We start from the raw sequence: 56,577 nt of genomic DNA, 5'->3' as shown, positions 1-56,577 counted from the left end.
GCTGGTTTTCTGCCGAGACGACATTGCCATTGGCAAAGCGGATCGTGGTGCTCTTGTTCTTGCGGCCATGCTTGTAAGCGAGATCGAAGCTCTTCGGCACGACCTTGCCGCTGACAGTGCTGCCGGTAACGTGCACGGTGCCGTCCGTATTGTCGAACACCCGCGCCAGACCGGAAGTCAAAAAGCGGCCGTTGAGGTTGTAATTTGCGCCATTAACCGTGGTTTCCATGGCGGACTTTGCAATCGAAAGCCCGAAAATGGAAATATCGTATTCGGTTCGATAAAGATCATTGGCCCTGGCCGGTCCGCCTGCAATCATTGATCCCGCAAAGATCAGGCCCGCGAAGGCCAACACACCACCATGCGCCAGCCGGTGCCAGACGGGCTTTAACTTATGCGACGGTTCGATCATGCGCGCATTCCTTTCGCTAAAGCACGTCGTGGAAAAGGGGGAGCGTTTTCCGATAAAGACATGCGTAAAGACAAAAACTCAAAGCAAATTCGCTTTATCCAATCTTGCGACTTGTTTTCGCCTGGTCGTCCCCTGATGGTTTTCAACCACATTGGAACGCCACAAAGTTGCGTGGGATTCTTCGATACAGTATCTGTGTAAGCCAAGCAAAACTGGCGAAGTTATGATCGCAAGCTTTCGTGAAGACCGTGCGAAAGCCGGAAAACCGCGTCTTTGCGCGATGGATACGGAATCTCACTTGACTGCAACGGCTGCTGTCACTATAGAAACGCGACTTTCCCAATAGGCCGCCTGTCCGAGATCGCGCGCCAGCAGCATCAAACTGCGTTGATTGCTTGAATTCGGACATTCGGGTCGGGGCCTGAAAAGAACGTAATTGAAGGTGAGACCAAAATGTCCCGCGCTTGTGAATTGACCGGCAAGTCGGTCCAGTACGGCAACAATGTCAGCCACGCGAACAACAAGACGCGTCGCCGCTTTCTGCCGAACCTCTGCAATGTTACGCTGATGTCCGAAACGCTCGGCCAGAGCTATCGCCTGCGCGTTTCCGCCAACGCTCTGCGTTCGGTTGAACATCGCGGCGGTCTTGATGCGTTCCTCGTCAAGTCTGACGACAAGGAACTCTCGCAGCGCGCTCGCCTGCTGAAGCGTCAGATCGCAAAGAAGCAGGCTGAAGCAGCAGTCGCTGCCTAAGTTTCCGGCCAAAAATTTCGACAAAAAAGGCCGGCTTCTGTCGGCCTTTTTTGCTGGTTCCATCACCCAGGATAAAAAAATGTCAATCGAGACACCTTCTTATTCCCGGCTTATGCCTGCGATACTGGCAATGTGCGTGGCGGTTGCCGCGTCGAACATACTTGTCCAGTATCCGTTCCAGCATTTCGGCCTCGGTGAAGTGCTGACCTACGGCGCCTTTACCTACCCCATCGCCTTTCTGGTCAATGACCTGACGAATCGCCGCTTCGGCCCTGCCGCCGCGCGCAAGGTCGTCTATGCCGGTTTCGTGCTTGGTGTCATCATGTCGATCTGGCTCGCGACCCCGCGTATCGCCATTGCCTCCGGTTCCGCCTTCCTTCTCGCGCAGCTGATGGACATTACCGTTTTCGACCGCCTGCGTCGCAAGACCTGGTGGAAAGCCCCCTTTGCGGCAGCCATGTTCGGCTCTGTGCTCGATACGATCCTGTTCTTCTCGATTGCCTTCGCAGCCGGTTTCGCCTGGATCGACAAGCTGACCGGCATGCCCGATTCGTCCCTTGCCGAACCGGCATCCTTCCTCGGCCTCGGCGTGCCGCTATGGGCGTCGCTGGCTTTCGGCGACTTCTTCGTGAAGGTCATCATGGGAACGCTGATGCTGATTCCCTATGGTGCCATCCTGGCGGTCTTCGCTCCGACGCTTTACGCGCCAAACCGGACAAACGCCGGCTGATACCATTTCCAGAAATCTCGATCTGTTGAAGGCAACGGAAACAGGTTTTCCGCAATAAATACGTCTTATATGAACCGATATTCGATCGACCGCAGGTTTTGCCTGCGGTCTTTCTTTATCGAGACGGGTATCTATATCACGTGAAGAAAGCAAAAATCGCTTGAATTTATTCGAGCATCAGCTTTCACGCTCCAACGTGACTATATTTATATTTAGATTAGGATTGATTAGATGTCTTTTAACAAGGAAAAGCTTCCGCTCGTAATCGTCACTGGTGCTAGTTCGGGCATTGGCCTTGCCACTGCAAAAATGCTTGCACAACGTGGTCACCCGCTGCTGCTTCTGGCACGCCGGCTGGACGCGATGGAAAAGCTCAACCTGCCGAACACGCTCTGCAAATCGGTTGACGTTACCGACCGCAAGGCACTTTTGGCCGCCGTTCAGGAAGCCGAAGCAAAGTTTGGTCCCGCCGACGCTATCGTCAACAATGCCGGTGTGATGTTGCTCGGCGAAGTAACCAGACAGAACCCGGATGAGTGGGACCGGATGCTGGAAGTAAACGTCAAGGGCCTCCTTAATGGCATTCACGCCGTGGCTGGCGGGATGGTCGCGCGCAAGCACGGAACCATCATCAACATCAGTTCGGTGGCTGGCCGCAAGACCTTCGCCAATCATGTCGCCTATGTCGGCACCAAGTTCGCCGTGCATGGCATGTCGGAAAATCTGCGCGAGGAACTTTCCCCGCACAATGTCCGTGTCGTGACGATTGCGCCCGGTGCCGTGGAAACCGAACTTCTGAGCCACACCAGCGACGCCGGTATCAAGGCCGGTTACGAAGAATGGAAAAAGGAAATGGGCGCGCCTGTGCTTTCGTCCGACGATGTGGCTCGCGCCATTCTCTATGCCTATGAGCAGCCACAGGGTGTCTGCATACGCGAAATCGTTCTGGCTGCAACCAAACAGCAGGCATGAAAAAAGGGCGCTTCAGGCGCCCTTTTCTTTGACCGATATTCTATCGTCGACCGGCTCGCCGTCTGCCCTTGCCCGACGCCGCAGCGCCCTGCTCCTCGAACAGCGAAGCAAGCTGCTCCGTCATGGCGCCAGCCAGCTCTTCCGCGTCAACGATGGTGACGGCACGCTGATAATAGCGCGTGACATCATGGCCGATGCCGATTGCAATCAGTTCCACCGGCGAGCGCGTTTCGATTTCCTCTATCACGGCGCGCAGGTGACGCTCGAGATAGTTGCCGGGATTGACGGAAAGCGTCGAGTCGTCGACCGGCGCGCCATCCGAAATCATCATCAGGATCTTGCGCTGTTCAGGACGCGCCAGCAGCCGCTGATGCGCCCAGATCAGCGCCTCGCCGTCGATGTTTTCCTTGAGCAGGCCTTCGCGCATCATCAGGCCGAGATTGCGCCGTGAACGACGCCAAGGCGCATCGGCGCTCTTGTAGACGATGTGGCGCAGATCATTGAGGCGACCCGGATTGGCAGGCTTGCCACGTCCAAGCCACGCTTCGCGCGACTGACCGCCCTTCCACGCCTTGGTGGTGAAGCCCAGAATTTCCACCTTCACGCCGCAACGCTCCAGCGTGCGAGCCAGAATATCCGCGCAGGTCGCGGCAACCGTGATCGGACGACCACGCATGGAGCCGGAATTGTCCAGCACCAGCGTCACGACCGTATCGCGGAAATCCGTATCGCGCTCCTGCTTGTAGGAAAGCGGCTGCGTCGGATCGATGACGATACGCACCAGACGGGCCGAATCGAGATAGCCCTCTTCCAGATCGAAATCCCAGGAACGATTCTGCTGCGCCATCAGGCGGCGCTGAAGGCGGTTGGCCAGACGACCCACCACACCCTGCAGATTGGCAAGCTGCTTGTCGAGGAAGCCGCGCAGACGGTCGAGTTCCGCCTCGTCGCAAAGATCGGTCGCCTCGACCTCTTCGTCGAACTCGCGCGTGAAGACCTTGTAGTCGACATGCTCGGCAAAATTGGCGAAAGGCTGGTTCGGACGACGCGTATCACCCGGCGTTTCCGCGTCGATATCATCGCTGTCGTCCATGTCGTCGGCAGAAGCATCGGCGGCATCCATTTCGCCCTGCTCGCCTTCATCGCTCGAACTGTCGGATTCCTCGCTTTCAGCGGAATCGGAACCTTCCTGGCTCTCGTCGCCGCCTTCCTCGTTCTCGTCGGAATCAGGCGTCTGCTCGTCGTTCTGCTCTTCCTCGTCGCTCGGTTCTTCCTGCGACAGCTCTTCCGCCATATCCATGGAGGCGAGCATGTCACGCACCGTGCGCGCAAAAGCCTGCTGGTCTTCGAGATCGTCGCCAAGCCGTGCGATATCGGCGGCAGCCTTCTGCTCGATCCAGTCGCGCCACAGTTCCAGCACCTGTCCGGCTTCCGCAGGTGCGGCCCGTCCGGTCAGTTTTTCACGCAGCAGAAGCGACACAGCTTCCTCGAGCGGCGCGTCTTCCTTGGCGGTGACGGCAGAGAAATTGGCTTTCGAATATTTGTCCGCAAGCATGGTGGAAAGATTATCCGCCATGCCGGCCATGGCGCGGGCGCCGATGGCTTCCACGCGCGCCTGCTCCACAGCATCGTAAATAGCACGCGCCTGCTTTCCTTCCGGGGCAAGTGCCGCGTGAATGCGTGGATTGTGACGCGCCTGACGGAGCGCCATGGAATCACCGAGGCCGCGTGTGACGGCGATATCGTGCGCAGTCGGGCGCTTCGGCAGGTCGGGAAGACGGGCGCGATTGGCGCTCAAGGCCGGACGGTCGTTGGTGAACGCCACTTCCAGCTCGTGCTCGCCGGAAATGGCGCGGACGCAAGCCGTTAGAGCGCGCTTGAACGGTTCGGAATCCACCGGTCCCGGTTTACGCTCGCGCGAATTATCGCCTATTCCTGACTTCTGGCCCGACATATGCCTATCCTGACTTCGCTTTCAAGCAAGGGCGAAGCTCATCGCCCCCGCATCAGACAGTGCACTGCCGCCGGATATGATCAGGCGGCAGGCTTCTTCCGCATCAAGCGAGAACGATATTGGCTGCCGATTCCGGCAGTTCAACGCCGAAAGCGCGCTGATAGAACTCGGCCACGATCGGGCGTTCCAGTTCGTCGCACTTGTTGAGGAAGGTCAGGCGGAAGGCAAAGCCGACATCGTTGAAGATCGCGGCATTTTCGGACCAGGTGATGACCGTACGCGGGCTCATGACGGTCGAAAGATCGCCATTGATGAAGGCCTGACGGGTCATGTCGGCCACGCGCACCATCTTGTTCACGATCTCACGGCCTTCGGCATTCTGATAATGCTTGGCCTTGGCAAGAACGATGTTCACTTCATTGTCGTGCGGCAGATAGTTCAGCGTCGTCACGATGGACCAACGATCCATCTGCGCCTGGTTGATCTGCTGGGTGCCGTGATAAAGGCCGGTCGTATCGCCGAGGCCAACGGTGTTGGCGGTCGCGAACAGGCGGAAGGCCGGATGCGGACGGATGACGCGGCTCTGGTCGAGGAGCGTCAGGCGGCCGGAGGATTCCAGAACGCGCTGGATAACGAACATCACGTCCGGACGACCGGCATCATATTCGTCGAACACCAGCGCCACATTGTGCTGATAGGCCCAGGGAAGAATACCGTCCTTGAATTCGGTGACCTGCACGCCATCCTTCACGACGATGGCATCCTTGCCGACGAGATCGATACGGCTGACATGGCTGTCGAGGTTGACGCGGACGCAAGGCCAGTTGAGGCGGGCTGCGACCTGCTCGATGTGGGTCGACTTGCCGGTGCCGTGATAACCGGAAACCATCACACGACGGTTATAGGCAAAGCCTGCAAGGATCGCGAGCGTCGTCTGACGGTCGAAAAGATAATCCGGATCAAGCTCCGGCACATAGGAATCGCCTGCCGCATAGGCTGGCACCGTCATGTCGGAATCGATTCCGAACACTTCGCGCACCGAAACCGTCGTATCCGGCAAATTGGCTATATCCCGCTCAACCTTGTTCATCATGCCTCCAGAGCGGCAGGCAGCGACCGGCCGCGAATTAATACCGGCAAGCTACCGACCGGCAACTTTCACCCGTGGGCATGTTTTTCCGGCGAGCCGGACGGTATGCCCCTTCCGTAATTCGTTGCGGGCATCCGTGCTTGCGCCCGCGCAATTGCGCGGCAGAAGAATGTCCGTCGGAGTTGTAGCGACAACTCCCATAGTCAGCCTGTCAGGCCCAAACAGGCTTTAGCAAAAACCTGCCTGCTTGAGCAATTGATAAGCCTGAATAACGTCGCGAAATCTTTCTTCCGATCCGCGATCACCACCATTTGCATCCGGATGGTGCTGCTTTACCAGCTCTTTATAACGCGCCTTGATCTTATCGCCAGTCGAATTTGGTTCAAGACCGAGCGTCGCCAGCGCCTTTATTTCCAGTGTACGCGGCTTGCGCTGCGCTTTCTGGCCCGGCGCATGTCCCTTGGCTTCCTTGAAAAGGTTGAAGGGATCGCGGATGCGGTTGTGATAGGAGGCCGAACCGGAACGCATCTTCGCCATGTCCGGCGACGTGCGCGGCTTGGCGGTAGAGTTCGCTGTCGTCGACCAGGTCGGGCGATGGCCCGTGATCGCATCCTTCTGGAATTTCGCGATGTCGCCATCGGACAGGCCAGAGAAGTAATTGAAATTCTTGTTATATTCCCGCACGTGATCAACACAGAAGCGGAAATATTCGCCTTCGCGCATGCGTCCGACAGGCGCGCGGTGCGTGCCTGGCTTGTCACATCCGTCCCACTGGCAGCAAGGCCCCGAAGCCTTCGCTTCCGCGGTCTTCTTGGGCTTGATACGGATACTGTCGAAAAATTTTGAGTTCGTTGTCATCGAATCGAATTATGCGGATTATCAGTTGCTGAACAAGAATTGACATTTCGTCCGGTCTGGCTTTGAGCCATTTTAACTGGGCGAAATTTTGAAGCAGGTTGCTTTCCTGTGCGGATTTGCCCCACCTTTTGCTGCCGAAGCAACGTTATATGAGGCACAGCGTCTATATGGGGAGAAGTGGTCCAAATGTCCATTCACAATAGCAAACAAAGCGCGATGGAAGCGAAACTGACCACGGCTTTCGCTCCCGAACGGCTTGAAGTCATTAATGAAAGCCACCTCCACGCCGGACATCACCACGAGGAGCGCGGCCATCATGAGGTCTATGACGGTACCGGCGAAACACATTTCCGCATCCGCATCGTTGCCGACGCCTTTGCCAAGATGAGTCGCATCGAGCGTCACCGCGCCATCAATGCCCTTTTGAAGGACGAGCTCGATAGCGGCGTCCATGCGCTGGCGCTGGAACCTTCAGCCCCCGGCGAAGCGACGCGGCGCTAAACCGGGTCAAAGTCATGAATCTCAAAACATGCAAGGCGCCCTTTCGGGCGCCTTTGCTGTATGGACTAGATAGACCGAACTTTGCGGAGAAAAGAAATCCCAGTATAGAATCTAGTGCAAGTACGAATAGACCAAGATTTTATATCTCTCTTTATAAAGCATTTCGCAGGCGAAATTCTCCGTAGTTTTCGTATCAGAACATAAACCATCATTAACAGGCGAAATACGCCCGTATATGAACTTATAGATGCAATACATTTGTATAAAAACCTATCTTATCAATAATTTCAACTGAAATATTTTAAGTAACCATTGGTTGCATCCAATCTATATTAGAGGAAATTGATATTGAAACCTTTTTATTATTATTATCATTACTTGATATTAAATATTAGGCTACAGGCATTAAATGCGAAAACGCAAAGCAACTCAGACTGCGGCTTTCATGAGAAAGCTGCTTTCATCCAAGATTAAAATGTTCAGAAACAAGGATTTAGGTGAAAATCTGCTGCTGCGAAGCTGTCAGCGGGGCAAAGCCGCGACAATCGGGGTCGGCTTTCCATCAGCATCGAGCGGTACGATACGCAACCGCGTCAGACGGTTCTTTTCCTTCTTCAGAACGGAAAAACGCTTCCCGTAAAAGGTGAAAGCCTGCTTCACTTCCGGAATGGTCTGGGTCTCATGAATGACCAGACCGGCAATCGTGGTTGCCTCCTCATCGGGTAAAGACCAGTCAAGGGCACGGTTGATATCGCGAATCGGCAGCGAGCCGTCGACGATCACCGAACCGTCCGGCTGCAGGCGAACGCCCTGGATTTCGATATCGTGCTCGTCGGCAATATCGCCGACGATTTCTTCCAGAATATCCTCAAGCGTCACCAAGCCTTGCACGTCGCCATATTCATCGACAACGATGGCGATGTGCGCCTTGCGGCGGAGAAAAGCGTCGAGCTGGTCCTGCAATGTCGTCGTGTCGGGCACGAACCACGGTTTGCGCGCGACCTTCATGATATCGATGCGCGTAAAATCATTGTCCACGTCGTAAAGCGCACGCAACAGGTCCTTGGTGTGAATGATGCCGACAATATTGTCGATATCGTCGCGCCAGAGCGGCATGCGCGTGTGCGGGCTGGCCAGAATATCACGCACGATTTCATCCGCCGGAGCATCAGCATTGACGGTGCCCATCGATGTCCGGTGCACCATCACGTCGCTGACTTCCAGTTCCTTGAGGTCGAGCAGGCCACCCAACTGATCGCGATCTTCCTTGATGAGCGACTTGTCGCGATGCAAAACCTCGACCGCGCCGCGCAGTTCTTCCTGCGGGCTCAGCATGGAGCGACCAGCGGCAAGATTGATGCCGCAAACCTTGAGAATCACACGCACGATCCAGTTCACGGCAGCGGAAACCGGCCCAAGGATCAGCACCACCAGCGACACGCTGCGCGCAACGGCCAGCGAAAACCGGTCCGGTCCCGAAATTGCCCATGACTTCGGCAGCACTTCCGCAAAGATCACCAGAATGACCGTCATTGCCAGCGTGGCATAGGCGACGCCCGCATCGCCGAACAGGTTGAGGAAAATGCTGGTGGCAATCGAGGACGCCAGAATATTGGCGAGGTTGTTGCCGATCAGAAGTACACCGATCAGCCGGTCTCGTCGCCCGATAAGACGCTGGACGACGCCTGCACGCTCGTCGCCATTGTGCTCGAGCGTGAGCATACGGGCACGCGACGCTGCCGTCAGCGCTGTTTCAGAACCCGAAAAGAAACCAGAAAGAATAACACAGAGCAGGATGATGCCGCACATAACCCAAAGCTCGAAAGTCATTCGCCCTGTCCTCTTATGGCAGGGCGCTAGGATGCTGACGCATCACGCCCTGAAGTTGCTCAATCGCCGCACTGGCTTAACCAAGTCTCAATGAGTCAAACTTACCGAGACTGGTATTATTTCGTTTCCAGACGGTCTTTCAAGAATTCCAGCACGGCTGCCGGCGGCACGTCCTTGGCAATGAAGGACTGCCCGATGCCACGCGTCAGGATGAAGGTGAGCGCACCGCGCGCCACTTTCTTGTCCTGCGCAATATAATCCATCAGTTTTTCCGCCGATGGCAATCCGCCCGGCACATCCGACAAGCTGTATGGCAGGCCGACGGTCTTCAGATGCGCTTCGACGCGCTCCGCATCCTCGACGCCGCTGAGATTCATCTTGACCGAAAAGCGATGGGCCAGCGCCATGCCGATAGCGACACCTTCGCCATGCACGAGACGGCTCGAATCGTAGCCCGTTGCGGTTTCCAGCGCATGGCCAAACGTATGGCCGAGATTGAGCAGCGCACGGTCGCCGGTTTCGCGCTCGTCGCGCGCAACGACAGCCGCCTTGCAACGACAGGATTCAGCGATGGCTTCCGTCCGCGCCGCGCCGCCGGAAAAAACCTCCTGCCAGTTCTGCTCCAGCCATTCGAAGAAGTCCGGGCGGTCAATCAGGCCATATTTCGCAACTTCGGCATAACCGGCCCGGAACTCACGCGGGCTCAGCGTGTCGAGAACTTCCGTATCGGCCAGAACCAGCTGTGGCTGATAGAACACGCCGACGAGGTTCTTGCCATGTGCGGTGTTGATCCCGGTCTTGCCACCGACCGAGGAATCCACCTGCGACAGGAGCGAGGTCGGCATCTGCACGAAATTCATGCCGCGCCGCACGATACCGGCGACGAAGCCCGAAAGATCGCCAACCACACCGCCGCCGAACGCCACGACCGCATCGCCACGCTCCAGGCGCGCCGCCAGCACGGCATTGGTGACGGTTTCAAGTGTACCGAAGGATTTGGACTTCTCACCCGGCGTAACAATCACCGGCGTAACATCGATACCGGCCTTGGCGAAGCTTGCTGTCAGACGCTCGAGATGCGCCTTGGCGACATTTTCGTCTGTCACCACCGCTACACGCACGCCTTTCAGACGCCTTGCCACTTCCTCGCCCACACGATCAACCAGCCCCTTGCCGATCAGAATGTCGTAGGAGCGGTCGCCAAGCGACACGGGAACAGTCGTAACATCCTGGGCGGTGGAAGGCGCGTTCATGCGTAGTCTCCAATATCATGCAACGAGGACATCGGCGGTTCTTTCTACCGAACAGCCATCAAGCCTCTAAACCTTCGAGATGACCGGCCAGAACATCGAGCAGTTCGGTAGCGATCACTTCCTTCTTGTCGTCACGGGTCATGAGCTGGAGATCGGCCAGCGCATAGACGGGATAACGCTCGTTCATCAGCCGCAGCATAACACCGCGCGGATCGCTGTTTTTCAGCAGCGGACGGTTCTGGCGGCGCGATACGCGCTCCATCAGAATATCGATTTCCGCATTAAGCCAGATGGAAACGCCTGCACGACCGATTGCCGCGCGTGTTTCAGCGTTCATATAGGCTCCGCCGCCGGTTGCCAGAACCATCGGCCCGTCTTCGAGCAGGCGCATGATGACGCGACGTTCGAGATCACGGAACTCGACCTCGCCATAAGCTTCGAACAATTCAGGAATGCTCATCCGGGAAACCGCTTCGATCTCCGTATCGGCATCGCGAAACGGCAGGCCAAGCAAGGCCGCGGCTTTACGTCCGACGGTCGATTTCCCAGCTCCCATCAGCCCAACAAGCACCACGACTTTCGAACCGAGAAGTTCGCGGATCAGCTCCGCTTTCTCATGTAGATTATTTTGTTTTGTCGTGCTGCTCATTGTCCTCGTCCATTTGCTCCGGTTCCACATGAAAAACAGGGCGACGTCAATTGCTTTGATTGGTTTTCAAGGCGCGCACAGCCGCAAGCATGGCTTTTTTGCCTGATTGCACGCTCGCTCCCTCTTTCATTTTCCCCTCCTTGCTTTCGTCCCCCTCTCCTTGCTTTCGTCTCAATGCCACAGCATAAAAGATGAATGCCTACGCTGACGCGCCTCGTCCTCTTTCTCGCTCTTGTTGCCGCCATCGTTTATGGCGCGATGTATGCGCTTGCCAATTTCGTTGAACCAGACACACGCGAGATCACCGTCGATATACCGGCTTCGAAGCTGAAACCGGTGACGATTGCGCCTCCGTCAGCCCCCGCAGCCGAGCCTGCTGCGGCAGAAGCTGCCGCTACGGCGCCCCAATTGCCCCAATCGTCACAGACCCCACAGGAGTGACGATGCGCGCATCGCTGGCGATCGAGAATTTTCTGGAAATGATGAGCGCCGAACGGGGTGCTGCGGAAAACACGCTCGAATCCTACCGACGCGATCTTTCCGCTGTGGCAGAGGCACTGGCGGCCCGAGGCGTCAATCTTGTCGAAGCCGGACCCGACCATATTCGCAACGTCATTGATGTCATGGCAACGGAAGGTTTTGCCGCGACATCGCAGGCCAGGCGTTTGTCGGCACTGCGCCAGTTTTTCCGCTTTCTCTATTCGGAAGGCTATCGGCAGGACGATCCGACCGGCACCGTCGATGCGCCCAAGAAGCAAAAGCCGCTGCCGAAGATCATGAGTGTCGAAAACGTCACGCGGCTCCTCGACCGCGCAGTGCTCGAAGCCGGTGAAGCTGTCGAACCAGCTGAACGGATCAAGGCCTTGCGCCTTCATGCGCTTCTCGAAACGCTCTATGCGACAGGGCTTCGCGTCTCGGAACTTGTCGGCCTGCCCGTCACCGTCGCGCGCACCGATCACCGCTTTCTGCTGGTGCGCGGCAAGGGCTCCAAGGAACGCGTGGTTCCGCTTTCACCCAAGGCTCGCGAAGCTTTGCAGCGCTTTCTCGCCTTGCGGGATTCGCTGCCCGGCAGCGATGACAATCCCTGGCTGTTTCCGGCTTTTTCTGAAAGCGGACATCTGGCGCGACAGGTTTTTGCCCGCGAACTGAAGGGACTTGCCGCACGGGCAGGATTGTCGGTCGCCGCCATTTCACCGCACGTGCTTCGTCATGCCTTTGCCAGCCACCTGCTGCAAAACGGCGCCGATCTGCGCACCGTGCAGCAATTGCTCGGCCATGCCGATATTTCCACCACGCAAATTTATACCCATGTACTGGAGGAAAGACTGCATAAGCTTGTGAGCGAACATCATCCGCTTGCCGATTAGGCTCTGTCCGGTTATGAGAAAATCGAAAATTTGCAAGATGAGCCAGTAGTGAATATGTAAAGCGCCGTAAAACAGCCTTTTTCAGGCTCGCAATAGCGCTAATCCCTTTGGAAAAAGCACGAACAGTCAGGCCCGATGTACAACTATCTCGACTTTGAAAAACCCGTCGCCGACCTTGAAGGCCAGATTCTTGAGCTGAAAAAGCTCGCGCAGGAGCAAGGCAGCGTCGAGATGAGCGACGAGATTCGTCGCCTCGAGAAGCGTTCGGCCGATGCGCTGAAGGACATCTATCGCAAGCTGACGCCATGGCAGAAGGCACAGATCGCCCGCCACCCGGACCGTCCGCACTGCCTGGAATATATTGATCGGCTGTTCACCGAATTCACCCCGCTTGCCGGTGATCGCAAATTCGCCAATGACGAAGCCATCCAGGCCGGTTTCGGTCGCTTCAACGGTCAGGCTGTTGCGATCATCGGGCAGGAAAAGGGCTCCGACACCAAGACCCGCCTGAAGCACAATTTCGGCTCCGCCCGCCCGGAAGGCTATCGCAAGGCCGTCCGCATCATGGAAATGGCCGACCGCTTCCAGCTGCCGCTCATCACCTTCGTCGATACTGCAGGTGCCTATCCGGGTGTCAGCGCCGAGGAACGCGGTCAGGCCGAAGCCATTGCCCGTTCGACGGCAGAGTGCCTGCGGCTGCGCGTTCCTGTCATCTCGATCATCATCGGTGAAGGCGGCTCCGGTGGCGCCATCGCTATCGCCGTTGCAAACCGCGTCTATATGCTTGAGCATTCGATCTATTCAGTGATCTCGCCCGAAGGCGCTGCCTCGATCCTCTGGCATGATTCGACCCGCGCCAAGGATGCCGCCTCCAACATGCGCATCACCGCGCAGGACCTGTTCGATCTCAAGATCATCGACGGTATCATTCCTGAGCCTTTGGGCGGCGCCCATCGCGGCAAGGAAGCCGTCATCGATGCGGCTGGTGACATCATCACCGCGTCGCTACGCTCGATGAAGGATATCGATGGCGAAACGCTGAAGCAGGAACGCCGCCAGAAATTCCTCGAAATCGGCCGCAACATCTGATTTCGCCCAGAATTGGAGCGGATCCCGAAAAGTATAATGCGGTTTTCGGATCAAGATGCACGATTCAAAACAAAAGAAGACTCATCCGGGAGGCCTCGCGCCTCCCGGATTTGCATCATGCTGCAAATTCGGCCATATTGCCGACGCGCTGGATTTCAAAGCATGTCGCGGAAAAGTGGAAACCGGTTTTCCGGAACCGACATGCTCCAGAAAATAAACAGCTAAAGCGCATCGCAAAGATATGATAGAACGCGACGCGCTTTAGCTATCTGAGCAAGGATTTATAAACGATACCGTAAGGTTTCAGTTTTAAAATTCGACGTTCAGGAAATTGGCTTTTGCTCATAAAGTCTCTGGCGTAGCTCTAACAGACTCGATGCGACATGAAGATCAGAACCGCAATTCTAGGCTCCGTAATGGCAACCGCGCTTCTCGCGGGCTGTCAGGGTTCGTCCGTATCCGATCTGAGCCTCCGGGCCGAGAAACCGCTTCCCGAGAAAGTCGTTGCCAAGATGAAGGCGAAGGGCATGACCCGTACCTCGCCGATCATGGTGCGCATCTTCAAGGAGGAAGGCACTCTCGAGGTCTGGAAGCAGAAGAACAACGGCAAGTACGACCAGATTGCGTCCTACGAAATCTGCAAGTGGTCGGGCAAGCTCGGGCCGAAATATATCGAGGGTGACCGTCAGGCGCCGGAAGGTTTCTACAACGTCCGCCCCGCCCAGATGAACCCGAATTCGAGCTATTATCTCTCGTTCAATATCGGCTTCCCCAACGCTTATGACCGCGCCAATGGACGCACAGGCCAGCACCTGATGGTGCACGGCGCATGTTCGTCGTCGGGCTGCTATTCGATGACCGACGAACAGGTCGCCGAGATTTATGCCTTCGGTCGCGACGCCTTCAAAGGCGGCCAGCGCGACTTCCAGATTCAGGCGTTTCCGTTCCGTATGACCGCTGCCAACATGGCGCGCTACAAGAGCGACCCGAATTATTCCTTCTGGAAGATGCTGAAACAGGGTTACGACTCTTTCGAGGTCACCAAGGTGCCGCCGAAGGTTGATGTCTGCGAAAAGCGCTATGTGTTCAACGTTGCGACGCCGGACGGCCAGCCTCTGTCTGCAACGGACGCCTGCCCGCCATCGGTTGGCGGCGAGGCCATGTCCTATGCGTCTTACGAAAAGACCTACCAGTCGGCATTCAGCGCCAGCCAGAAGGCACCGGCACCGTCCATTCAGGGCATTGCCGAAGCCAAGCTGGTCTCCGCCTGGAGCGCTGCGCGCGCACGCGGTGAAAAGGTAACGCGGGAACCGCCGTCACTCACCGCTTCTTCCGCTGAAAAGGCAGGCGCACCGGACATTCGCCCGGCAATGCCAGCCGTACAGCCGACGGCCATTGCGGCGACGCCGCAACCGGCTCCTGTTCCGGCTCAGCCCGCAACACAGACCGCAGCCGTGCCCGCACCGCAGTCAAACCCGGTTGCAGCGCAGGTTGCTGCCCCTCAGGTTTCATCGCAAGTCTCGCCGATGACGACGGCCAGCACGGTGGCTCAGAATGTCGAGCAACCGGCACCTGTCGCGGCCCCCGAACCGAAAAAGCCATGGTGGAAGATCATCGGGAACTGATGACTTTGCAGGATGACATTCCTGTCTATGATCTGAGGGGGCTTAAATGCCCCCTTCCGGTTTTGAAAACCCGCAATCGTCTGGAAAAAATGCCGAGCGAAGCGCTGCTCTGGGTGGAAACGACCGATCCGCTGTCAGGCATCGACGTCCCGCATTTCTGCACGCAGGAAGGCCACGCCCTCGTCGCGCAGGAGCGTCAAGGATCGTTGCATCGCTTCCTTATTCGCAGGAAGTGAGTATCAGTTGCGCGGCGAGAAACCAGGAATGGCCAGCGGGTTTTCGGTCAGTGCGGCGCGGTCGGGCCTGTCCAGCGCCGGGCGTCCCAAAAACGCATCGAAAAGCTCCCGCACATAGGTTTCTGGCAGATCCTTCACGATCATCACCAGAAGCGTCTCGCGCTTATCCTGCGGCCAATGCGGCAGGCGCGCAGGCGGATGGAAAATCTTCTGCACACCATGAGTGACAACCGGACGATCCGGGTCTTCGGCAATCTGCACAATGCCCTTTACCCGCAGCAGCTTCTCGCCATGCGTCGAACGCAGAAGATCGAGGAACATGTCGAAGGTGGATAGCGGGATCGGCGCATCGTGACGAAGCGAAAAGGACCGGATCGCATCGTCATGGTGATGATGATGCGCGTGGCCATGATGGTGATCGTGGTGATGATGGTCGTGATCGCAATCCGGCCCGCAGACATGGTCATGCCCATGATGTGAATGATCATCATGGGAGTCGTCATGATGCTCGTCCTCATAGGCTTCCGCCTTGAGCCAGCGCTGCACATCCGCCGATTTCGTTTCCGGATTATAAAGACCGCATTCGAAAAGCGCCGCATAGCCGGTGCGCTTTTCACCAGCTTCCAGAATATCGGCACCGGGATTGAGCGCATGGAGGCGCGCCTTGAGTGTCGCCAGTCCGGCCTGCGCTTCCGGAAGATCGGTTTTGGTCAGCACGATGCGGTCGGCCATAGCGGCCTGCTTGACGGCTTCCGCGTGATTGTCGAGCGTCGCCATGCCGTTGACGGCATCCACTGTCGCCAGAACACCATCGAGCCTGAAAGCCTGCATGAGCACCGGATGCCCCATGATCGAATGCAGCACCGGCGCCGGATCGGCAAGCCCGGTGGTTTCGATAATGACGCGCTTCAGCGTCTTGATGCGCCCGGTCTGGAGGCGGTCGATCAGATCTGCCAGCGTATCCACCAGTTCGCCGCGCACCGTGCAGCACAGGCAGCCGTCGGAAAGCTCGATCACGCCTTCGCTCGCCTGCTCAACCAGCAGGTGATCGATGCCGACTTCGCCGAACTCATTGATGATGACCGCCGTATCGCTCAGCGCCGGATCTTTCAGAAGCCGGTTGAGAAGCGTCGTCTTGCCTGAACCGAGAAAGCCGGTCAGCACGGAAACGGGAATGGGATTTCGCATATCAGTTGATGGCCGTTGTCTTCACGCCTGCTGCCCGCTGCGGGCGCGGCATCGGCACCGGAATCTGCGAAATGTCGAGCTGGCTCGGACGGGTCGTCGGACCCGGCTCGGAAACCAAACCAACCCTAACCGGAACCGGGTCGCGATCCATGGCATGGATATAGGGCGAATTGATTTTCAGCTTGCCTTCGACATCGCGTCCGTCCCAGCGATCGGCCATGGCCTGCTGGCTGCAGATCGCCTTGCGCATGTCGACGGCCTGATTGAGATTACCGCCAGCCGCCGGACGCAAGGTCGCCAGCGTCGCGCCACCACCGGCACTTGCGCGGAACGCATCGGTCATTAGCTGTGCAGCCTGAACCGCACGCGCTTCCTGCCGGTCAGCACCGAGAATGATTGCCAGCACAGTTCGGCCATTGCGCGTGGCCGAACTTGCAAGGTTGAAGCCGGATGCGCAGACGAAACCGGTCTTCATCCCATCCGCACCGTCATAGCGACCGAGCAGGATGTTGTAATTGGCCTGAACCTTCTTGCCTGCGCCCGGATCGATCGCCTCAGTCGCGAAATAATGCGCATATTGCGGGAATTCGCGGCGAAGCTGCACGGCCAGAACCGCGAGGTCGCGCGCCGTCGTGTAGTTGTTGGGGTTGTGCAGGCCGTTCGGATTGGCAAAATGCGAGCCGACCATGCCGATACGCTGCGCTTCCTCGTTCATGCGCTGCACGAAACCGGATTCCGTTCCGCCCACGGCTTCGGCAACGGCAACGGCAACGTCATTGGCCGACTTCACCAGCATGATCTTCAACGCCGTATCGAGCGTCATGACAGATCCCGGCTTGTAGCCCATCTTGCTCGGCGGTTCCTTGGCGGCGTTAACCGTCATGCGTACCGGAGAATCCAGCGTCATCTGGCCTGACTGAAGCGCACGGAATGCCACATAGGCCGTCATCATCTTGGTCAGGGAAGCGGGATACCAGCGCTGAAAAGCTTCCTGCTGCTGGTAGACCTTGCCGGTTGCGACATCCACTGCAATCGAGGGATTAGCCGCAGCTGACGCCAGCGCGGTAGCGGACATGCCAGCAGCGACAAACCAGATTTTCAATGATTTCGACATCATTCCGTAGTTCCAATCGAAATAGCCTGCAACTTCTGCGGGTTCGAATTGCGCTCTAGAGCATTTCCAGCAAAAATGCGAAGCGGTTTTGCGTCGGATAATGCATAAAAACATAGAGGTAGAGCCGTTCCAGTGACTCTGTATCAACCGGAACCGCTCTGATGGGAGATTAACGCTTTCTTTATCTATGCCATGTGGCGATGAAAAGGCAAACAGGGATTGCCCGCTTTCACCGAAACGTCATATCCTGTTTTCTTCAAATCATGCCCAATCCGGGGAGCCCTCAGAAAATGCCAGTGTTGAATCGTGCCGTTGAAACGCAAGCGGAAATTGCCGCATGGCGACGAAAACTGCACCAGAATCCTGAACTTCTCTATGACGTGCACGAAACTGCAAAATTTGTCGAAGACAAGCTGAAATCCTTCGGTTGTGATCTCGTGGAAACAGGCGTCGGGCGCACCGGCGTCGTCGGCATCATCAAGGGACGTCACGGCGATGGCCCGGCCATCGGCCTGCGCGCCGACATGGACGCCCTGCCGATCACTGAAACCAGCGGCGTCGAATGGGCCTCGCAAAATCCCGGCAAGGCGCATTCCTGCGGCCATGACGGTCACACATCCATGCTGCTCGGCGCAGCGCAATATCTCGCAGAGACCCGCAATTTCCGCGGTTCGGTCGCGCTTCTGTTCCAGCCTGCGGAAGAAGGTGGCGCCGGTGGCCTCGCCATGGTCGAGGACGGCGTGATGGACCGTTTCAACATTTCGGAAGTCTATGGCGTCCACAACATGCCGGGCCTGCCGGTCGGCCAATTCGCGATGCGAAAAGGCCCGATCATGGCCGCAACCGATGAATTCGACCTTTTCATTACCGGGCGCGGCGGCCACGCAGCGCAGCCGCATCGTACCATCGATCCGATCCTGGCCGGTTCCCAGCTGATGATTGCCCTTCAGGGCATCGTGTCGCGCAATGCCGATCCGCTCGATTCGCTTGTGATCTCGGTGACGAAGTTCATTGCGGGCGAGGCTTATAATGTGATCCCGGAAAAGGCGACGCTGTCGGGCACGGTGCGCACCTTGAAGAAGGAAACCCGCGCCTTTGCCGAACGCCGTATCCGTGAAGCTGCCGCCGGTATAGCAGCCGCCACCGGCGCGGAAATCACCGTGCGCTACAAGAACAATTATCCGGTCACCTACAACCATGATGCACAGACGGAGTTTGCCGCCCGTATCGCCAGCGCAGTGGCGGGCGAAGGCAAGGTGGACGAGAACGTCGAGCCGATGATGGCAGCGGAAGATTTTTCCTACATGCTGGAAGCGCGCCCCGGCGCCTATATCTTCCTCGGCAATGGCGACACGCCCGGCCTTCACCACCCAGCCTATGACTTCAACGACGATGCCATTCCCTATGGGGTCAGCTACTTTGTGGCGGTAGCGGAAACGGCGCTCGCCGTCTGATGCCTGAATAAATCCGCCTGCCCCGCTTTTTGCGGGGTTGGCGATCGGCATGAAAAACAGTATGTGTCTGAAAGCATTCGCAATGCCGGAATCACCGGTGAATGCTTATCGGTCGGTCCCGTAGCTCAGTAGGATAGAGCGACAGATTCCTAATCTGTAGGCCACTGGTTCGAATCCAGTCGGGATCACCACCGAAATTAGCTTGTGAGCCAACCCGATTCCCAAAACAAGGCTAACTGCCTTGCTTCTTCAAATCGGTCATTCTAAGGAGCGCCATGATTTCATTGACTTGGTGGCAAATCATAATTGCCTTGCTGGTGATCTATTGGCCGATAACGATCCTCGGTGCCGCAGCTATCGTTGCGACAGGCTTTTTGGCCACCAAAAGCACGGCATGGCGGGCAACCTGGACAATTGTGGCTCTGTTTTTATCATCGCCGGTCTGGTGGTTCTTCCTGTTTGTCTGAGCTGTCTATACGCCCGTCACGATCTGGAACCATCACCACCACTACCCCTCATAAGGCCAGTTGGCCTGCGAGAAGACACCGCCATCGACCCAGATCGTCTGGCCGGTGACAAAACGCGCCGCATCGGACGCAAAGAACAGGACCGGGCCGGAAATATCCTCAGCCGTGCCCACCCTGCGCAGCGGCGTGATGCGCGCCCAGGTGCCCGCATAATCGGGCTGCTCTTCTGCTGTGCGTTCATTGAGGATCGCGCCGGGGGCCACACAATTCACCCGGATGCCGTGCGGTCCGAGCTCCACCGCCGAAGCCTTGGTGAACTGCTCTATCCCGCCCTTCGACGCCGTGTAGGAAACCAGTTTCGGAAAGGCGAGCTTGTTGCAGCCTGATCCGATATTGACGATGGCACCGCCCTTGTCTGCCTCCACCATGCGCTTTGCGGCAGCCTGCGTGTTGAGGAAACAGCCTTTCAGATTGGTGCGGATGACGTCGTCCCAGCCATCCTCGGAAAGCTCCAGCAAGGGTGCCCAGGTCTGGATGCCTGCATTGTTGACCAGCACGTCGGGCGCATCACCGAACCAGTCACAGACCTCATCGAAGAAGGCTTCGACCTCGACGCGCCTTCCGACATCGCAGCCAAGCCCCAGCGCCTGACCGCCCGCCTCCTCAATGGCTTCCACGAGCGATTGTGCAGCTTCGTCATCGTGCTTGTAGCTGAAGGCCACCGTGTAGCCCGCTTCGGCAAAAGCAGAAACAAGGTGCCTTCCGATGCCTGTGCTCCCACCCGTGACGACTGCAAATTCACCCATGCCAAATCCCTCCCGGAAGTATTCCCGGTCACGAATTTAATCGGTTTTCAGCGATGGTAAACCGGCAAAAAACAAAATACCTTCCGTATGAGTGCGTCCCGAAAAGTGTGAAACGCCTACGCAGCGAAATTAGTCCACTGGACTGATTTCTAATCCTGCTTCGATCAGAAAAGATGCGCGTCAAAACAAATATTTAGTACGAGGAGAGAAAATGAATCCTGACATCAAGGAAGCCAATGGCGCGTGTCACTGCGGGACCGTGCGTTTTCGCGTCAAACTATCCAATGGCCTGCATACAGCACGGCGCTGCACGTGCTCCTATTGCCGGATGCGCGGGGCTGTCGCTGTTTCCGCAGAACTGGACGAGCTGGACGTGTTTGAAGGGAAAGATGCGCTGACGCTCTACCAGTTCAATACCGGTACAGCGAAACATTATTTCTGCTCGAAATGCGGGATTTACACCTTCCACCAGCGCCGTTCCAATCCGCGCCAGTTCGGCGTGAATGCCGCTTGTCTGGAGGGCGTATCACCATTCGATTTTGCGGTCGTTGAAGTGACTGACGGAATCAATCATCCCGCCGATCATCCTGAAAGGAAAAGTTCTGATATTGTTGGTTATTTATATTATAAAGCGCTAAAATAATAGTAGCAACAAATTCAAAATAATACTTATATTTCGCCATCAATAGAACACATAATTCAAAATAATGAATATTGTCATTTATATTTTATGGAGATATATTTTGAAAGCAAATTATTGCGTGGCACTCGCCGTTATTTTTTCTTCTTTTGGACTGACGCAAACAAGCTATGCTCAGACAGCATCCAATGATGTTATGATCATCGCGACTCCGACCACGCAATCTGCGACGACGAACGGCGAAAAGGTCTTCTTCAGCCAGACCTTTCACATTGCCGTTGCCAATACGGGGGAAGCTGACATCAATCTCGACGATGTTTGCTTCATCGCCCATGGTGATACGGAGAAAACCTTCAACACTGATACGATCGATGAAAAGCTGGCATCCGGCATACTGAAACCGGGAGAGCAGGTGAAGGGCTTTGTCGCCTTCGCTACATCAGACAAATCTGTCTACGACGCACGAATTGTGAAAGCATCAAAAGACTGCAAGTGAAGCCGTCACAGGAGCGCAACAACTTCGCCGGATTTCCGGCGAAGTTGTTCGTCAGGCGGGACGATATTTGTTGTTTCTCTCCCATGAAAACAGAACTGGCGGTAGCGGATCGAAGCCGCGAATAATATCCGCACCCTTTTCGCCGATCATGATGGTCGGCGCATTGGTGTTGCAGGATGGAACGCGCGGCATGATCGAGCTGTCGCAAACCCGCAGGCCTTCAAGACCGCGCACTTTCAGATCGAGATCGACAACGGCCATCGCATCGGTTCCCATCTTGCAGGTGCCGACCGGATGATGATCGGTCTTGGCATTGGCGCAGGCATAATCGAACAGATCATCGTCACTGATGACCTTCGAGCCTGGCAGGCGCTCGGCCATGACATAGGGCTTCAATGCGTCCTGCTGCATGATTTCGCGCGCGATCTTCAGGCCTTCGAGCGACATTTTGCGATCATGCGGATCGCTCCAGTAATTGGGATCGATCAGGGGGGCTGTTGACGGATCATTGGAAGCAAGCCGCACCGTCCCGCGCGAACGCGGATGCAAATAGGCGGAATTGAGCGTCACGCCTGCATTCTTGAGCTTCTCGACGCCAGCTTCAATGCCCGAACCAAGCCCCAGATGGAACTGGATATCCGGCGAGCGGGCATCCGGATCAGCATACCAGAAGCCGCCGGTTTCAAAGAGGCTGGACGCCACCGGACCAGAGCGCAGAAAGATATATTGCAGGCCCGCGCCAAGCGTGCGGTGGAGCTTTGCGATGCCATCATAGGTGTGATCGCCCGTGCACTCGGCAATGACAAACAGATCAAGGTGATCCTGCATGTTCTCACCCACACCCGGCAGATCATGCTTCACACTCACGCCAGTTTCCTTAAGATGATCGGCCGGGCCGATACCCGATTGCAGCAGAAGTTTCGGCGAACCGATGGCGCCGGATGAAACAATCACTTCGCGGTTTGCCCGCAAGACTTCGCCGCTCATCAGTGTTACGCCGGTAACTAGGGTCTTTTCCAGCTCGATGTTGCGCGCTGGCGCATTGATGCGGATCGTCAGGTTCTGGCGATCCCTGATCGTCGCGAGATAGGCGAGTGATGCGGACGAGCGGCGTTGGTTGCGTTGGGTAAGCTGATAAAAGCCAACACCTGCCTGTTCGCGACCGTTGAAATCCGGATTATACGGAATACCGAGTTCTTGACCCGCGCGAATATAGGCGTCGCAGATCGGCAACGGCGCAGAAGGCATCGAAACGCCAAGCGGCCCGCCATAGGAATGAAAATCATCATTGAAGCGCTGATTGTCTTCGGCCCGTTTGAAATAGGGCAACACATGGCGATAGTCCCAGCCGGTGCAGCCGTCGTCGCCAGCCCATAGATCATAATCGGCTGCATTGCCGCGTGTATAAATCTGCGCATTGATGCTGGAGCCGCCGCCAATGACTTTCGCCTGCGTATAGCGCAGCACACGGTTTTTGAGGTGCTTCTGCGGAACGGTTTCCCAGCCCCAGCTCGCTACGCCCTTGGTCATCTTTGCAAACCCGGCAGGCATGTGAAACAGCGGGTTCCAGTCGCTGCCACCTGCCTCCAGCAACAGCACTTTTATCGATGCATCTTCGCTCAGACGATTGGCGAGAACGCAACCGGCAGGACCGCCGCCAACGATGATATAATCGTAATCCATCACGCCGTTCCTAAAGCTTTGCAATCGACAGGCCGCCATCGGCATGGATCGCCGAGCCCGTCGCAAAAATGAAATCGCCACCGGCAAGTCCGGCCACAATCGCGCCGACATCGCCCGCCTCTCCCCAGCGCTTCATCGGCACCAGACCGGCTTCGATCAGTCCGTCATAACGCTCAGCAACTTTCGCCGTCATATCGGTGCGTATGATGCCGGGACGGACCTCGAACACGCCGATCCGCGCTTCGGCGAGACGCAGCGCCAGCCCCTGCACGAAGGCTGTCAGACCCGCTTTGCTGATGCAGTAATCAAGCCGCTCCGGCGAAGTCATCACCGACGAAACCGAACTGATCGTCACAATGCTGCGTGGAAAACGCACTTCGGTTGCAGCCAGCATGACCTTCACCACGGCCTGCGTGAAAAACACCGTGCCGCGCAGATTCACATCCATGATCATGTCGAAATTTTCGGGCTTCAGCCCAAGAAAATCGCCGCGTTCAACCGAGCCCATGCCTGCATTGTTCACGAGACAGTCAATACCGCCGAATTGTTTCATCACTGCGGCAACGGTTGCCGCATGCATTCCAACGGCAGCCAGATCGCTTTCAAAGAAAGCCACTCGTCCGCCAAGCTCGCGCAATTCATGGATGACCGCATCGTCACATTCGCGGTCGGTAATCGCCAGATCGAAACCCTTGGCGGCCAGAGTGCGGGCAATGCCAAGCCCGATCCCGCGCCGACCGCCGGTTACCACTGCAACAGGTCGTTGATGGTTCATGCCAGCACCTCCCGGTTAAGACTGTCCGCCACGCGCAACGCCTGTGCGGCGATGGTCAGCGCCGGATTGACCGCCGCCGATGTCGGCAGGAACGACGCATCCACCACATGAAGATTGGGATGATCGTAAGCGCGGCAATAAGGATCAAGCGGCGCTGTCGCCGGATCGTTGCCGATGCGCACAGTTCCGCATTGATGCGACGGCGTACGCCGGTCGAAAGCGCGCGACAGCACGACCGGAAAGCCCGCCTGCCGGAGCGCTGATTTGAGCTTTTCGACCAGCATCAGATGCGCCTTCCAGTTACTGCGCACCCAATGCAGAATGATGCGGTCACCATCCACGCTCACACGACTTTCCGGCGACGGCAGATCCTCGCTCATCGCGTAAAAATCAATCGTATGCCCGGCAATGCGATTCAAAAGCCATTCGGGCACACGCGGCATATTGGATTTTAGGATCGCGCCCGACACCCGCCCCAGCAATTGCACATTGCCAAGCGGTGGTCCGCCTGCCCCGTCCGACAGATAGTAATCGTTGAAGCCAAAGGTCTTCTGGTAGATGCTGTCATTGCGATAGCGCGGATCGAAGGCGATCACGGCGCTGGAATTATGGTTCATGAAATTGCGGCCAACCTGATCGGAACGATTCGCCAGTCCCGAACGCAGCAAAAGTGCCGCCGACCGCACGGCACCGGCGGATAGAATGACCAGCTTGGGACGCAGGACCAGCACTTCGCCGTTCTTCACATAATGAACGGCTGTAATGGTTTTGCCGTCGGGCCCGGTTTCCAGCCGCGTTACCCGCGCCGAGGTTTCAAGCCGGACATTTGGATGTTTGAGCGCAAGTGCTAACGGACAGGTTTCCGCATCCATCTTGCCGTCATTGCTGTTGGGATGCGCGTCCCACGGCGTTTTGGCCTTCGCCAGCCAGCGCTCAATATCAACACCCAATGGCAAGGAAGCCGGATGCAGCCCCGCCTTTTTCAGCCGCGCACGCACATCGGCAATCGGACGTTCATCGCGGATGGCCGGATAGGAATAGGGCTTTGAATGATAGGGTTCTGTCGGGTCATCGCCCAACTCACCGCGCACCTGAAAAAGCTCTTCCGCCTTGCAATACCACGGCTCAAGCTCGTCATAGGCAAAGGGCCATGCCGGAGACACGCCTTCAAGATGCGCAAGCTCATCAAAATCCTCGCGCCGATAGCGCACCAGCACTGCGCCATAGAATTTGGAATTGCCGCCGACATTGTAATAATTGCCGGGATTGAAAGGCGTGCCATCGGTCTCGTACCAGAACTCCTTCGGGCGAAAGAAACCCTGTTGGAAAATAGCGCGCGGGTCGCGGTTTTCCGGCCTGTCCGGCAAATGCTCCCCTGCCTCAAGAATAAGAATGTCCGCACCTGATGCGCTCAGACCGGCGGCCATTGTTGCGCCGCCGATACCTGATCCGATGATGATAATATCCGGCTGTCCTCCCAAAGCCGTCACTCCCTACTTAGCCTGCGGCATCCACCAGCCAGTGCGGGCACCGATATGCATGTTGAGCGTCTTGGTTTCAGTGTAATCCTCCACCGCATGACGGCCCAGCTCGCGGCCCAGACCCGACTGGCGATAACCGCCAAAAGGCAGTTCTGGTGTGCCGTCCATGAAGGTGTTCATCCAGACCGTACCGGCGCGCACCTTGCGCCCGATGCTCATGCAGGTATCGAAATCACGGCTCCACACGCCTGCTGACAAGCCATAATCCACTGCATTGGCAATCGAAATTGCCTCATCCACCGTATCAAAAGACAGCACCGACAGAACCGGGCCGAACACTTCTTCACGCGCAACGGCCATGTCGGCTTTCACGCCAGCAATGATGGTCGGTCCCATATATTGGCCAAGGCCAAGATCCAGAACATCGCCGCCATGTGCAATTGCGGCACCCGCCTTTTTAGCCTGATCGACATAAGCGCCAACCTTGCTCAAATGCTGTGGCGTGATGATCGCGCCCACCTGCGTGCTGACATCGAGCGGATCGCCGACAATGACCTTTTTCGACAGATCGGCCACGCGCCCGACAATCTCATCGACAATCGAGCGATGCACGATCAGTCGCGAACCGGCATTGCAGCACTCACCCGCATTGAACCATGCGCCGAACACCGCAGCGTCGATAAAGGCATCCATATCCGCGTCCGGGAACAGGATTTGCGGGTTCTTGCCGCCAAGCTCCAGCGATACTTTTTTCAGTGTCTGAGCGGCATTGGCCATGGTCAGCTTGCCGACGCCAGTGGAGCCGGTGAACGACACCATGTCGACGTCCGGATGCGTACTCATATGCTGGCCAACGTCTGCGCCGGTTCCGGTGATGATATTGACGACACCATCCGGTAGCCCTGCTTCGGCCAGAATTTCGCCGAGTAACAATGTCGAACCCGATGTGAGTTCCGAAGGCTTCACCACCGCCGTACAACCCGCGGCCAAAGCAAATGGCAGCTTCTGGCCGACGATCAGGAACGGAAAATTCCAAGGCGTAATGATGGAAACAACACCAATTGCCTCGCGCAGCACAACACCAAGGGTGCCGTCACCCAGCGTATTATAGCTTTCACCATGCAAATCACGCGCGAGTGCTGCTGCATAGCGCCAGATATCCACGGAACCGGCAATTTCGCCGCGCACCTGAGAAATTGGTTTGCCGGCTTCAATCGCGTCGAGATAGGCAAGCTCTTCCGCCCGTGCTTCAATCAGATCGGCGGCTTTCAGCAAAATCAGCGAACGCTGTGATGCCGTTTTCGACGACCAGCGCCCGTCATCGAAAGCCTTGCGCGCACTCGCTACCGCCAATTCCACGTCGGCCTTGTCGCCGGCAGGATAGCGGCTTACCGTGACGCCATGGCCGGGTGCCACGCGCTCAATGCTGCCGCCGCTTTGACTGCCAACCCATTTGCCATCGATCAGCATCGAGAATTCGCGGACTTCCAGCCCGGTCAACGGCTGCGGCTTTACGACTACGCTCATCACCATTCTCCCTTAAAATTCGCTTCGCGCTTTTCGCTGAACGAGCGCACGCCTTCCTTCAGATCGCCAGTCTTGGCGACAAGGATGGAACCCAATGCCTCGACGGCGGTTCCATTGTCCTCGCCATTGGCGACGGACAGCATCAGTTTGGAAATTTCCAGCGCAGCCGGTCCGCGCTTGGCCACCCGCGCCGCATAGTCCTGCGCCGCCTGCAAGGCTGTGCCCGTCTCGACAACGGCATCCACAATTCCATGCGACAGCGCTTCCTCGGCCGTGAACATTTCACCGCCCAGCACCATGCGGCGTACAATCTGCGCACCGAAACGGCGCACGAGACGCTGTGTGCCCGACCAGCCGGGGATCATCCCAAGCGATGTTTCCGGCAGACCAATCTTTGCCTGTCGTTCAACAATGCGGATATCGGCGGCACCCGCCAGTTCCAGACCACCGCCCAGAGCATGTCCGTTCATCGCTGCGATCAGTGGCACACGCAAAGTCGCAAGCCGCTCGAACACCCGATGACCGTAGCGCACCCAGGCATGGCCGAATTCTGCCGGTTCCATGCCGCCCCAGGCCTTGATGTCACCACCTGCGGAAAAAGCCTTGCCTTCGCCGGTCAGGATCGCAACGCGCACGGTGCACTCCGCTTCCACCCGATCACAGGCCACAGACAATTCCTGCAGAAGCTCAATATCAAACGCATTGAGCTTTTCGGGCCGCTTGATGGTCATGACCGCGATGTGGTTCTCAATCGTGATTTCTATCCGTTGAGCCATTTAAGCCTCCAGCTTTCGCGCAGGCTTTTGCGGCAATTCTAGCCCGATCGGCTCTTCGCGGAACAGTCCGTCATCCATGAGTTTAAGCTTATCCGAAACAATCAGCGGAAACTCAGCTTGATCGAGAATATGCTTCTGCAAATCCACACCCGGCGCAATCTCGGTGAGCACAATGCCTTCTGGCGTGAGCTTCAAAACCGCGCGTTCGGTGACATAGGTAATATCCTGCCTCTGCTCGACCCCACGCGGACCGGAGAAGGTAACATGCTCAACCTCATTAACGAGCTTTTTGAGCTTACCTTCCTTCTCGATCACCAGCTTGCCGTCAGCGACCGACAATTTCGCCCCTGCATTGAACATGCCGGAGAAGACGATCTTCTTGGCCCTTGCAGTAATATCGACAAAACCGCCTGCGCCAGCAGTCACATGCGGACGGAATGACAGCTTCGACACATTGACCGAGCCGTCGCGTCCGATCTCAAGGAAGGACAGAAGCGAGGCGTCGAAGCCTGCGCCCTGAAAATAGGTGAACTGATAGGGCGATGGCATATAAGCATCAGCATTCGACGCGCAGCCAAAGGCAAAGTCGAGAAGCGGCACACCGCCAACTGCACCCTGCTCAATCACCCAGGTCACTGCACCATGCAGCCCCTCTTCCAGCAGAATGCGCGGCACATTGGCGGAAATGCCGAAGCCAAGATTGACCGCACTACCTGCCTGCAATTCCTGTGCAACACGCCGCGCAATCGCCTTCTGAATATTGAATTCGGCCAAGCGGAACGTATCGAGCGGACGGAAAATCTCGCCCGAAATTGCGGGGTCATAAACGGTCTGTGTGGTCTGCTTCTGGTCGGGATCAACGACGATATAGTCAACCAGAACGCCCGGCACGCGCACATCATGCGGTTTCAGTGTGCCTTCCTTGGCAATGCGCTTCACCTGCGCAATGACGATACCGCCATTGTTGCGTGCAGCCAGCGCCTGATCAAGACCACCAAGATAAGCACCCTCATGTTCATAGGTGAGATTGCCGCGCTCATCCGCAGTCGTTGCCCGGATGATAGTGACATGCGGCACGATATTGGGAAAATAGAGCCAGTCCTCACCTTCAAAACTGACCTGCTTGACGACAGGCTCTTCACGCGCCTTGTCGTTCATTGCCGATCCCTGACGCTTGGGATCAACGAAAGTATCAAGCCCCACTTTCGTCAGTACACCGGGACGCTTGGCAGCAGCCTCGCGATGCATGTCGAACAGAATGCCTGACGGAATATTATAGGCCGGAATTTCGTTATTTGTGATCAGCTGCCAGATCAACGGCGGCTCTGCGCTCGATGGTCCCGACGGATAGGAACCGCCGATGATCTTCTTGAGAAGCCCCTTCTTGGCAATGTAATCGACACCCTTGATCCCGCTCATATCGCCCGCAGCAATCGGATGCAGCGTGGTGATATTCTTCGGATGACCGGTTTCATCAAACCGCTCGCCAATGGCTTTCAGCATCATATCCGGACAGCCGAGACCGCTCGACGAGGAGACCGAAACGACAGCGTTGTCGGGAATAAGCGATGCTGCCTGCGCAAATGAAATATGTTTGCTCATAATTTTCAAAGTCCTGAATGAACGGCAGTTGCCTTACCGGTCTTTGCAGCCTCAAGCACGGCAAGCCCAGTCGCAAGTGACCAGATGCCATCCTCTAGAGTTGCGGAAGGCTGGCCTTTGCCTTCGATGGCATTATGGAAAGCCTGCAAGGCGGTTTCGTAGAGATTCTTCTGGTCGAGCGGCAATTCGTGCTCGCCGTCCTTGTCACGCAACAGAACCGAACCGACCGGCTTCTGCGTCATGACATTGCGTGCGATGAGCGAGCCTTCGCTACCATGCACTTCAAAGCCGGTTTCTGCATATTTGGTTGTGAACGCATCATGGAACTGGGCAATCACGCCGGAGGAGAAGCGCAGCACACCCATCACACCGTCTTCCAGCCCTGCGCCGCTGAGGCCCCCTTGCTGGCTGAAAGACACCGCTTCGACCGGGTTTTCACCCAGCACAAAGCGCAATGTATCGGCATCATGCACGGTAATATCGAGGATGACGCCGCCGCCCGCATCGGGTCGTTCAATGCGCCAGCCTTGCAAATGCGGCGGCAGATAAACCGCGTGGAAAACCCGCGCGGCAAGCACCTTGCCGATCTTGCCTGTAGCGATTGCATCCCGCATGGCGCGGTGGCTGGCAGCGTTACGCAAGTGATGGTTGGTGCCTGCCACAACGCCAGCCTCACGCACGGCTTTCAGCATCTGATGCGCGTCGCCAATCGTCAGCGCCAGCGGCTTTTCGCAGAGGATATGCTTAGCCGCTTTGGCGGCTGCAATTGCCTGATCGCGGTGCAGTTCATTGGTGGTGGAGATATAGACAGCGTCGATTTCCGGATCGGACAACAGCGCATCAAGGCTTGTCACAGAGCGGGCAATCCCGTTCTCTCGGGCATAGGTTTCGCCACGCGCGGCATTGGTGCTGTAAACGGAAACAACTTCGCCACCGGTGGCGCGAATGGCTCCGATCACCCACTCTTTTGCAATGGTGCTTGCGCCTATAAGGCCCCACTTTGCCATGCGTTTTTCTCCTCCTTTTTGGATTGCGCGCCGCAACTTGCCCGCACCGCAAGACGCACCGCCAAACGCTGCGCCTCCGCCTCCACCCGTTCCGAATTGATCTGTTTCAGCAAAAGCTGCGCCGCACGCTCTCCCAAACCTTGCGGATCGACAGCCACTGTCGTCAGTGCCGGAACAGCGGTCTTCGCTTCGATCACATCGTCAAAACCAACCACACCGAAATCGCGGCCCGGCTCCAGATTTGCAGCGCGCAAACCATCGCAAACGCCGAAAGCCACAGCGTCATTGAAGCACACCGCTGCCGTCGGTTTCATGCCTGCCCGCAGCATATGTTCAAGGGCCTCCACACCGCCTGCGCGCGAAGGAGGAGAGGTGAAGACCAGCGCATCATCAAAGGCGATACCGGCCTGCTCAAGACCCACGCGATAGCCGGAAACGCGCTCAGTAAATACCGCCGTATCCGCATAGCCGCCCATGAAGGCGATGTTCCTGTGACCGAGACCGACCAGATGTTCGACGGCCTTCGCGACGCCACCACGATTATCAGAAACAATCGACGAAACACCGGAACCCGGCACATCACGCACCATCTGCACAACCGGCAGGCCACTTTTTGCCAATGGTTTCAGATCACTAGCCTCGGTGCCCCGCGCCGGCGAAACAATCAGCCCGGCAATGCCATGCTCCCGCATCGAAGCAATCACCTCACGCTGGCGATCAATGCTTTCCGCCGTATTGGCCAAAAACTGCACATAGCCCGCCGATTGCATGACACGGTCAACACCCACGGCAAGCTCGGCAAAAAAACTGTTGGTAAGATCATTGACCACAAGGCCAATGATTTTCGACTTCGCCTGGCGGAGATTGGCCGCCGAACGGTTATAGACATAACCGAGTTTCTCGATTGCCTCCTGCACCTTGGCGCGGGTTTCGGCATGAACCAGCGGACTGTCACGCAGCACCAGCGAGACGGTCGATTTCGACACGCCAGCCTCGCGCGCAATGTCGATAACGGTGACGCTGTTCTTGCTCATACCCTGCTCCGGTTTCGATTATTGATTTAATTGGAACGTTCCAATGCTGTCAAGAGCTGAGAAAAGAACAGCGATTTGCCTTCACTTTGCCATAATTGAAAGCCCTTTTTCTGTACATATTTTTGAAGAAGTGCGCATTTCATACTCGAGAGCGCTGAAATCACATTTTTGCCTTAATTTTTGACCGGATTGCCATTTGGAACGTTCTAAACTAACAATCAAATATTCAAGCGTAGGAGCGACAAGGGGATGAGCGACCATCAAGTGACATTGCCGGATGGCAACGGAAGCCTGAGTTCCTACACGCTGATCGGGACGCCAACCCCGCGCCCGGCAAGCCCACCGCAGTTCAATCGCATCGCCTATGCGGCAGCGCATGTGGTTTCCGATCCGCTGAAAGATGCCCGCCCATGGAACGACCCGGCCATAGACTGGGACGCGACAATGGCTTTCCGGCATCATCTGTGGAGCTTCGGCTTCAGAATCGCGGAAGCGATGGATACGTCGCAGCGCGGCATGGGACTAAACTGGGCGGGCGCGCAGGAACTGATCCGCCGTTCACTGGCAGAAAGCAGGACCGTGGCAGGCGCTGATCTGGCCTCTGGCGCTGGCACAGATCACCTCGATCCGGCAGAGGCAAAAAGCCTTGATGACGTGATCAAGGCTTATGAGACGCAGGCCGGTTTCATCGAGAAACATGGGGGGCGTTTCATCCTGATGGCAAGCCGCGCACTGGCGCGCATTGCGAGATCGCCGGACGATTACGCCAAGGTCTATGGCCGGATTCTCGCCCAGGCCCGCGAAAAGGTCGTGCTGCACTGGCTGGGCGATATGTTCGATCCGCAGCTTGAAGGCTATTGGGGTTCGGAAAATTTCGACAATGCGCTTGATACGGTGATCGGCATCATCGAAGCCAATCGCGACAAGGTGGAAGGCATCAAGATTTCATTGCTGGAAGAGCGTTATGAAATCGCACTGCGTGACCGCCTGCCGGAAGGCGTGCTCTGTTTCACGGGGGACGATTTCAACTATGCGCCGCTGATCGAAGGCGACGGAAACAAGCATAGCCATGCGCTGCTCGGCATTTTCGATGCGGTCGCACCGCAAGCGTCCAGCGCGCTTGCAGCACTGGCAGCTGGCGACAATGCCCGCTTCCGCGCGATCATCGAGCCGACCGTGCCGCTATCGCGAAAAATCTTTGAAGCACCGACGCAATGTTACAAGGCGGGCGTTGTGTTTCTGGCCTGGCTGAACGGTCACCAGAACCATTTCACCATGCCCGCCGGAATGCAGTCGGCACGCGGTATTTTGCATTACGCCGACATTTTCCGCCTTGCCGATCGGGCCAATGTGCTCGACCGGCCGGACGTCGCCATAAGCCGCATGAGAAAGCTTCTGGCGATTTACGGCATGGAATGAAAACAGGCGGTGGCCTGTTTCTGCGCATATCTTTATCCCGAAACCGGTTTCCACTTTCAGGAGACATGCCTGCACCGCCTGTCTTCAAGAGTACTCAGCGCCAGCCAAGTGCTGGCGCAACATGCTTGAGGATCGACTCGATTACATGCGCGTTGTAGTCGACACCAAGCTGGTTCGGCACCGTGAGAAGCAGCGTATCGGCTTCGGCAATCGCTTCATCCTTTTCGAGTTGCTCGATGAGCTTATCCGGTTCAGCCGCATAAGACCGACCAAAGACCGCCCGGAGATCTTCCTCGATATAGCCGATGGAGTCCTGCTCGTTGCTTCCGCCACCAAAATAGGCCCGGTCGCGATCATCAACCAGCGCGAAGATGCTGCGGCTCACTGAAACACGCGGTTCACGCATATGCCCGGCTTCTTTCCAGGCTTCACGATAGGCGCGGATCTGCTTGGCCTGCTGGATATGCAAAGGCTCACCTGACTCGTCCTTCTTCAGGGTCGAGCTTTGCAAATTCATGCCGAGCTTTGCCGCCCAGATGGCTGTCGCATCCGAGGCAGCACCCCACCAGATACGATCCCGAAGACCTTCCGAATGTGGCTCGATGCGCAGCAGACCGGGAGGATTCGGAAACATCGGGCGCGGGTTTGGCTGGGCAAAGCCCTGTCCCTTCAACGCTTCGAAGAACACCTCGCCATGCTGGCGGCCCATATCGGCATCGGTCTTGCCCTCTTCCGGCGCGTAGCCGAAATAGCGCCAGCCATCGATCACCTGTTCAGGCGAGCCACGGCTGATGCCAAGCTGCAGGCGCCCCTTGGAGATCAAATCAGCGGCACTTGCATCTTCGACCATATAGAACGGATTCTCATACCGCATGTCGATGACAGCCGTGCCGATCTCGATCTTGCTCGTCTTGGCGCCAATGGCTGCGAGCAGCGGAAACGGCGAAGCGAGCTGGCGCGCAAAATGGTGCACGCGGAAATAGGCGCCATCCGCGCCCAGCTCCTCGGCGGCAACAGCAAGGTCTATCGATTGCAGAAGCGCGTCACTGGCGGAACGGGTTCCCGATTGCGGCGACGGCGACCAGTGGCCGAAGGAAAGAAAGCCGATTTTCTTCATGATGATGTTCCCTGATTGCGGGCAAAAGATTGGTTCCTGTCCAATATGGCGGCGCGGCGCCGGATTGGAAGGGCGCTGAACACTGACACAGTGTTCAGCGTTCGGTGCCTGCGGCTTTCGCGCATTCCATATGGGCGCTTCCTTCGGATACGTTGACAGTCTATCCGGACCCGATTAAGCCTCAAATCTGGCGGATAAACCTTCAATCTGAGGTTATTGGAGAAAAGGTGTTTGCCGATAAGCAACGCACCAAAACAGGGGAGATTTTCATGCGTTCTATGCTTCTGGCCTTGCTGGCCGCAACGGCCATTGCCACCTCGGCACAGGCAAAAGACGTCACCGTCGCCGTAACCGCCATTGTTGAACATCCGGCCCTCGACGCCGCACGCGACGGTGTGAAGGATGCGTTGGCCGAAGCTGGCTACAAGGAAGGCGAAAACCTCAAATTCGTCTATCAGTCCGCACAGGGCAACCCGGCAACCGCCGCGCAGATCGCCCGCCAGTTCGTCGGCGAAGCTCCAGATGTGATCGTTCCGATCTCCACGCCGTCGGCACAGGCTGTCGTTTCGGCCACCCGCGATATTCCGGTCGTCTTCACCGCCGTTTCAGATCCGGTCGGCGCGCAGCTCGTCAAGGACATGACGAAGCCCGGCGGCAACGTGACCGGCCTTTCCGATATGTCGCCAGTGGTAGAGCATATCAAGCTCATCAAGGAAGTGATGCCGAACATCAAGAAGCTCGGCTATCTCTACAATTCCGGCGAAACCAATTCCGTGTCGCTTCTGGCCGCACTGAAGGAAGCCGCTTCCGCCGAAGGCATCGAAATCGTTGAATCGGCAGCCACCAAGTCGGCTGAAGTCCAAGGCGCAGCCCGTGCCCTCGTCGGCCGTGCCGATGCCATGTATGTTCCGACCGACAACACCATCGTTTCGGCTCTGGAAAGCGCCGTCGGCGTTGCCGAGGAAAGCAAGCTGCCGCTCTTCACCGCCGATACGGACTCAGTCAAGCGTGGTGCACTGGCTGCACTCGGCTTCAACTATTACGATGTCGGCAAGCAGACCGGCGCTGTCGTAGTGAAGATTCTCAAGGGTGAAAAGCCGGGCGATATTCCAGTCGACATCGCCAAGGGCACCGATCTCGTCATCAATCTCGGCGCTGCCAAGAAGATGGGCGTCGAATTCCCGCAGGCCGTTATCGACCGCGCGACCAGCAAGATCGACTGATCGGCTTACATATTGTAACAGGAAAAGGGCGGGATGAACTCCCGCCCTTTTCTTTGGAACCTCTTTCCAACATCTGAGCTTTTAATATGCCTGCTATTCGCATCCTCCCCGCTGACGACAACACCAATGGCTGGAGCAAAATATTGCCGGCCCGCACACCACATGCGGCGCTCAAAGGCGATATCAAGGCCGACTGGATTGTGCTCGGTGCGGGCTATGCAGGCGTCGCAGCCGCACGACGTCTGGCCGAGAACCGTCCCAGCGACCGGATTGCACTGATCGATGCGCAGGAAGTCGGAAAAGGCACGTCAGGCCGGGCTGCAGGCTTTGCCATCGATCTGCCGCACAATGTCAGTTCATCAATGGAGGAACTGGCCAAGTCGCACAGCTACCGTGCCCTAGCGCGTGCCGCCATTGATCATCTGAAACAGCAGATCGACCAGCATGGCATCGACTGCGACTGGCGACAGGATGGAAAATTTCACGCGGCAGTTTCCGATCAGGGTATGCGCGAGGTTCTCGAACCCACGGTCAAAGAGCTGGAACGCCTCAAGGAACCCTTCGACTGGCTTGAAGGTGATACTCTGGCCAAACGGCTCGGGACAAGCCATTTCAAGGCTGCCATCTTCACCTATGGCACTTCGCTTCTGAATCCGGCTGCCCTGGTGCGCGGCCTCGCCGACAGCCTGCCCGACAATGTCACGCTTTACGAAAACTCCGCTGTCACCAAAATCGATTACGGCGAGCGCATCCACATCACGACGGCAAAGGGCAGTATTGAGGCTCCTGCCATGATCCTGACGGTCAATGGCTTTGGTGAGCAGTTCGGCTTTTTCAGACGAAAGCTCCTGAACTTTGCAGCCCATGCCAGCCTGAGCCGCCGGCTTACCGACGAGGAATACAGGGCCATCGGCGAAATCGCCCCATGGGGCCTGACACCTGCCAACTCCTTTTCCGGCATCACCATGCGCCTGACCTCTGACCGGCGCATTCTGGTGCGGCAGAACGTGCATTTCTGCCCGTCGCTCCGCCAGTCGGATGCGCGCCGTGAAACGGTCAAGCGCGAGCACAAGCGGCTGTTCGATGAGCGTTTCCCGATGTTGCCCGATGTGGATATGGAGCACACTTGGACAGGTTTCATTTGCCTGTCGCGCAATGGCGCTCCGGGGTTCGGACAGATTGCGAAGAATGTTTTTACGTCACTCTGCCAGAACGGTGTCGGCATCACAAAAGGAACTATTGGCGGCATACTTGCCGCCGACATGGCCTGCGATATCGACAATCCGCTGATCGACGACATGCTGAAGCTCGGCAGTCCGACAGAACTGCCTCCACGGCCTTTCCTCGACATTGGTGTGCGTGCGCGATTTGCCTGGGAGCTGTGGCGTGCGCGCGGCGAAGTGTGACCGAAATCAACTTAGCCGAATGTTGTAGAAGGCCCACAGAATGGTGCTTTTTGGCGCATTTATAGCGATAATGCTTGCGTGCAGCCGCTTTTTGCGTTGTATCCCGAAAACGATATGACAAGAACAACCGTAATCAGTACGGCAAATATAATTTGGAGTGAATTTTGCAACCAGCTGGAGCAAATTCACTTCGGGCATAAAACCGGGGAAATGTTTCAGGTGACAGGCTCACCGGAAGCGAACTCAGAACAAAACCGGTCGTGACTGAAGCTGGCTGCGTGGAATGGCCGGGATTTCCGGTTTCCACAATGCCGATGATCGACGCCGCACTGAAGCGGCGCTCTTTCATTTTGGTCGCGGCGAGAAACAAGGAATGACATTGTGAGTCAGATCGCCTTCTGGGGTGCGGTCGAATTGGGCCTCGTCTTCGCATTTGTAGCCATCGGCGTCTATCTGGCGTTCCGCGTCCTCGATTTCCCCGATCTGACGGTTGATGGTTCGTTTCCGCTGGGCGCTGCCGTAACCGGCGTGCTGATCCTTGCAGGCATGAATGCCTGGCTGGCTGCTGCCATCGCCATGGTTGCCGGTGCTGCCGCCGGGCTTGTGACCGCGACGCTGAATGTGCGTTTCAAGATCCTCAATCTTCTCGCATCCATCCTGACCATGATCGCGCTGTTCTCCGTCAATCTGCGCGTGATGGGGCGTCCCAATATCGCGCTCATCAATCAGGACACCATGCTGACGCCGTTCTTCGGTCACGGCATTCCCGAATATTATGTACGTCCGCTGTTCCTCTTCGTTCTGGTCGCCATCGCGGTGTTTGTCGTCTGGCGCTTTCTGGAAAGTGATATGGGTCTAGCCATGCGCGCGACCGGCGCCAATCCGAGAATGGCGCGCGCGCAAGGCGTTCGCACCGACCGGCAGATCTATCTCGGCATGGCGCTTTCAAACGCACTGGTGGCTCTCGGCGGCTCGCTCTTCGCACAGACAAACGGCTTTGCCGATGTGACCTCCGGCGTGGGCACCATCGTGGTTGGCCTTGCAGCGGTTATCATCGGTGAGACCCTGCTGCGCAGCCGCTTCATTCTGGTGATCCTGATTGGCTGTGTGCTTGGCTCGATCATCTATCGTATCGCCATCCAGCTAGCGCTTTCGAACGGCGACGTTATTGGCCTGCAGGCGTCCGATCTCAACATCGCGACCGCCCTTCTCGTCACCTTCGCCCTGATTTTGCCGCGCCTGCGTCGCGGAGGAGCATCCGCATGATCGAACTTTCCAATCTCGATGTTGTGTTCGGTCGCGGCACTCCGCTCGAAAAGCAGGTCCTGAACAAGATCAATCTGACCATGGACAAGGGTTCCTTCGTCACGGTGATCGGGTCGAATGGTGCTGGCAAATCGACGATGCTTGGCGTTCTTGCAGGCGATGTGATCCCGACCGCTGGCAAGGTCGTCATCAGCGGCAAGGATGTGACGCGCAAGCCGACCGCCGAGCGGGCTGGTCTCGTCGCCCGCGTGTTTCAGGACCCCCTGGCAGGCAGTTGCGGTACGTTGTCGATTGAGGAAAACCTTGCGCTCGCGGCTTCACGCGGCAAGACGCGCGGGCTCACCCACGCGCTCAACGCCAACCGCCGTGCGTGGTTTCGCGAGCGCGTTGCAAGCCTCAATCTGGGGCTGGAAAACCGTATGCAGGACCGCATGGAACTGCTCTCCGGTGGCCAGCGCCAGGCCCTGTCACTTATCATGGCAACGCTTTCCGGTTCGGAAGTCCTGTTGCTTGACGAACATACCGCAGCGCTTGATCCCGGCATGGCCGAATTCGTGATGGAACTGACACGGACGCTGATTGCCGAGAACAAGCTGACCGCGCTGATGGTCACCCACTCCATGCGGCAGGCGCTCGATTATGGCGACCGCACGATCATGCTGCATGGCGGCAAAATCCTGCTCGACGTGACCGGCGACAAGCGCAAGACGCTGGGTGTCGAAGACCTTATCGAAATGTTCCGCAAGGTGCGCGGCCAGACGCTCGACGACGATGCGCTGCTGATCGAATAGGTTTTGCAAACAGCTTTGTTTCACAGCCGTCGTTCAGTTTGAGCGGCGGCTGTTTTGTTTGAAGGCGAATTGCGTTAGTGAAATTCTATGGCGCAGAAGAAAGCACACGAAGTCGATAGTTTTCTGGCAAGACCGACGAGCTCGTTCCCGGTCGTGCTTCTCTATGGCCCCGACAAGGGACTGGTGAGCGAACGTGCGCGCCGTTTTGCTGAAGCAAGCAAATTGCCGCTGGATGACCCCTTTGCCGTCATTCGCATGGAAGCGGACGAGATCGAGGCCGACCCGGCGAAACTTGCCGACGAAGCCCGCACGATCTCCATGTTCGGCGGCCAGCGCCTGATCTGGATCAAGAATGCCGCTGGCCAGAAGAAGCTGGCCGAAGCGGTCAAGCTGCTTGCAACCGAGCCGCCGCATGAAACATTCGTCCTGGTCGAAGCTGGCGATCTCAAGAAGGGAGCTGCCTTGCGCAGCGCCGTCGAGAACGCTTCCGCCGGTATGGCCCTGCCCTGTTACTCGGATGATAGCCGCGGCATCGATGGCGTCATCGATGACGTTCTGACCGAATGGAAGATGCAAATCACGCTCGACGGTCGCCAGCTTCTGCGCGCAAGTCTCGGTGGTGATCGCCTCGCCACGCGCGGGGAGCTGGAGAAGCTCTGCCTCTATGCACGCGGCAAGGAGCGGATCGATATCGATGATGTGCGCGAGGCGGTCGGTGATGTTGCCGGTCTTTCCACCGACGAGGTGATCGATGCGGTTCTGGCTGGTGATCTTCCGCGTTTCGAAGTCTCCTTCGACCGCGTCGTGAAATCCGGCACCGCACCGTTTCTACTGCTCAATACGGCGATGCGCCAGTTCCAGCAGGTTCAAACTTTGCGTCATATCGCCGATACCGAACGCAAAAGCGCATCGGTCGTTGTGGCCGGAGCCCGCCCGCCGATCTTCTTCAACCGCAAGAAGCTGATCGAAAATGCCGTAAGCCGGTGGACGGGTGAAAGCCTTGCGCGCGTCATGGAGCGCCTGCAGCGCGCTGTCCTCGAGAGCCGCCAGAATGCAGCCCTTGGCGTCCCCATCATTCGCCAATGCCTGTTGGCAATCAGTGTCGAATCACTGCGGAACGCGCGGCGATAGCAAGGCATTTCCAGAAAAATGCGAAGCGATTTTGCGTAAGGCAAATGCGAAAAGAAAATAGATACATTTCCACATGAGATACAGGAAATGATCTATCAGTCACTTCAAGTAACAACTTGCTCGAAATAAAAAACTCGCCGCAATGCATTGCGGCGAGTTTTTATAGGTTGCGTATTGTTTCAAAGATCAGCTCTGGAGACGCCGGCAAATCTCATCGAGTTGTTCAAGAGAACTATATCGTATCTTGACCTCACCGCCACGATCACGGTGATTGATTTCAACTTTCATGCCAGTAACGTCGGAAAGCAGCTTTTCGAGCGCCTTGGTGTCAGCATCTTTTTCGACAGGCGCCGCCTTGCCAGGCTTGGCTTCGACACCGCCACGGGCCTCTGCCTGCGCAAGCGCTTCAACCTGTCGTACAGACAAACCGTCCTTGACGATCCGTTCCGCGAGCGCAGTCGGGTTTTCCATCGTGATGAGGCTTCGTGCATGACCTGCCGAAAGCGCACCGTCGACGATGAAATCCTGCACGGGTTGCGGCAGTTTCAGCAGGCGCAGCGTATTGGCAACATGGCTGCGGCTTTTGCCAATGACCTGTGCCAGATCATTCTGCGTATAGTCGTGATTATCGATAAGCTGTTGATATCCCAACGCTTCTTCAACCGCATTGAGGTCGGCGCGCTGCACGTTTTCGATGATTGCGATCTCAAGCGCGACGCGATCATCCACGTCACGAACAATAACCGGGATCGTGTCGACGCCAGCCCGTTGCGAAGCGCGCCAGCGACGTTCACCAGCAATCAGCTCGAAGTGGTCCGGTTGTCCCGGAGCCGGACGCACGACGATCGGCTGCACGACACCGTGTTCCTTGATCGACTGCGCCAGATCTTCCAACTCGCCTTCCGAGAACATGCGACGCGGATTGCGCGGATTGCGCGTCACGAATTCAATCGGAACGTTCCGCTCGATCGGAACAGGTGCCTTACGCTCTTCAACAGGGCGGTCGATTTCACCGATCAGCGCCGCTAATCCGCGGCCAAGGCGCTTTTTTGAAGGATCGTCATTCATCGTTCGGCTTATTCCTGAATTGTTTCGTCGTCGAATCGATTGGTTAGGCGGCCTGTAATTGCCGCTCGCGCTGGATAACTTCCGATGCAAGCTGCAAATAGGCCTGGCTACCGGCGCATTTCAGATCGTAGAGAATTGCCGGTTTTCCATGAGATGGCGCTTCAGATACGCGCACATTACGCGGAATGACGGTACGATAGACTTTCTCTCCCATGAAAGCACGAACATCATCCACCACTTGCGCGGCGAGATTGTTGCGGCTGTCGAACATGGTCAGCACGATGCCCTGGATCGATAGCTCGGGATTGATCGTTGACCGCACCTGATCAACCGTCTGCAAAAGCTGGCTCAAGCCTTCCAGAGCAAAGAACTCGCACTGCAATGGCACCAGAACCGAATCGGCTGCGGCCATTGCATTCAACGTCAAAAGATTGAGCGATGGCGGACAATCGACAAGCACATAGGAAAAGCGCTCGGACACACCGGAATCAAAACGCAGAGCATCACGCAGGCGGCGCGTACGATCGGCTGACTGCGCAATTTCCATTTCAATACCAAGAAGATCCAATGTCGATGGCACGATATGGAGGTTTGGTACGTCAGTCGGCATGGCAGCGTCGGGAACCGACGATTCCTGTGTGAGTACATCATAGGAGGACAGTGGCCGATTGCGACGATCAATCCCCAAACCGGTACTGGCATTGCCCTGCGGATCGAGATCGACAATCAATACCGTCTCACCGATTGCGGCCAACGCGGTAGCCAGATTGATGGCGGTGGTCGTTTTACCCACGCCGCCCTTCTGGTTTGCAATGGTTATGATCCTGGCCATTTTGTTCATCACCGTCGCCTTGCTGCTGCCCGCCCCTTCGAAATTTCCGACCATCAGACAGCTTTACGCCGAAGATTGGTGATTTCGAGTATGACCGAAGCCTGATCGATAGCACTTTGATGTTGTACCAGATCGAAGCTCCAACCAACATGGCTTTCATCGATCTCGCGCTGGTAATCCCGACCTTTTTGGAAGAGAGCCTTGGCGCCATTGGTCAGCCACGGCTCCGTCAGACTGAAAAGATCGTTCAGCGACGCCAATGCGCGTGCCGTAACCACTTGAGGTGTTTCGATTTTCTGCCACATCGATTCAATGCGGGCGGAATGGACCCGCGCCGGTACATGCAAATGTCCGGCAGCAGTGCGCAAGAATGCCGCCTTTTTTCCCGCACTTTCAATGAGATCAATGACGCCACCGGACTGGTCGGCCAGAAAACAGGCCGTCACAATGCCCGGAAATCCACCGCCCGAGCCAATATCCAGCCAGCGCCTGGCGTCGCTCGCCAAGGGAAATAGCTGGGCACTGTCCAGAATATGGCGGGTCCACAACGCGTTCAAGGTTGAGGGCGAGGCAAGATTGATCGCCTTGGACCATTTACGAAACAGTTCTTCAAAGGCAATCAGGCGGTCCGCTGTTTCACGTGAAACAGAGGGCACGATTGCTTTCAGACTTTCAAAACGAGTATCGGCGCTCATGCGGCGCCCTGCCCCTCGGACAGTTCCGACGCAACCCGATGGCGATATCCGAACTTCTTGATCTGCGCGATAAGGAGCGCCAGAGCCGCAGGTGTCATCCCGTCAACACGCTGCGCTTCGGCAATCGTTTCCGGCTTGCGCTGCTTGAGCTTGTGCTTCAACTCATTGGAAAGACCAGATATTCCGTCAATATCCAAACCGACTGGAATGAGCAGTTGCTCCTCGCGCTCCATCACCGCAATATCGCTCTTCTGTCGGTCCATATAGACTGCATATTGAGCCTCGATCTCCAGAGCTTCCCGCGTTGCCGGAGCGATAGTTTCAAGCTCAGGCCAGATCGGCTTCAACCGATCCAGATCGATTTCCGGATAGGAAAGAAGATCATAGGCTGAACGGCGCACACCATCCTGATTGAGGCGCAGATCATAACGACCAGCCAGATTGGGTGTGATCGTCAATGACTGCGCCAGTGACCGCGCCTCATTCAAGGCAGCCTCACGTGCTTCAAAGCGTTCCTTGCGTGCCTGCCCCAATATGCCGAGCTTGTCTGCCAAAGGTGTCAGTCGTTGATCGGCATTATCTGCGCGAAGCGACAAACGGAATTCTGCACGCGAGGTAAACATGCGATAGGGTTCGCTGACCCCGCGTGACGTCAGATCATCGACCATAACGCCTATATAAGCTTCCGTACGCTGGATAATGACAGGCTCGCCACCAGAAGCCCGACGCGCCGCATTGATACCAGCAAGCAAGCCCTGCGCACCGGCCTCTTCATAACCGGTTGTGCCATTGATCTGTCCGGCCAGAAAAAGACCGGTTACTTTCCGGGTTTCAAGGCTGCGCTTCAACTCGCGCGGATCAATGAAATCATACTCGATCGCATATCCGGGTTGCAGCATAACCGCCTTTTCAAGCCCCGGTATGGTCTTCAATATGTCGAGCTGTACTTCTTCGGGAAGCGATGTCGAAATGCCATTTGGATAAACGGTATCGTCATCCAGCCCCTCCGGTTCCAGGAATATCTGGTGACCGTCGCGATCGCCGAACTTGACGATCTTGTCCTCAACCGACGGACAATATCGCGGACCTATGCCTTCGATAGAGCCCGAATACATGGCAGAACGATGCAGATTGGCTCGAATGACAGCGTGGGTTTCTGGCGTCGTGCGCGTAATGCCACAATCGATCTGTGGCGTGGTGATGCGATCCGTCATAAGAGAGAATGGCACAGGCTCTTCATCGGCAGACTGCATGTCGAGGCTCTGCCAATCAATCGTGCGTCCATCCAGCCGCGGTGGCGTGCCAGTCTTGAGACGACCAAGCGCAAAGCCAAACGAGGTCAATCGTTCGGAAAGACCAAGCGCCGGCTTTTCACCCATGCGTCCAGCCGGAATCTTCTTCTCGCCAATATGGATCAACCCGTTCAGGAACGTGCCGGTCGTCAGAACGACGGCGCCGCATGTCAAGGTCCGACCATCGGACAGAACAACCCCGGTAATGCACCCGTCTTCTCCCCGAAGATCGTGAGCGCCACCTTCGACAACAAACAGATTATCCTGAGCCGCGATCATTTTCTGCATGGCAAGTCGATAAAGCTTGCGGTCAGCCTGGGTTCTAGGGCCGCGAACAGCTGGTCCCTTTCGACGGTTGAGCAGACGAAACTGAATACCAGCTTCATCGGCAACACGCCCCATCAAGCCGTCAAGTGCATCGATCTCGCGAACAAGATGCCCTTTTCCCAATCCACCAATAGCTGGGTTGCAAGACATAATGCCAATAGTATCAAAGCGATGTGTTACAAGCGCGGTCTTGGCACCGGCGCGTGCAGCTGCAGAAGCAGCCTCGCATCCCGCGTGGCCGCCACCAATCACAATGACATCAAAGACTGTGGCTTCGGTCGAACTCATTGGGTTCATCCTGACGCAACTCGAATCCGTTTCTGAAAGATGTCTCTTTGCCACGAATGGGCTTGAAACGGAAGATCAAATTGGCGGGTTGCGCGATCAAATCTCGGCGACGCAGCGACTCATGGATGAGAGACGGAGTCAATCACCCCAGTCAGTCACCTCAGCGAGATTCCACAGATGTTTCACGTGAAACAATTTTCAAGGCAAATCATCACGTGTTTCACGTGAATCATTTTCCAATACAGAACTGTGAGAAAATAACGTCCAGAATCTCTTCGACATCAACATCTCCGGTAATGCGTCCGAGATGTTGAGACGCGAGGCGCATGTTCTCAGCGCGGAGTTCAAGCGGAAGATTTTTCCCGTTTATAGCCTTGTCGATTTCAGTAACAGTAGATCGCAGAAGGTTGATATGCCTCTGTCGTGTGGGAACAGCGTCTTCAATCTGGCCGATCTGCGCTTCAGCAAAGCTTTGGAGTGCATTCAGCAATCCGTCCAATCCCTCACCGGTTTTGGTCGAGATGCGATAGGACCAGTTGCCGGAAGACTCCTCCTTCAGGTCAGCCTTCGTCCCTATTTTCCATAAAATTGCTGATGTTTCATCGGGCATGACCTCTATGGGATCGCTCATATCCTCCAGCAAAAGGACCAGATCAGCATCTGCCATACGCGCGCGGGCGCGTTCAATTCCGATCTTCTCGACCGAGCTATCGGTCTCCCGTAAACCTGCTGTATCCGTCACGTAAACCGGGATGCCACCCAGATCGAGTTTGACTTCCAAAAGATCGCGGGTCGTTCCCGCTTCTTCCGATATGATCGCCACTTCGCGCCCGGCCAGAAAATTCAACAGGCTGGATTTACCGGCATTCGGCGCGCCAACAATCACGACATGCAGTCCGTCGCGCAGCATGGAAGCGCGCTTGCCGCTTGCTATATGGCTCTCGATCTCTCTCTTCAACAGTGCCAGCGATTGCCAGACCTGCTCTGATACGGAACCTGGAACATCGCTTTCATCGGCAAAGTCGAGTTCTGCTTCGATAAAGGCGCGTGCCTGCAACAAACGTTGACGCCATTCCGTATAGAGTTCGCGCTGCGTACCCGACGCAACCTGTAAAGCAAGCCGCCTCTGTCCTTCGGTTTCCGCAGCGATCAGATCCGCGAGGCCTTCGGCAATGGTCAGGTCCATCTTGCCATTGGAAAAAGCCCGTCGCGTAAACTCTCCGGCTTCCGCTATACGACAACCGGGAAGCTCTCCCATTTCAGACAAGAGCTTTTCGACAACGGCTTTACCGCCATGCAAATGAAATTCGGCACAATCCTCGCCAGTAAAACTGTTCGGCCCAGGAAAAAACAGGACAAGTCCGCGATCAACTGAATCTCCATTTCGGTCACGGAACAGCTTATAGGCTGCATATCGCGGTGTCGGTAGCGACCCGATTATCGTTTCGAGTACGAATCGAACTTCTGGGCCAGAAATGCGCACCACGGCAACGCCGGACGGTAGGCGACCGCTCGACAAGGCAAAAATCGTATCTTGAAAGGAAGCGATCTCGCTCATTTCATTTCCTGACCTATAATCAATAAGGATGAAAGCAACCAAACGGGTGCTGAAGGAATGGCATATTCATTCGTGCAGTGAAAGAAAAGCCTTATGACTGAGTTAGACCGCACTCGCCTTGCTGGCAGTAACCGCCTTGCCGGTGAACCAAGCGCCTATCTGCGCCAGCACGCCGATAATCCCGTTCACTGGCAGCCCTGGGGCAGGCAAGCACTGGATGCCGCAAAGGAACTGGACCGGCCCATTCTGCTTTCGGTGGGCTATGCTGCCTGCCACTGGTGCCATGTCATGGCGCATGAGTCCTTTGAAAATCCTGATGTCGCGGAAGTGATGAATGCCTTGTTCGTCAATGTGAAGGTGGACCGCGAGGAACGGCCCGACATAGACCAAATATATATGGCAGCGCTTGGAGCGATGGGACAACAGGGTGGCTGGCCGCTTACCATGTTTCTGAGGCCAGATGGAAAGCCCTTCTGGGGCGGTACCTATTTTCCCCCGCACAAGCGCCACAACATGCCCGGCTTTGTCGATGTGCTGCATGCGGTCAATAATCTCTGGCACAAGGATAAAGAGAAAATTAACCATAATGCACAGGCCGTCTTCGATCATCTGGAAGGCCGTCTGGCTGCGCAGATCTCCCCGGTAACAAATGAAGTGGAACGATTTGACGAGATCGCAACCCGCATCAACAGCCTGATTGATCCGATCCGGGGCGGAATAGAAGGAGCGCCCAAGTTCCCGAACGCGCCTTTTATGGACAATCTATGGCTCTCCTGGCTCTATGGGCGCAACGAAACACATCGAGACAATTTCCTCCTGTCGCTCAAGATTATGCTCCAGGGCGGGATTTACGACCATCTGGGTGGCGGGCTTTGCCGGTACTCCACTGATGCCAACTGGCTGGTGCCGCATTTCGAAAAAATGCTCTATGACAATGCCCAATTCATTCGCCATGCGACCTACGCATTCGCCGAGACCGGAAATGATTTGTTTCGTGTACGAATCGAAGAGACCGTCGATTGGCTGATCCGGGAAATGCGTTTGTCCGACGGAAGTTTTGCATCCAGCCTGGACGCCGATAGCGAAGGTGAGGAAGGACGGTTTTACGTCTGGAGTGAGCAGGAAATCGATAAGGCGCTTGGCAACGATAGCGAAGCCTTCAAGGACTATTACGGTGTCACAGCAGGCGGAAACTGGGAAGGCCAGAATATTCTGAACCGTCTTCACGCAGTCGATAACGGCACGTCCCTGCCCCCAATGATAGAAGCATCGCGGCAGAAGCTGCTTGCGCGTCGTGAATTGCGGGTCCGTCCCGGACGGGATGAAAAGGCACTGACCGACTGGAATGGGCTTGCCATTCGTGCTTTGGCCGAAGCAGGTCGGAGTTTCAGACGGCAGGACTGGATCAATCTCGCGGTCGATGCCTATCGCTCGATAGCGAGCAGCTTTCGCGACGGCCGGATCGCACATTGCCGTATGGAAAATTCGCTTCTCTACCCCGCCCTTTCAACTAATTATGCGTCGATGATCAATGCAGCCATTGCTCTTTATGAAGCAACGAGCGAACAGGCGTTCATCGATGATGCTTTGAAATTCAAAAAGTCGCTTGATAACGATCACCGCGATGATACTGGTAATTATCGCCTGTCCGCACTAGACGCCGATGATGTCATCCTGCACGCCTATGGCGACTATGATGAAGCGATACCGAGCGCGACCAGCCAGATCATCGAAGCACTGACAAGGCTGTTTCTCGCAACGGGTAATATCGATCTCTATCAAAGCAATGAGAGGCTGATAGAACAGGCGCTCGGGCGAGCCTTCGCGCAGCAATATGGACAGATTGGGATATTGAATGCGGCTCGTTTTGCGGCAGAGCCGCTTTCTCTTGTCGTGGCCACGGAGGACAATGCTGGAGACCTTGTTTCGACTGCGAATCGAAATCCTGACCCCCGACGCGTAGACAAGTTCGCGCGGTTCGAGGCCGGCAGGATAATAGAGCTACCGACCGGGGGAACAGCAAGGCCTGAGCATCCGTCAGCCTGGTTCTGCAAGGGGCATGTCTGCCTGCCCCCCGTTGAAAGCGCCGATGCTTTGCGACTGCTCCTCGGCAAAGCATCCTGAAACAAGAAGCGCCGCAACGGTTTCCCGTGCGGCGCCTCTCAAACAGTTTGAACCGAACAATGTTTAGGTATTCATCGAGTCGAAGAATTCCGAATTGCTCTTGGTCTGCTTGAGCTTGTCGATAAGGAATTCGATCGCATCGGTGGTGCCCATCGGCGCGAGGATACGGCGCAGAACGAAAATCTTTTGCAGATCGGCGCGCGGAACCAGCAGGTCTTCCTTGCGGGTGCCGGACTTGAGAATGTCCATGGCCGGGAAGATGCGCTTGTCCGCAACCTTGCGGTCGAGCACGATTTCCGAGTTGCCTGTGCCCTTGAATTCTTCAAAGATCACTTCATCCATACGGCTGCCCGTATCGATCAGCGCGGTTGCGATGATGGTCAGCGAACCGCCTTCTTCGATATTACGCGCTGCACCGAAGAAGCGCTTCGGGCGCTGCAATGCGTTGGCATCCACACCGCCGGTCAGAACCTTGCCGGAAGACGGCACGACCGTGTTGTAGGCGCGGCCGAGACGCGTAATCGAGTCGAGCAGAATCACAACGTCGCGACCATGTTCGACAAGGCGCTTGGCCTTTTCGATGACCATTTCGGCCACCTGAACGTGACGCGCTGCCGGTTCATCGAAGGTAGAGGAAATCACTTCGCCCTTCACCGAGCGCTGCATGTCGGTCACTTCTTCCGGACGTTCATCGATCAGGAGAACGATCAGATAGCATTCCGGATGATTTGCGGTGATCGAATGGGCAATATTCTGAAGAAGAACAGTCTTACCGGTACGTGGCGGAGCGACAATCAGGCCGCGCTGGCCCTTGCCGAGCGGTGCCACCAGATCGATGACGCGCGGCGAAAGATCCTTGGAGGTTGGAACTTCGAGTTCCATCTTGAAGCGCTCATTGGGATAGAGCGGCGTCAGATTGTCGAAGTGAACCTTGTGTCGGATTTTTTCCGGGTCTTCGAAATTGATTGTATTGACCTTGAGCAGCGCGAAATAACGCTCGCCTTCCTTGGGACCACGGATCGGGCCTTCGACCGTATCACCGGTCTTGAGAGAAAAACGACGCAGCTGCGAGGGAGAAATATAAATATCGTCTGGACCCGGCAGGTAGTTGGCATCAGCAGAGCGCAGGAAGCCAAATCCGTCCTGCAGCACTTCAACGACGCCCTCGCCGATAATTTCGACGTCCTGGGCCGCCAGCTTCTTGAGAATCGCGAACATTAGTTCCTGCTTGCGCATGGCGCTCGCGTTTTCGACCTCAAGCGTTTCGGCAAAAGCCAGCAGCTCCACCGGTGTCTTGTTCTTTAGTTCTTGTAGTTTCATTTCCTGCATGGATGAGGAACTCTTTTTAAAATGTAAGGAGAAAATGCAGTTGTTCGGAAAGGTGGCCACCTGAACGTCGTGACCGGCATCGAAGGCCTGCTGTCTTGAAGGGAAGAGGCTTTCTACATACTGATTTGCAGCATGCAGAGCAAGTCTCATGTAGGGATAGCGCGAAATTTCTGCAACAGAAAAATGGCAGAAAACCGGCAAGCGGGTTTGATTGTTCACAGTGCCGGAGAAATGCCGGCTAGAGCCGGATCACTCTAACTACCTGTTTCTAAACAGTTCCGGCAAAGCTGTTTCCTACTCTGCCGGAACTGTTGTTGTTGAATCAGAATGGCTTAACGATCACCAGTATGACGATCAGAATCATCAGAACTGTCGGCACTTCATTGATGATTCGCCAATGTTTGGCCGAGCGCATGTTGCGGTCTTCAGCAAAAAGCCGCGTGGATTTTGCCAGATAGCCGTGCAGGCCGGACATCAGCACAACCAGCAGCAGTTTTGCATGCAGCCAGCCGCCCTGGAAACCGAAGATTTCCCAGGCCATCCACAGACCGGCAATCCAGGTTACGATCATGGCCGGATTGATGATGAAGCGCAGCAACCGCTTTTCCATCACCTTGAAGGTTTCCGATGTTTCGGAACCGGGCTTTGCGGCGCAGTGATAGACGAACAGGCGCGGCAGATAGAGCATTCCCGCCATCCAGGCGATGACGGCAATCACATGCAGCGACTTGATCCAGAGATAGGCATCGGCTGGATTCACGTGAAACAATGCCCAGACGCCGAGCGCCACAACAACCAGCGAGACGACAGTGCGAATGACAACAGCCGAGCCGCGATTTTCCGGAGCTGTCTGGCTCATGATTTTCCTCCGCGAATACGGTCGATCATGCGATGCACATTCTCGATCGGTGCCTGTGGCGTGATTCCGTGCCCGAGATTGAAGATCAGCGGGCCCTGGCCGAGACGTTCGAGAATCGTGTCTACACCTTCATCCAGCGCATTGCCGCCTGCCACCACGCGCAGCGGATCGAGATTGCCCTGTATCGCGCCCTCTTCCTGAAGGGCGGTAGCGAAGGAAAAGGGAACAGACCAGTCGAGACCGAGAGCGTCCACACCGGTCTTTTCGCGATAGCCTGCATAAAGCATCCCTGCCCCTTTCGGGAAACCGATGATGCGCGCCTCCGGATAGACCGCTCTCACCTTCTGGACGATCCGGGCAACGGGCTGGATGCAGAAACGTTCAAAGCAGTTCTCGTCCAGAACGCCGGACCATGAATCGAAAATTTGCACCGCATCGGCACCAGCATCCAGCTGCTCGATGAGATATTCGGCCGAAACATCGGCAAGATCGTTCAGGAGTTTTTCAAAAGCTTCCGGGAAACGGTAGGCGAAAAGACGAGCGGGCGCCTGATCCGGTGTGCCATGACCGGCGATCATATAGGTCGCAACGGTCCAGGGAGCGCCACAGAAGCCCAGCAGCGTCGTTTCGTCGGGCAACTGCTCCCGCAGCAGCCGAACCGTCTCGTAGACCGGCTCCAGCCTTTTGGCGACGCCTTCCGTCTCAAGCCAGAAAATCTCGTCGGCATCGATCGGTGTCATCAAAGGTCCCTTGCCTTCTTCAAAGCGAAGGTCACGTCCAAGGGCGTGGGGAATGACAAGAATGTCTGAAAAGAGAATGGCTGCATCAAAGCCAAACCGGCGGATCGGCTGAAGCGTCACCTCGACAGCAAGATCGGGCGAATAGCAGAGATCGAGAAAGCTCCCGGCCTTTTTCCGCGTCTCGCGATATTCGGGAAGATAGCGTCCGGCCTGGCGCATCATCCAGATGGGAGGTGGAAAGACCGTTTCACCGTCGATCACTCTCAAGACTTTGCGCTTCATCTGATTTTTATCCGCCCTGTTGGTTACCTGATCCGGTTTTGGTCTGAAGTTATCCAGTCCGGTTCTCATAAAGAAAGGATGATTCAGGAATCTTTTGATTCTTAGAGTCTGTTGGAATCGGGGATTAAGGTCTGTCCCTGTTTTCCCCACAGTTCCGAATTTGCCATCTCATCCTGTGCAATCATTCACCGATAGTCTGACCAAATACAATGAAAACTCAATTCCCTCTTTTAATATAAAGGGTTACCAATTGACGCAGTTCATGAGGATTTGTGGAAAAGCTGGGAATTACGACGGGATTTCGTGTTTTCATGAGTCTTGTCCACACATGTTGATGATCACTCGCCACATGTTCGCCCGCTGTGGATGACTTGCCAAGTTTCCCACGGCCTGCCATGGCTTGTGGAAGACGTTCGGCCTTTACGCACAGCCGTCAACAGGAGGGCAACAAAACTGTGACCAGACCGCTTTCCTACTTTCATCTTCATCTGATTTCTGATGCGACGGGAGAGACTCTCCTGGCTGCCGGGCGTGCAGCGGCGGCGCAATATGCCAATGCGCGCGCCATCGAGCACATCTATCCGCTGATCCGCACCGAAAAGCAGTTGCGCAAGGTTCTTGAGGGCATCGATGCGGAACCCGGTATCGTTCTCTATACGATTGTCGACCAGAAACTGGCGGCGATCATCGATGAATCCTGTGCCGAGATGGGCGTGCCGAGCGTTTCCGTGCTGGAGCCGGTGCTGAACACGTTTCAATCCTATCTCGGGGCGCCGGCCCATCGCCGCGCGAGCGCGCAGCATGTTCTCAATGCCGATTATTTCCGGCGGATCGACGCGCTTAATTTCACGATGGAACATGATGACGGGCAATTGCCCTACGATATCGAGGAAGCCGACGTTATTCTTGTCGGCATCTCACGCACATCCAAGACCCCGACGAGCATCTATCTCGCCAATCGCGGCATCAAGGCCACCAATGTTCCGATTGTGCTGGGGATTCCTCTGCCCGAGGTGCTTTTCACGGCAAAACGGCCATTGATCGTGGGGCTGGTCGCGACGGCCGAACGGATTTCGCAAATTCGCCAGAACCGGCCGCTCGGTAATGTGCCGTCGTTGGATACCGGCCTCTATACGGACCGCGTTTCCATCTCGGAAGAACTGGCTTATGCGCGTAATATATGCAACCGCCACGGCTGGCCGATTATCGATGTGTCGCGCCGGTCGATCGAGGAAACAGCAGCTGCCATTCTGGCGCTGCTCCGCGCGCATAGCGAAAAGGCATAAACAAGGATTCCAGCCATGACGGACAAACTCGTTCTCGCCTCTAAAAGCCACTTCCGTTCGGCGTTGCTGAAGAATGCCGGCATAGAGTTTTCAACGGCAAGCGCGGATATCGACGAGCGCGCGGTCGAAGCCCCGCTTTATGAAACGGGCGCCACGCCGGAAGAAGTCGCGCAGGTTCTGGCCGAGGCGAAGGCGCTCGACGTGAGCGAGAAGAACCCCGGCGCGGTGGTGATAGGCTGCGACCAGACATTGTCGCTCGGCGACGAGATTTTCCACAAGCCCGCAGATATGGAGGCAGCGCGCCGCCAGCTTCTGAAATTTTCCGGCAAGACCCACCAGTTGAACAGTGCTGTCGTGCTGGTGAGGGACGGCAAAACCCTGTGGCGCCACGTTTCGATTGCCCGAATGACCATGCGCGATCTGGATCCCGGTTTTGTCGGGCGTTATCTCGGTCGTGTGGGCGACGTCGCGCTTTCGAGCGTCGGCGCCTATCAGGTCGAAGGACCAGGCATCCAGCTTTTCGAGAAGATCGAAGGCGATTATTTCACGATTGTCGGTCTGCCGCTGCTGCCGCTGCTGGCTGAACTGCGGAAGGAAAAACTGATCGATGGCTAAGAAGGCGTTTGTCACCGGCTTTCCGATAAAACATTCGCGGTCGCCGCTGATCCATGGTTTCTGGCTCAGGGAATTTGGGCTCGACGGTTCTTATGAGGCGATAGAAGTGAAGCCGGAGGATTTCGGCTCCTTTGCTTCGTCGCTTGCCGAAAAGGGTTTTGCCGGTGGCAATGTCACCATTCCGCACAAGGAAGCAGCCTATGCTGCCGTGGAAAGTCTGGATGAGGCCGCCAAAGCCATCGGCGCGGTCAATACGCTCTGGCTCGAAAATGGCAGGCTTCATGGCGGCAATACCGATGCTTATGGCTTTGCGGCCAATCTCGATGCATCGGCTCCCGGTTGGGACAATGCTGACAGCGCTCTTGTTCTGGGTGCAGGTGGCGCAAGCCGGGCAATCGTTCATGCGCTTTTGTCGCGTGGCTTTACGAAAGTCGCCATCGTCAATCGTACGGTGAGCCGGGCGCAAGATCTTGCAGCCCATTTCGGACCGCGAGTCTCGGCGCATGGCTGGGACGAGGCGCAAAAACTGGTCTTGGACGCCGGATTGATCGTCAACACAACATCGCTTGGCATGAGCGGCCATGACGAGCAGGAAACATTCCCGCTCGATCTTGGCAAGGCATCACGAAAGGCAGTCGCTACCGACATTGTCTATGTGCCGCTCAAGACGCCAATCCTGAAAAAGGCTGAAGAATCCGGTCTGACGACTGTGGACGGGCTCGGCATGCTGCTGCATCAGGCCGTTCCGGGTTTCGAGCGCTGGTTTGGCAAAAGGCCGCAAGTGACGAAAGCACTGCGTGAGCATATTCTGGCAGATATGGCAAAGGCTGATGCTCTGGTGTCTGAATCAAAAAGCGTCAGGCCGTAGCGAAAATGGTGATTTTCGAGAACCGGAGCGCAGTGTACTTTAGTACATGAGCACCGGAAGCGCAGAAAAACGCCATTTGCAACAAGGCATGACGACTATTGGAACAGATACTATGATCGTGCTTGGGTTAACCGGCTCCATCGGGATGGGAAAAACAACGGCGGCGAACATGTTCGCCGAAGCCGGTGTGCCGATTTATAGCGCCGACGATACAGTACATCGGCTCTATTCCGGCCGTGCGGCGCCGCTGATCGAGGCTGCGTTTCCGGGCACTGTGGAAAACGGTGCGGTTGATCGGGGAAAGCTTTCCGCTGCCGTCATCGGAAAACCCGAAGCCCTGAAAAAACTGGAAGCCATCGTTCATCCGCTTGTGCGCGAGGAAGAAGAAGCCTTTCGCCGCAATGCGGAAGAAGCCGGTGCCGCTCTGGCGCTGATCGATATTCCGCTGCTTTTCGAAACCGGCGGCGACAAGCGTGTGGACAAGATCGTGGTTGTCTCAGCCCCTGCCGAGATACAGCGCATTCGCGTGCTTGCGCGACCGGGCATGACGGAAGAAAAGCTTGATGCCATTCTCGCGCGCCAGACGCCGGATGCGGAAAAACGGGCAAGAGCCGATTTCATTATCGATACAAGTGGGAGTTTCGACAATCTACGCCGCCAGATTCGCGAAATCGTCGCGGAATTGAGTGGAAAGCCGGTGGTTGCTACCGAATAATCGTCGGCGGCGTGCTATAGGTACCAAAGTTATTTCCCGAGAGGTTCTTCAATGCGTGAAATCGTTTTCGATACGGAAACCACCGGCCTGGAAAGGCTAGAGGACCGTGTGATCGAAATCGGCGGCGTGGAACTGATCAACAAGTTTCCCACAGGCCGCACTTTCCATAAATACATCAACCCGCAGGGGCGTCAGGTTCATCCCGAAGCGCTTGCGGTGCATGGTATCAGCAACGAGCAATTGCTGGACAAGCCGACATTCGCGGAAATTCTGGACGAATTTCTCGAATTTTTCGATGGGGCCAAGCTGGTGGCGCATAATGCCATGTTCGACCTTGGCTTCATCAATGCTGAACTGGCAAGGCTCAAACAGGCTGAAATCCAGTCGGAGCGTATCATCGATACATTGGCGCTTGCCCGCCGCAAGCATCCGATGGGACCGAATTCGCTCGACGCGCTGTGCAAGCGCTATGGCATCGAAAACGGACACCGTACCCTGCACGGCGCATTGCTTGATTCCGAGATTCTGGCTGAAGTTTATATCGAACTGATCGGCGGCAAGCAGACAGCGCTTGGGCTCAGCATGGGCGGTGCCGCAAGCGGCAACAATGCTGGAGAAAGCGGCGCTGCCATCGTTCTTGCCGCGCGACCGAGGCCGCTTGCCCCACGCATTTCTGATGCGGAGCGCGCTGCTCACGCCGCACTTGTGGGCAAGCTGGGCGAAAAAGCCATCTGGAAAAAATACTGAGTAAGTCTCAGAAGCGGATATGAAAAAGCCCGGTCGAAACCGGGCTTTTTCCGTCATCTTTTAAAACGATCAGCTCTTTACAGCGGACTTGGCCTGTTCTTCGGCCATACGTTGCTGGAACATCTGCGCGAAATCGATCGGGTCGATCATCAGCGGCGGATAGCCGCCGTTGCGCGTTGCGTCGGCAATGATCTGGCGGGCAAACGGGAACAGAAGACGCGGGCATTCGATGAACAGAAGCGGAAGCATGTGCTCCTGCGGGATGCCCTGAATGCGGAACACACCGCCATAGACGAGCTCGGTGTTGAAGAGAACGTCCTTGCCGTCAACGGCCTTGGCTTCCAGCGTCAGCACAACGTCGAAATCCGTTTCGGAAAGTGGATTGGCGTTTACGTTCACGTTGATGTTGATGGACGGTGCCTTCTCGCGCGGACGCAGCGACAGCGGCGCGCCCGGGCTTTCAAAGGACAGGTCCTTCACATATTGCGCCAGAATGTTGAGGGACGGCTCGGCCGTCGCGCCATTGCCGTTCTTTACTTCGCCCGCGGCCTTATCGCTCATTATCGGTATGCCTTCTATCGGTGATTAAAATTTTGGCCCCTCAAGCACAAACTGCGCACAGCTGTCCCGAAAGGTCGGAATGTTTGGCTAGCATGTGCGCGGGCATGAGGCAAGAAAGGCTTTTTAGGTTAGTATTTGCGCATTCAGTGATCTTTACGGTCGTCTTTCCACGGAGAATTTTCGTTTGGCTTCGTGGTGTAATCTTCGGGATCGAGATCGATGACGTGATCCTGACGCGGATTTGGACCGGGGCGCTGTTGTCCGTAGCCGTCCGAATAGCGGGTGGTTGTAGCAACCACCATGCGGCCGCGCATGAATTTTTCCCACATGAAATCGCGAACGAACGGAATAAACAGCAAAATGCCGATGGTGCTGCTCACAAAACCGGGCACGATCAGTAGGATCGCCGCCAGAACCAGCATGGCGCCATGCACCATTTCGCGATCCGGCACGCGTCCGGCAGCCGTTTCGGTACGGATACGCTGTAAGAGCCCGATGCCCTGCACGCGCAATAGAAAGAAACCCAGCATCGCGCTCAGAATAACAAGGCCCAAGGTCGCGAAAACGCCGATCTTGCTGCCGATGATGACGAAACCGGCAATTTCGATGAAGGGCATCGCCAGCATGACGAGAGGGGCGAGAGAGGAGGACACGTAAGTTACGACCTTT

General features: G+C 56.4%; 55 protein-coding genes and 1 tRNA gene (1 of these 56 only partly in view). 26 read left to right on the top strand and 30 right to left on the bottom strand.

Annotated features, from left to right (window positions below):
- On the bottom strand, positions 1–412 hold the 5' portion of the coding sequence (locus tag HWX93_RS03830; protein WP_109986962.1) for a DUF3108 domain-containing protein. It extends 419 nt beyond the left edge of the window; 412 of the gene's 831 nt are visible here — the first part of the coding sequence; its start codon is at positions 410–412; the stop codon falls past the left edge of the window.
- Between the two features lie 453 nt (positions 413–865).
- On the opposite strand from HWX93_RS03830, the gene rpmB reads away from it, so the two are divergent.
- The 3 genes from rpmB to HWX93_RS03815 all read left to right on the top strand — a co-directional run bounded on the left by rpmB (position 866) and on the right by HWX93_RS03815 (position 2,867).
- Entirely contained in the window at positions 866–1,165 is a 300-nt protein-coding gene (rpmB, locus tag HWX93_RS03825; RefSeq protein ID WP_010657607.1) for a 50S ribosomal protein L28, read from the top strand.
- 79 nt (positions 1,166–1,244) lie between these two features.
- Positions 1,245–1,895 carry a queuosine precursor transporter gene (locus HWX93_RS03820; protein WP_176036553.1) on the top strand — a complete coding sequence of 217 codons (651 nt, stop codon included), beginning with the start codon at positions 1,245–1,247 and terminating at the stop codon, positions 1,893–1,895.
- A 231-nt stretch (positions 1,896–2,126) separates the two neighbouring features.
- The gene (locus HWX93_RS03815) at positions 2,127–2,867 is read left to right on the top strand and encodes an SDR family oxidoreductase (protein WP_109986963.1); all 741 of its coding nucleotides are present in this window, start codon (positions 2,127–2,129) and stop codon (positions 2,865–2,867) included.
- A gap of 40 nt (positions 2,868–2,907) precedes the next feature.
- Here HWX93_RS03815 and cobT read toward each other — a convergent pair whose 3' ends face one another.
- From cobT to HWX93_RS23200, 4 genes are all read right to left on the bottom strand, one after another.
- Entirely contained in the window at positions 2,908–4,821 is a 1,914-nt protein-coding gene (cobT, locus tag HWX93_RS03810; protein ID WP_109986964.1) for a cobaltochelatase subunit CobT, read from the bottom strand.
- A 103-nt stretch (positions 4,822–4,924) separates the two neighbouring features.
- Positions 4,925–5,911, bottom strand: coding sequence for a cobaltochelatase subunit CobS (gene cobS, locus HWX93_RS03805; RefSeq protein ID WP_061344554.1), 987 nt, complete (start codon positions 5,909–5,911; stop codon positions 4,925–4,927).
- Positions 5,912–6,139: 228 nt separating this feature from the next.
- Positions 6,140–6,769, bottom strand: a complete 630-nt coding sequence (locus HWX93_RS03800; protein ID WP_109986965.1) for a J domain-containing protein — start codon at positions 6,767–6,769, stop codon at positions 6,140–6,142.
- Entirely contained in the window at positions 6,766–6,963 is a 198-nt protein-coding gene (locus tag HWX93_RS23200) for a hypothetical protein (protein ID WP_109987167.1), read from the bottom strand. The genes HWX93_RS03800 and HWX93_RS23200 overlap by 4 nt, the downstream gene beginning before the upstream one ends.
- Here HWX93_RS23200 and HWX93_RS03795 point away from each other — a divergent pair.
- Positions 6,956–7,270, top strand: a complete 315-nt coding sequence (locus tag HWX93_RS03795) for a BolA family protein (protein ID WP_109986966.1) — start codon at positions 6,956–6,958, stop codon at positions 7,268–7,270. The genes HWX93_RS23200 and HWX93_RS03795 overlap by 8 nt on opposite strands.
- A 522-nt stretch (positions 7,271–7,792) precedes the next feature.
- On the opposite strand, the gene HWX93_RS03790 is transcribed toward HWX93_RS03795, so the two are convergent.
- From HWX93_RS03790 to HWX93_RS03780, 3 genes are all read right to left on the bottom strand, one after another.
- Positions 7,793–9,100, bottom strand: a complete 1,308-nt coding sequence (locus tag HWX93_RS03790; RefSeq protein WP_176036552.1) for an HlyC/CorC family transporter — start codon at positions 9,098–9,100, stop codon at positions 7,793–7,795.
- Positions 9,101–9,216: 116 nt separating this feature from the next.
- On the bottom strand, positions 9,217–10,353 hold the full coding sequence (gene aroB, locus HWX93_RS03785; protein ID WP_176036551.1) for a 3-dehydroquinate synthase: 1,137 nt from the start codon (positions 10,351–10,353) through the stop codon (positions 9,217–9,219).
- A gap of 58 nt (positions 10,354–10,411) precedes the next feature.
- Entirely contained in the window at positions 10,412–11,002 is a 591-nt protein-coding gene (locus tag HWX93_RS03780) for a shikimate kinase (protein ID WP_176036550.1), read from the bottom strand.
- 195 nt (positions 11,003–11,197) lie between these two features.
- Between HWX93_RS03780 and HWX93_RS03775 the strand changes: the two genes are divergently transcribed.
- From HWX93_RS03775 to HWX93_RS03755, 5 genes are all read left to right on the top strand, one after another.
- Positions 11,198–11,443, top strand: coding sequence for a hypothetical protein (locus tag HWX93_RS03775; protein ID WP_109986970.1), 246 nt, complete (start codon positions 11,198–11,200; stop codon positions 11,441–11,443).
- A gap of 2 nt (positions 11,444–11,445) precedes the next feature.
- The gene (gene xerD, locus HWX93_RS03770; protein WP_176036549.1) at positions 11,446–12,369 is read left to right on the top strand and encodes a site-specific tyrosine recombinase XerD; all 924 of its coding nucleotides are present in this window, start codon (positions 11,446–11,448) and stop codon (positions 12,367–12,369) included.
- A gap of 135 nt (positions 12,370–12,504) precedes the next feature.
- Entirely contained in the window at positions 12,505–13,458 is a 954-nt protein-coding gene (locus HWX93_RS03765; protein WP_109986972.1) for an acetyl-CoA carboxylase carboxyltransferase subunit alpha, read from the top strand.
- Positions 13,459–13,841: 383 nt separating this feature from the next.
- Positions 13,842–15,083 (top strand): L,D-transpeptidase family protein, encoded by a 1,242-nt coding sequence (locus HWX93_RS03760; protein WP_176036548.1) that lies wholly within the window; start codon positions 13,842–13,844, stop codon positions 15,081–15,083.
- Entirely contained in the window at positions 15,062–15,319 is a 258-nt protein-coding gene (locus HWX93_RS03755; protein WP_235969065.1) for a sulfurtransferase TusA family protein, read from the top strand. The genes HWX93_RS03760 and HWX93_RS03755 overlap by 22 nt, the downstream gene beginning before the upstream one ends.
- 3 nt (positions 15,320–15,322) lie before the next feature.
- Here HWX93_RS03755 and HWX93_RS03750 read toward each other — a convergent pair whose 3' ends face one another.
- Positions 15,323–16,507 (bottom strand): CobW family GTP-binding protein, encoded by a 1,185-nt coding sequence (locus tag HWX93_RS03750; RefSeq protein ID WP_176036547.1) that lies wholly within the window; start codon positions 16,505–16,507, stop codon positions 15,323–15,325.
- Position 16,508: 1 nt separating this feature from the next.
- Positions 16,509–17,624, bottom strand: a complete 1,116-nt coding sequence (locus tag HWX93_RS03745) for a D-alanyl-D-alanine carboxypeptidase family protein (protein WP_176036546.1) — start codon at positions 17,622–17,624, stop codon at positions 16,509–16,511.
- A gap of 287 nt (positions 17,625–17,911) precedes the next feature.
- Between HWX93_RS03745 and HWX93_RS03740 the strand changes: the two genes are divergently transcribed.
- From HWX93_RS03740 to HWX93_RS03730, 3 genes are all read left to right on the top strand, one after another.
- Positions 17,912–19,075: a M20 aminoacylase family protein gene (locus HWX93_RS03740; protein WP_176036545.1), complete on the top strand. Its 1,164-nt coding sequence runs from the start codon at positions 17,912–17,914 to the stop codon at positions 19,073–19,075.
- Between the two features lie 114 nt (positions 19,076–19,189).
- Positions 19,190–19,266: transfer RNA gene (locus tag HWX93_RS03735), tRNA-Arg, on the top strand.
- A gap of 84 nt (positions 19,267–19,350) precedes the next feature.
- Positions 19,351–19,542, top strand: a complete 192-nt coding sequence (locus HWX93_RS03730) for a hypothetical protein (protein ID WP_176036544.1) — start codon at positions 19,351–19,353, stop codon at positions 19,540–19,542.
- 41 nt (positions 19,543–19,583) lie between these two features.
- On the opposite strand, the gene HWX93_RS03725 is transcribed toward HWX93_RS03730, so the two are convergent.
- Positions 19,584–20,348 carry an SDR family NAD(P)-dependent oxidoreductase gene (locus tag HWX93_RS03725; RefSeq protein WP_176036543.1) on the bottom strand — a complete coding sequence of 255 codons (765 nt, stop codon included), beginning with the start codon at positions 20,346–20,348 and terminating at the stop codon, positions 19,584–19,586.
- 211 nt (positions 20,349–20,559) lie between these two features.
- Here HWX93_RS03725 and HWX93_RS03720 point away from each other — a divergent pair, with 211 nt between their 5' ends.
- Positions 20,560–20,991 (top strand): GFA family protein, encoded by a 432-nt coding sequence (locus HWX93_RS03720; RefSeq protein ID WP_176036542.1) that lies wholly within the window; start codon positions 20,560–20,562, stop codon positions 20,989–20,991.
- 100 nt (positions 20,992–21,091) lie between these two features.
- Positions 21,092–21,484, top strand: a complete 393-nt coding sequence (locus tag HWX93_RS03715) for a DUF4354 family protein (RefSeq protein WP_176036541.1) — start codon at positions 21,092–21,094, stop codon at positions 21,482–21,484.
- Between the two features lie 51 nt (positions 21,485–21,535).
- Here HWX93_RS03715 and HWX93_RS03710 read toward each other — a convergent pair whose 3' ends face one another.
- Genes HWX93_RS03710 through HWX93_RS03675 form a run of 8 tightly spaced genes read right to left on the bottom strand, consistent with a single transcriptional unit; the run spans position 21,536 to position 31,369 of the window.
- Complete coding sequence (locus HWX93_RS03710; protein WP_176036540.1) at positions 21,536–23,167, bottom strand: GMC family oxidoreductase; 1,632 nt, start codon at positions 23,165–23,167, stop codon at positions 21,536–21,538.
- 10 nt (positions 23,168–23,177) lie between these two features.
- The gene (locus tag HWX93_RS03705) at positions 23,178–23,942 is read right to left on the bottom strand and encodes a 3-ketoacyl-ACP reductase (RefSeq protein ID WP_176036539.1); all 765 of its coding nucleotides are present in this window, start codon (positions 23,940–23,942) and stop codon (positions 23,178–23,180) included.
- Positions 23,939–25,423 (bottom strand): GMC oxidoreductase, encoded by a 1,485-nt coding sequence (locus HWX93_RS03700; RefSeq protein ID WP_176036538.1) that lies wholly within the window; start codon positions 25,421–25,423, stop codon positions 23,939–23,941. Before HWX93_RS03700 ends, HWX93_RS03705 begins: the two co-directional genes overlap by 4 nt.
- Before the next feature lie 12 nt (positions 25,424–25,435).
- Complete coding sequence (locus tag HWX93_RS03695) at positions 25,436–26,956, bottom strand: aldehyde dehydrogenase family protein (protein ID WP_176036537.1); 1,521 nt, start codon at positions 26,954–26,956, stop codon at positions 25,436–25,438.
- Complete coding sequence (locus tag HWX93_RS03690; protein WP_176036536.1) at positions 26,950–27,726, bottom strand: enoyl-CoA hydratase/isomerase family protein; 777 nt, start codon at positions 27,724–27,726, stop codon at positions 26,950–26,952. Before HWX93_RS03690 ends, HWX93_RS03695 begins: the two co-directional genes overlap by 7 nt.
- Complete coding sequence (locus tag HWX93_RS03685; RefSeq protein WP_176036535.1) at positions 27,727–29,328, bottom strand: acyl CoA:acetate/3-ketoacid CoA transferase; 1,602 nt, start codon at positions 29,326–29,328, stop codon at positions 27,727–27,729.
- 5 nt (positions 29,329–29,333) lie between these two features.
- Positions 29,334–30,335, bottom strand: a complete 1,002-nt coding sequence (locus HWX93_RS03680; RefSeq protein WP_176036534.1) for a Gfo/Idh/MocA family protein — start codon at positions 30,333–30,335, stop codon at positions 29,334–29,336.
- Positions 30,314–31,369, bottom strand: a complete 1,056-nt coding sequence (locus tag HWX93_RS03675; protein WP_176036533.1) for a LacI family DNA-binding transcriptional regulator — start codon at positions 31,367–31,369, stop codon at positions 30,314–30,316. The genes HWX93_RS03680 and HWX93_RS03675 overlap by 22 nt, the downstream gene beginning before the upstream one ends.
- Positions 31,370–31,618: 249 nt before the next feature.
- On the opposite strand from HWX93_RS03675, the gene HWX93_RS03670 reads away from it, so the two are divergent.
- Positions 31,619–32,788, top strand: a complete 1,170-nt coding sequence (locus tag HWX93_RS03670; protein ID WP_176036532.1) for a dihydrodipicolinate synthase family protein — start codon at positions 31,619–31,621, stop codon at positions 32,786–32,788.
- Positions 32,789–32,882: 94 nt separating this feature from the next.
- Here HWX93_RS03670 and HWX93_RS03665 read toward each other — a convergent pair whose 3' ends face one another.
- Positions 32,883–33,905 carry an LLM class flavin-dependent oxidoreductase gene (locus HWX93_RS03665; RefSeq protein WP_176036531.1) on the bottom strand — a complete coding sequence of 341 codons (1,023 nt, stop codon included), beginning with the start codon at positions 33,903–33,905 and terminating at the stop codon, positions 32,883–32,885.
- Positions 33,906–34,174: 269 nt separating this feature from the next.
- On the opposite strand from HWX93_RS03665, the gene HWX93_RS03660 reads away from it, so the two are divergent.
- From HWX93_RS03660 to holA, 5 genes are all read left to right on the top strand, one after another.
- A complete protein-coding gene (locus HWX93_RS03660) occupies positions 34,175–35,128 on the top strand; it encodes an ABC transporter substrate-binding protein (RefSeq protein ID WP_061345201.1) in 954 nt (317 codons plus the stop codon).
- Between the two features lie 86 nt (positions 35,129–35,214).
- Complete coding sequence (locus HWX93_RS03655) at positions 35,215–36,534, top strand: NAD(P)/FAD-dependent oxidoreductase (RefSeq protein ID WP_176036530.1); 1,320 nt, start codon at positions 35,215–35,217, stop codon at positions 36,532–36,534.
- A 381-nt stretch (positions 36,535–36,915) separates the two neighbouring features.
- Positions 36,916–37,800 (top strand): ABC transporter permease, encoded by an 885-nt coding sequence (locus HWX93_RS03650; RefSeq protein ID WP_061344582.1) that lies wholly within the window; start codon positions 36,916–36,918, stop codon positions 37,798–37,800.
- Positions 37,797–38,591 carry an ABC transporter ATP-binding protein gene (locus HWX93_RS03645; protein ID WP_061344583.1) on the top strand — a complete coding sequence of 265 codons (795 nt, stop codon included), beginning with the start codon at positions 37,797–37,799 and terminating at the stop codon, positions 38,589–38,591. Before HWX93_RS03650 ends, HWX93_RS03645 begins: the two co-directional genes overlap by 4 nt.
- 87 nt (positions 38,592–38,678) lie before the next feature.
- Complete coding sequence (gene holA, locus HWX93_RS03640; protein ID WP_176036529.1) at positions 38,679–39,722, top strand: DNA polymerase III subunit delta; 1,044 nt, start codon at positions 38,679–38,681, stop codon at positions 39,720–39,722.
- Between the two features lie 186 nt (positions 39,723–39,908).
- Here the strand turns inward: holA and HWX93_RS03635 are convergent, their stop codons facing one another.
- The 5 genes from HWX93_RS03635 to mnmE all read right to left on the bottom strand — a co-directional run bounded on the left by HWX93_RS03635 (position 39,909) and on the right by mnmE (position 45,782).
- Positions 39,909–40,790, bottom strand: a complete 882-nt coding sequence (locus HWX93_RS03635; RefSeq protein WP_061344585.1) for a ParB/RepB/Spo0J family partition protein — start codon at positions 40,788–40,790, stop codon at positions 39,909–39,911.
- A 43-nt stretch (positions 40,791–40,833) separates the two neighbouring features.
- Positions 40,834–41,631: a ParA family protein gene (locus HWX93_RS03630; RefSeq protein WP_176036528.1), complete on the bottom strand. Its 798-nt coding sequence runs from the start codon at positions 41,629–41,631 to the stop codon at positions 40,834–40,836.
- A 44-nt stretch (positions 41,632–41,675) separates the two neighbouring features.
- A complete protein-coding gene (rsmG, locus tag HWX93_RS03625) occupies positions 41,676–42,317 on the bottom strand; it encodes a 16S rRNA (guanine(527)-N(7))-methyltransferase RsmG (protein WP_176036527.1) in 642 nt (213 codons plus the stop codon).
- Complete coding sequence (mnmG, locus tag HWX93_RS03620; protein WP_176036526.1) at positions 42,314–44,224, bottom strand: tRNA uridine-5-carboxymethylaminomethyl(34) synthesis enzyme MnmG; 1,911 nt, start codon at positions 44,222–44,224, stop codon at positions 42,314–42,316. The genes rsmG and mnmG overlap by 4 nt, the downstream gene beginning before the upstream one ends.
- Before the next feature lie 229 nt (positions 44,225–44,453).
- Complete coding sequence (mnmE, locus tag HWX93_RS03615; RefSeq protein WP_176036525.1) at positions 44,454–45,782, bottom strand: tRNA uridine-5-carboxymethylaminomethyl(34) synthesis GTPase MnmE; 1,329 nt, start codon at positions 45,780–45,782, stop codon at positions 44,454–44,456.
- Between the two features lie 93 nt (positions 45,783–45,875).
- On the opposite strand from mnmE, the gene HWX93_RS03610 reads away from it, so the two are divergent.
- Positions 45,876–47,906: a thioredoxin domain-containing protein gene (locus tag HWX93_RS03610; RefSeq protein WP_176036524.1), complete on the top strand. Its 2,031-nt coding sequence runs from the start codon at positions 45,876–45,878 to the stop codon at positions 47,904–47,906.
- A 63-nt stretch (positions 47,907–47,969) separates the two neighbouring features.
- Here HWX93_RS03610 and rho read toward each other — a convergent pair whose 3' ends face one another.
- The 3 genes from rho to hemE form a co-directional block, all read right to left on the bottom strand.
- Entirely contained in the window at positions 47,970–49,235 is a 1,266-nt protein-coding gene (gene rho / locus HWX93_RS03605; protein ID WP_109987171.1) for a transcription termination factor Rho, read from the bottom strand.
- A 322-nt stretch (positions 49,236–49,557) separates the two neighbouring features.
- The gene (gene hemJ / locus HWX93_RS03600; RefSeq protein WP_109986997.1) at positions 49,558–50,094 is read right to left on the bottom strand and encodes a protoporphyrinogen oxidase HemJ; all 537 of its coding nucleotides are present in this window, start codon (positions 50,092–50,094) and stop codon (positions 49,558–49,560) included.
- A complete protein-coding gene (gene hemE / locus HWX93_RS03595; RefSeq protein WP_176036523.1) occupies positions 50,091–51,116 on the bottom strand; it encodes a uroporphyrinogen decarboxylase in 1,026 nt (341 codons plus the stop codon). The genes hemJ and hemE overlap by 4 nt, the downstream gene beginning before the upstream one ends.
- 455 nt (positions 51,117–51,571) lie before the next feature.
- On the opposite strand from hemE, the gene HWX93_RS03590 reads away from it, so the two are divergent.
- The 5 genes from HWX93_RS03590 to dnaQ all read left to right on the top strand — a co-directional run bounded on the left by HWX93_RS03590 (position 51,572) and on the right by dnaQ (position 55,347).
- Entirely contained in the window at positions 51,572–52,402 is an 831-nt protein-coding gene (locus tag HWX93_RS03590; RefSeq protein WP_109986999.1) for a pyruvate, water dikinase regulatory protein, read from the top strand.
- Between the two features lie 15 nt (positions 52,403–52,417).
- Positions 52,418–53,017 carry a Maf-like protein gene (locus tag HWX93_RS03585; protein ID WP_176036522.1) on the top strand — a complete coding sequence of 200 codons (600 nt, stop codon included), beginning with the start codon at positions 52,418–52,420 and terminating at the stop codon, positions 53,015–53,017.
- Positions 53,010–53,885 carry a shikimate dehydrogenase gene (locus HWX93_RS03580; protein ID WP_176036521.1) on the top strand — a complete coding sequence of 292 codons (876 nt, stop codon included), beginning with the start codon at positions 53,010–53,012 and terminating at the stop codon, positions 53,883–53,885. The genes HWX93_RS03585 and HWX93_RS03580 overlap by 8 nt, the downstream gene beginning before the upstream one ends.
- A gap of 112 nt (positions 53,886–53,997) precedes the next feature.
- Positions 53,998–54,600, top strand: a complete 603-nt coding sequence (gene coaE, locus HWX93_RS03575) for a dephospho-CoA kinase (protein WP_176036628.1) — start codon at positions 53,998–54,000, stop codon at positions 54,598–54,600.
- Positions 54,601–54,651: 51 nt separating this feature from the next.
- The gene (gene dnaQ, locus HWX93_RS03570) at positions 54,652–55,347 is read left to right on the top strand and encodes a DNA polymerase III subunit epsilon (RefSeq protein WP_061344595.1); all 696 of its coding nucleotides are present in this window, start codon (positions 54,652–54,654) and stop codon (positions 55,345–55,347) included.
- 69 nt (positions 55,348–55,416) lie between these two features.
- Here the strand turns inward: dnaQ and secB are convergent, their stop codons facing one another.
- Positions 55,417–55,908: a protein-export chaperone SecB gene (secB, locus tag HWX93_RS03565; RefSeq protein ID WP_010657658.1), complete on the bottom strand. Its 492-nt coding sequence runs from the start codon at positions 55,906–55,908 to the stop codon at positions 55,417–55,419.
- Positions 55,909–56,051: 143 nt separating this feature from the next.
- Positions 56,052–56,561, bottom strand: a complete 510-nt coding sequence (locus tag HWX93_RS03560; RefSeq protein WP_176036520.1) for an FxsA family protein — start codon at positions 56,559–56,561, stop codon at positions 56,052–56,054.
- Positions 56,562–56,577 lie beyond the last annotated feature (16 nt).

The sequence above is a fragment of the Brucella tritici genome (assembly GCF_902825325.1).
In the GTDB taxonomy this organism is placed as follows: Bacteria; Pseudomonadota; Alphaproteobacteria; order Rhizobiales; family Rhizobiaceae; genus Brucella.
The sequence above is the reverse complement of the archived record's forward strand: the minus strand, read 5'-3'. Positions and strand labels throughout refer to the sequence as shown.

What these genes read in the sequence shown, in the direction of transcription:
- rpmB (WP_010657607.1), top strand. Translation starts at nt 866, where the DNA reads ATGTCCCGCGCTTGTGAATTGACCGGCAAGTCGGTCCAGTACGGCAAC.
- HWX93_RS03820 (WP_176036553.1), top strand. Translation starts at nt 1,245, where the DNA reads ATGTCAATCGAGACACCTTCTTATTCCCGGCTTATGCCTGCGATACTG.
- HWX93_RS03815 (WP_109986963.1), top strand. Translation starts at nt 2,127, where the DNA reads ATGTCTTTTAACAAGGAAAAGCTTCCGCTCGTAATCGTCACTGGTGCT.
- cobT (WP_109986964.1), bottom strand. Translation starts at nt 4,821, where the DNA reads ATGTCGGGCCAGAAGTCAGGAATAGGCGATAATTCGCGCGAGCGTAAA.
- cobS (WP_061344554.1), bottom strand. Translation starts at nt 5,911, where the DNA reads ATGAACAAGGTTGAGCGGGATATAGCCAATTTGCCGGATACGACGGTT.
- HWX93_RS03800 (WP_109986965.1), bottom strand. Translation starts at nt 6,769, where the DNA reads ATGACAACGAACTCAAAATTTTTCGACAGTATCCGTATCAAGCCCAAG.
- HWX93_RS03795 (WP_109986966.1), top strand. Translation starts at nt 6,956, where the DNA reads ATGTCCATTCACAATAGCAAACAAAGCGCGATGGAAGCGAAACTGACC.
- HWX93_RS23200 (WP_109987167.1), bottom strand. Translation starts at nt 6,963, where the DNA reads ATGGACATTTGGACCACTTCTCCCCATATAGACGCTGTGCCTCATATA.
- HWX93_RS03790 (WP_176036552.1), bottom strand. Translation starts at nt 9,100, where the DNA reads ATGACTTTCGAGCTTTGGGTTATGTGCGGCATCATCCTGCTCTGTGTT.
- aroB (WP_176036551.1), bottom strand. Translation starts at nt 10,353, where the DNA reads ATGAACGCGCCTTCCACCGCCCAGGATGTTACGACTGTTCCCGTGTCG.
- HWX93_RS03780 (WP_176036550.1), bottom strand. Translation starts at nt 11,002, where the DNA reads ATGAGCAGCACGACAAAACAAAATAATCTACATGAGAAAGCGGAGCTG.
- HWX93_RS03775 (WP_109986970.1), top strand. Translation starts at nt 11,198, where the DNA reads ATGCCTACGCTGACGCGCCTCGTCCTCTTTCTCGCTCTTGTTGCCGCC.
- xerD (WP_176036549.1), top strand. Translation starts at nt 11,446, where the DNA reads ATGCGCGCATCGCTGGCGATCGAGAATTTTCTGGAAATGATGAGCGCC.
- HWX93_RS03765 (WP_109986972.1), top strand. Translation starts at nt 12,505, where the DNA reads ATGTACAACTATCTCGACTTTGAAAAACCCGTCGCCGACCTTGAAGGC.
- HWX93_RS03760 (WP_176036548.1), top strand. Translation starts at nt 13,842, where the DNA reads ATGAAGATCAGAACCGCAATTCTAGGCTCCGTAATGGCAACCGCGCTT.
- HWX93_RS03750 (WP_176036547.1), bottom strand. Translation starts at nt 16,507, where the DNA reads ATGCGAAATCCCATTCCCGTTTCCGTGCTGACCGGCTTTCTCGGTTCA.
- HWX93_RS03745 (WP_176036546.1), bottom strand. Translation starts at nt 17,624, where the DNA reads ATGATGTCGAAATCATTGAAAATCTGGTTTGTCGCTGCTGGCATGTCC.
- HWX93_RS03740 (WP_176036545.1), top strand. Translation starts at nt 17,912, where the DNA reads ATGCCAGTGTTGAATCGTGCCGTTGAAACGCAAGCGGAAATTGCCGCA.
- HWX93_RS03730 (WP_176036544.1), top strand. Translation starts at nt 19,351, where the DNA reads ATGATTTCATTGACTTGGTGGCAAATCATAATTGCCTTGCTGGTGATC.
- HWX93_RS03725 (WP_176036543.1), bottom strand. Translation starts at nt 20,348, where the DNA reads ATGGGTGAATTTGCAGTCGTCACGGGTGGGAGCACAGGCATCGGAAGG.
- HWX93_RS03720 (WP_176036542.1), top strand. Translation starts at nt 20,560, where the DNA reads ATGAATCCTGACATCAAGGAAGCCAATGGCGCGTGTCACTGCGGGACC.
- HWX93_RS03710 (WP_176036540.1), bottom strand. Translation starts at nt 23,167, where the DNA reads ATGGATTACGATTATATCATCGTTGGCGGCGGTCCTGCCGGTTGCGTT.
- HWX93_RS03705 (WP_176036539.1), bottom strand. Translation starts at nt 23,942, where the DNA reads ATGAACCATCAACGACCTGTTGCAGTGGTAACCGGCGGTCGGCGCGGG.
- HWX93_RS03695 (WP_176036537.1), bottom strand. Translation starts at nt 26,956, where the DNA reads ATGGTGATGAGCGTAGTCGTAAAGCCGCAGCCGTTGACCGGGCTGGAA.
- HWX93_RS03690 (WP_176036536.1), bottom strand. Translation starts at nt 27,726, where the DNA reads ATGGCTCAACGGATAGAAATCACGATTGAGAACCACATCGCGGTCATG.
- HWX93_RS03685 (WP_176036535.1), bottom strand. Translation starts at nt 29,328, where the DNA reads ATGAGCAAACATATTTCATTTGCGCAGGCAGCATCGCTTATTCCCGAC.
- HWX93_RS03680 (WP_176036534.1), bottom strand. Translation starts at nt 30,335, where the DNA reads ATGGCAAAGTGGGGCCTTATAGGCGCAAGCACCATTGCAAAAGAGTGG.
- HWX93_RS03675 (WP_176036533.1), bottom strand. Translation starts at nt 31,369, where the DNA reads ATGAGCAAGAACAGCGTCACCGTTATCGACATTGCGCGCGAGGCTGGC.
- HWX93_RS03670 (WP_176036532.1), top strand. Translation starts at nt 31,619, where the DNA reads ATGAGCGACCATCAAGTGACATTGCCGGATGGCAACGGAAGCCTGAGT.
- HWX93_RS03665 (WP_176036531.1), bottom strand. Translation starts at nt 33,905, where the DNA reads ATGAAGAAAATCGGCTTTCTTTCCTTCGGCCACTGGTCGCCGTCGCCG.
- HWX93_RS03660 (WP_061345201.1), top strand. Translation starts at nt 34,175, where the DNA reads ATGCGTTCTATGCTTCTGGCCTTGCTGGCCGCAACGGCCATTGCCACC.
- HWX93_RS03655 (WP_176036530.1), top strand. Translation starts at nt 35,215, where the DNA reads ATGCCTGCTATTCGCATCCTCCCCGCTGACGACAACACCAATGGCTGG.
- HWX93_RS03645 (WP_061344583.1), top strand. Translation starts at nt 37,797, where the DNA reads ATGATCGAACTTTCCAATCTCGATGTTGTGTTCGGTCGCGGCACTCCG.
- holA (WP_176036529.1), top strand. Translation starts at nt 38,679, where the DNA reads ATGGCGCAGAAGAAAGCACACGAAGTCGATAGTTTTCTGGCAAGACCG.
- HWX93_RS03635 (WP_061344585.1), bottom strand. Translation starts at nt 40,790, where the DNA reads ATGAATGACGATCCTTCAAAAAAGCGCCTTGGCCGCGGATTAGCGGCG.
- HWX93_RS03630 (WP_176036528.1), bottom strand. Translation starts at nt 41,631, where the DNA reads ATGAACAAAATGGCCAGGATCATAACCATTGCAAACCAGAAGGGCGGC.
- rsmG (WP_176036527.1), bottom strand. Translation starts at nt 42,317, where the DNA reads ATGAGCGCCGATACTCGTTTTGAAAGTCTGAAAGCAATCGTGCCCTCT.
- mnmG (WP_176036526.1), bottom strand. Translation starts at nt 44,224, where the DNA reads ATGAGTTCGACCGAAGCCACAGTCTTTGATGTCATTGTGATTGGTGGC.
- mnmE (WP_176036525.1), bottom strand. Translation starts at nt 45,782, where the DNA reads ATGAGCGAGATCGCTTCCTTTCAAGATACGATTTTTGCCTTGTCGAGC.
- HWX93_RS03610 (WP_176036524.1), top strand. Translation starts at nt 45,876, where the DNA reads ATGACTGAGTTAGACCGCACTCGCCTTGCTGGCAGTAACCGCCTTGCC.
- rho (WP_109987171.1), bottom strand. Translation starts at nt 49,235, where the DNA reads ATGCAGGAAATGAAACTACAAGAACTAAAGAACAAGACACCGGTGGAG.
- hemJ (WP_109986997.1), bottom strand. Translation starts at nt 50,094, where the DNA reads ATGAGCCAGACAGCTCCGGAAAATCGCGGCTCGGCTGTTGTCATTCGC.
- hemE (WP_176036523.1), bottom strand. Translation starts at nt 51,116, where the DNA reads ATGAAGCGCAAAGTCTTGAGAGTGATCGACGGTGAAACGGTCTTTCCA.
- HWX93_RS03585 (WP_176036522.1), top strand. Translation starts at nt 52,418, where the DNA reads ATGACGGACAAACTCGTTCTCGCCTCTAAAAGCCACTTCCGTTCGGCG.
- HWX93_RS03580 (WP_176036521.1), top strand. Translation starts at nt 53,010, where the DNA reads ATGGCTAAGAAGGCGTTTGTCACCGGCTTTCCGATAAAACATTCGCGG.
- coaE (WP_176036628.1), top strand. Translation starts at nt 53,998, where the DNA reads ATGATCGTGCTTGGGTTAACCGGCTCCATCGGGATGGGAAAAACAACG.
- dnaQ (WP_061344595.1), top strand. Translation starts at nt 54,652, where the DNA reads ATGCGTGAAATCGTTTTCGATACGGAAACCACCGGCCTGGAAAGGCTA.
- secB (WP_010657658.1), bottom strand. Translation starts at nt 55,908, where the DNA reads ATGAGCGATAAGGCCGCGGGCGAAGTAAAGAACGGCAATGGCGCGACG.